Here is a 57,336-nt window from a genome sequence, read left to right on the forward strand (position 1 = left end):
ACGTTGGTGCGCACGAAGTCGGCGGCCCCCGCGATCGAGCGGTCCACGTGGGACTCGGCCGCGAAGTTCACCACCACGTCGTGCCCCGGCACCACCCGGTCGAGCAGAGCGGGATCCCCGATGTCGCCGTGCACGAAGGTGAACCGGCCCTCCACCGGGGCCAGGTTGGCGAGGTTGCCCGCGTAGGTGAGCAGGTCGAGCACGGTCACCTGGGCGCCCCGCCAGGCCGGATAGGCACCGGTGAGCAGTTCCCGCACGTAGGCCGATCCGATGAAGCCGGCGCCGCCGGTCACGAGTACGCGCATATCTGCACCTTGCTGTGATCACCGAGGACCAGACGGTGCGCCTGGGGCGTCCGTGGCGCCGGCGTCACCTCCACCTCGTGGCCGATGAGGGATGCCTCGATGCGCCGCACTCCGCAGATCGAGGCCCCCCGCAGGACGACGGAGTACTCCAGCTCGCTGTCGATGATCTGGCAGTTCTCCGCAACCGAGGTGAACGGTCCCACGTAGGAGTCCTCCACCACGGTGCCGGGCCCGATGATGACCGGGCCCACGATGCGCGACCCCCGCACGACGGCGCCCGGCGCCACCGTCACCCGGCCGATCAGCTCCGAGTCACCCACCACGCCGGCGACCTCGGGCTCCATCCCCTCCAGGATGAGCCGGTTCACCTCCAGCATGTCGGCGACGTTACCGGTGTCCTTCCAGTAGCCCTCGGTGATCGTCGCCGCCACCGGGTGCCCGGCGTCCATCAGCCCGGAGATGGCGTGGGTGATCTCCAGCTCGCCCCGTTCCGAAGGGGTCAGGTCCGCCACGATCGGGTGCACCGCGGCGGTGAACAGATAGACCCCGACCAGCGCCAGATCGCTCTTGGGCTTCTCGGGCTTCTCCTCCAGCCCGATCAGCCGCCCGTCGGGGTCCAGCTGCGCCACACCGAACTGGCGCGGATCGGCGACCCGGGTCAGCAGGATCTGGGCGGCCGGGCGCTCCTTGCGGAACCGCTCCACCAGCTCCGAGATGCCGCCGATCAGGAAGTTGTCCCCGAGGTACATGACGAAGTCGTCGTCGCCCAGGTACTCCCGTGCGATCAGCACCGCGTGCGCCAGGCCGAGCGGGGCCGCCTGTGGCAGGTAGGTGACGTTCAGGCCGAAGGCCGATCCGTCGCCGACGGCGCGCTGGATCTCCGGCGCGGTGTCGCCCACCACGATGCCGACGTCGGTGATCCCGGCCTCGGCGATCGCCTCCAGTCCGTAGAAGAGCACCGGTTTGTTCGCCACCGGTACCAGTTGCTTGGCCGAGGTGTGCGTGATCGGCCGTAGCCGGGTTCCCGCGCCTCCGGCGAGGACCAAAGCCTTCACTTCATCTCCCCTTCCGTTTTCCCGGCTGACGTCCAGCCGAGTCGCACCGCCGGCCGGATCAGGCCGAACTCACCCGCGGAACACGGCGGCGTTTCTCCAGGGCCCCCTCACCGAAGCGCCGGCCTGCCCGTGACCGCCTCGACCGTTCCGGACGCCTGGGCCTCCGGCGGCCATCGGGTGGTCTCGGGCAGCCATCGGGTGGCCGTCGGGGACCAAGGGATTCCAGCGTGCTGTCGGCGATGTCGGCCGGCATGCACGCGGTCATCTCCTCGCCGACCGTGCCCACGGCTACGCGCCCCGCGGCCGTGCCTCAACAGCGGGCGGGGGTATGCCGACCCCGAGCCACTCCTCCCGCGCCGCGCCCGGTCGCGCACCTCGCCGATGATGCGGGTCCGGTCGGCTGCGCGGACGAGGGAGGACTGCTGAACAGAGGTGTGACGATGAGGAGTTCGCCGGTCGTCAGCGGTGCATCGGCGAACACCGCAGCGATGTCCTTCTCGTGCACCGGGGCGGTCCAGCTCACCCCCGGAATCTGCCCCGTCCAGATCGCGATGCCTGACGGATCTGGCGCTTCGGGGCGTCGTCGCGGACCTACTACGACGACAGCGCGACGATGCTCCGGGCCCCGGCCCGTTTCCCCGCGCGATCGCCTCGGGGGTCCGGCGGGGGCGGCCATGACGGAGAGGACGGGGTCACTCCGTCCACGCGCGGGTCGGCGGTGACGGCCGACCTCGGTGTCCTGGGGCAGGGCGCCTTAGGCCCTGTCGGGCGGCGGGTCAGCGGCCGCGCCTTCCCGCGCAGCGGCTGGGGCGTGATGATCCGCGTGACCACCGCCGGTGCCGGCGCAGCCCGGGCCGCGCCGGCACCGCGGCGACGAAGGCCAGCCCTTTTCAGCGCAAGGTTCGGCGTGGGCGGACGGTCCACACGGTCGACCCGGGCATCGCGCATCACCTGTTCGCGTAGTGGCGCATGCCGAGGGAGTCCGAGGTGTCCTCGAAGATGTGCTCCTGGCGTGGCACGGCGAGCAGCCCCAGCGGCTGTCCGCCGGACGTCGGCCCTGCGGGCGGGCCGGTGAGCAGCGCTCGGTCGGCGTGCTCGGCGCTGTTTCCGAGGTGCCGGGCCGGCCCTGCTCGGGCAGGCGGGCCGCAGACCGGGCGGAGCAGGCGGCCGACCGGGCCGTCGAGGCACACGCCTCGCCGATGCGCGCGCCCGCTGCGGTCAGCTCCGTGTGGCTGCGCTCCGCGCCGCCCCAGCGGGCGGGCACCAGCCACCGGGCGGCCCGGGCGCCGCCACCACCGGCAGCACCTCGGCACTCACCCGGCCCGCCACCTCAGCCGGTACGGCCCTGCACCCCGACGAGTTGGCGCGCCCCGGCAGCACCTCGGCACTCACCCGGCCCGCCGCTTCAGCGCGTACGGCCGCCCGGCCCGCCGCCTCAGCCCCTACGGAGCGGTGGGATGTTGTGGTTGATACGGAAGAGCTGGTTGGGGTCGTACTCGGCCTTCAGCTCGGCCAGCCGCCGGTGGTCCGCCTCGGTGTAGGCCAGCCTGACCCGCTCGGGATCCGAGTCGTGGTCGAACAGGAACCCCGGAAGCATGGCGCCGGTGTCCCAGGGGCCGAGCCGCTCCAGTTGCTCGGCGGAGGCCTTGTGCGCCGCGTCGGCCTGCTCGGCCGGAGCCGCCGCCCGCATCCACAGGTGGAAGGCCGCGCCCTGGGTGCTGACCGGGTGCGAGCGGCGGGGCGGCCGGTTGAGCGCCCCGCCCAGGTGGCGTATCTCGAGGCTGGGGAACGGCGGGCTCGCGGGCACCGTCGGGTCGATGAACGAGACCAGCTCCTTCACGGCCTCGTCGTCCAGGTCGTGCAGCAACGCGCTGCGCAGGTGCGCCATGACCGGGTTCTTGGGGTCGTCGTATATCTCGGTGATCTCCGTGTACGGAAGCGCACCGCAGGTGTCCTTCTCCGGGCCGAACGCGCGCAAGGGCTCCACCAGCCGCGCGCCCTGCTCCTCGTCCCCGATGTAGACCACCCGGAACTGCACGAACGAACGGCCCCGGAACTCGTCGGGCAGCTGCGGCGCGTCGGGGAAGCGGAGCAGCGTCACGGTGGACGACATCTCGTCCGGCTGCTCCTTGATCCAGCCGAGGTAGGTGCCGAGCAGCTGGGCGGCGTACGTGGGGTCCTCGAACGGGTACCAGATCTTGCCGCCGTAGAGGGTGCGCAGCGGCAACAGCTCGATCTCGGCCGCGACCACGACACCGAAGTTGCCCTTGCCGCCCCGCACGGCCCAGAACAGGTCGGGCTCCTGGTCGGGCGAGACGGTGCGGAGCAGGCCGTCGGCGGTGACGATGTCCAGCGAGCGGACGTGGTCGACGGCGAATCCGTAGGTGCGGCCGGTCAGGGGGAGCCCACCGCCGGTCAGGTAGCCCATCACGCCGACCAGTTCGGAGGAGCCGCACAGCGGCGCGAGGCCGTGCTCGGCCGTTGCCGTGACCACCTCGCCCCACCGCAGTCCGGCTCCGATCCTGGCGGTGCCGGCACTGGGGTCCACCGACAGCTCGCGCAGCTCCCGGGTGGTGATGAAGACGGCGCCGTCCGCGGGTACCGACTTGCCGTGCCCGGTCGACTGCACCGCGACCGGGCGTCCCGCCTCGGCCGCGAACCGGACGGCGGCGGCCACGTCAGCGGCGTCGGCGGCGACCACGACCGCCGCGGGCCGGTGCTGAACTGTCAGCAGCCAGCCGGAGACGGCCTCCTCGAAGCCGTCGTCACCGGGGTGGAGCGTGCGCCCGCGGATCGACGCGCCCAGGCTGACGACGTCGTGCCAGACCGCCGGGCCGTCGGTGAGGTGGTCGCCGGTGAACTCGGCCGAGGTGGTGGTGTGCGCCAGCACGCCGTCGGCGGTGTACACCTTGGCGGTGCCGGTCCCGCGGTATCCGTCCTCCTCGAGGTGAGCCTCGACCTGTATCTGCACGCTGCCCGACCGGTCGGCGGCCGGAGTGAAGATCTCGGTCAACTCGTAGGAGAACCGGCCGGGCTGCCCCGCGCTCCAGAGTCCGGTGCCGACGCTGACGGGGGTGCGCAGCGCGACTGTTCCGTCGGGCGCGAACGAGATGGTGGAGGAGGAGCCGGCCTGGTCGTCGTGGTGGACGCGACCGGTCCACACGCCCACGGGGGTCTGGACGGCGTCGGGCGTGGAGTTCTTGTCCAGCATGTCAGTTGTCCACTTTCTCGAAGGACTGCGCCGCGTCGTCCGCCTCCGCGAGTGGCGGGGGGCCGGGCATCCGGGCGTTGCGGAGCAGCGTCGCGGCCGCTACGGCCAGCAGCACGGCGAGTACCGCGCCGACGATCGCGGTCGCCTGCAGGCCTTCCACGAACGCGTCCCGGGCCGCCGTCAGCAGCCGGGAGCCCTCGGCTGCCGGCAGCTGGTGGGCGACGTCCACCGCGGCGGCGAGGGTGTCCTTGGCCGTCTTGCCGGCGGAGGCGGGCAGCCCCTCGGGGAGCGTGTCGTCCAGGTTCGCCCGGTACACCGCGAAGCCGACGCTGCCGATCACCGCGACGCCCAGCGCGCTGCCGAGTTCGGTGCCGGTCGAGGCCATCGCGGACGCGGCGCCGGCCCGCTCGGGCGGGGCGGCTCCCACGATCAGTGCGGTGCCCAGCGAGACCATCGGTCCGAGCCCGAGGCCGGTGACGGCCGCTCCTGCCACCGCGATGTACAGGTCGTCCGGACCGCTGACCTGGGCCAGCACCACCATGCCGACCGCGGAGACCACCAGGCCGCCGGTGAGCAGCGTGCTCAGCTTCATGCGGCCCGCGAGGTTGGGCGCCCCCATCGCGCCGATCATGATCATGATGGTGGTGGGCAGCGACCAGAGCCCGGCCTGAACCGGCTCGAGCCCGCGGACCAGCTGCAGGTACTGCATGACGAAGAACTGCGAGGCCGCGGAGAGCAGGGTGGATAGCACGAGCATGACAAGCGCGGTGCCGAACAGGCTCTTGCGGAACAGCGCGAGGTCGACCAGCGGCTGCTCGATCCGGCGCTGACGCGAGATGAAGAGCGCGGCCAGCGCCAGGCCGACGACGATGGCGATGCCCGACTCCACCTGCAGGCCGTCCGCGGCGATCCGCTTGAGTCCGAAGATCAGGGCGAGGATTCCGAGGATGGACATGATCGCGCTGATGAAGTCCGGGCGGGCGACCGACTCGTCCCGGTACTCCGGCAGCACGAGCGGGCCGAACACGATCAGCAGCAGCATGATGGGGACGCCGAGCAGGAAGACCGAGCCCCACCAGAAGAACTCCAGGAAGGTACCGCCGATCAGGGGCCCGATCACCGTGCCGAGGCCGAAGAAGCCGGTCCAGGCCCCGATGGCGGCACCCTGCTGCTTGGGGTCCTGGAACATGACCCGGATCAGGGAGAGGGTGGAGGGCATCAGGGTGGAGCCCGCGATGCCAAGCAGCGCCCGAGCGGCGATGAGCATCACCGCGTTGACCGCGAACGCCGACAGCACCGAGGCCACTCCGAAGGCGACCGCGCCGATCAGCAGCAGCCGCCGGCGGCCGATCCGGTCCCCGATCGCGCCCATGGGGATGAGGAAGCCGGCGATGAGGAAACCGTAGATGTCCACGATCCACAGCAACTCGGTGTTGCCGGGCCGCAGGTCGGCGGTGAGAGTGGGCAGTGCCAGGTGCAGCACGGTCAGGTCCATCGCGATGAGCATGGTGGGGAGCGCGAGGACCGCCAGCCCTAACCATTCTCTTCGGGTCGCCCGCGGTGCTGCCGCCTGACCGACGTCGGTACTCAACGGAATCTCCTTGCGTTGTGAACGCTGGACAACGGAACCCTAAAAGCTCAAGTCAGGTTGAGGTCAAGGCCTGATCCTCCCGCCGCACCCTGACGGCCGTGGCGCGCAGCTCCTCCAGCAACCGCGCCTGCCGGAGACAGTCGGGATCGTGGTGGGCCCCGGCCCGTACGGCGTCCGCGAACGCGTCCACGGTGTTGCCGACCTGGTCGTCGGGGGAGAGCCGCAGCTCCTCCACCCCGGACCCGCGTGCCACCCGCAGCACCGGGACGTGGTCCGCGGGAGGGGTGAAGGCCCGGTCCACGGTGATGTGGCCCTCGCTGCCGCGCACCTGGTACGCCGACAGGTAGGCGTGCTCGAGACCGAAGGTGAGCTGCGCGGTCACCCCGGACCCGGTCGCCAGCAGGGCGGCCCCCGAGGTCTCCACCCGACGGCCCGGACCCTCCGTCAGCACCGCACCGGCCACCCGCAGTCCGGCCCCGAGCAGGTGGAGGGCCGCCCGGACCGGGTAGACGCCCACGTCCCACAGGGCGCCGCCGCCCAGCTCGGGCCGGTAGCGGATGTTGTCATCGGGCAGCGCGGGGACGGCGAACGTGGCGTGCAGGGACCGCGGTTCGCCGATGGCGCCCGCGGCCAGCAGCCGCCGTACCTCGGCGTGCTGCGCGTGGTGCACGAACATCACGTTCTCCATCAGCACCAGGCCACGCGCGGCCGCCTCGTCGAGCAGCCGCTCGGTCCGCGTCGCGTCCGTGGTGAGCGGTTTCTCCGCCAGTACGTGCTTGCCTGCCCGCAGCGCCGCCCCCACCCACTCGGCGTGCAGCCCTGTCGGCAGCGGCACGTACACCGCGTCGACGTCGTCGCGGTCCAGCAACTCGGCGTAGCCGGGCACGGCGCGGCAGCCGTACCTGCGGGCCTGTTCCGCCGCCTTGGCCGGGTCGCGGCTGGCGATCGCCGCCAGCTCGACGCCGGGGCGGGCGGCCATCGCCGGCAGCATCCGGCGGAGCGCGATGTCGGCACAGCCGAGCACGCCGATCCGCACCGTCGCCGCGTCGCGCTCGCTCACCGCGCCCCCGCAAGCATCCCGTTCAGGCATGCGAGCAGGCTGCGGGCCTGCACGTTGACGTAATTGCTGTGGCTGACCAGTGAGGTGAGCTGACCCACGGTCACCCAGCAGAAGCCGGGCGGCGGTTCGAGGGGCACCTGGTCCTCCTCGGGCTCCAGCACCAGGTAGCGGCTCTCGGCGTTCAGGAAGCGGCCCCCCTCCTCGGAGTGCACGGCCTCGTACCGGACGATCGACGGGTCGGCGGAGAGCACCAGGTCGAGGAAGGCGGGACGGTCCTCGGGCGGCAGGTCGTCGTGGTTGCCCGGCACGCACTGCACGGTGGGTCCCAGCTCCAGCGAATCCAGGAAGCCGGCCTCCGCCCTGGCCCGCATGAGCACGTGCAGCACCCCGTCGATCCGCCGGGTGACGAAGGCCGTGACGCCCAGGCCCCGCGGCTCGACCAGGGGCTGGGTCCAGCGGCTCACCTCGCGGCTGCCGGCCTGCACCGACACCGCCACCACCCGGAAGAACCGGCCGTCGGGCCGGTCTATGGCGTGTGTGCCCCTGACCCAGCCGGGCAGTCCGGCCAGCGGCACCCGTTCGGCTCGCACGTTCTGCCGCGCACGCTCCGCCGTGAACCACGACAACAGCTCGACGTCGGAGTGCAGCGCCCCGGCGTGCCGGGAGCGGGCCAGCGCGGCCACGAACGGGTCGCGGGCCCGGTCGGGGTCCACGGCCCCGATGGGGGCGCAGGCCAGCACGGTCCTGGCGTCCATGTTGACCACGTTGTCCAGGTGCAGCAGTTCGCCGATCTGCCCGAGGGTGAGCCAGCAGAAGTCGCCGTGCGGCTCGATGTCGTCGTCGACCTCGACGATCATGTTGCGGTTGCTCTTGCGGTGGAACCAGGCACCGTGTTCGGACTGCAACACGTCGGCGAGGACCCGGCCCCGTCCCGGCTCGACGAAGTAGTCCAGGTACCGCACCGGCGCGCCCTGGTGCACCCGGGTGTAGTTGCTCCGGGTGGCCTGCACCGTCGGGGACAGTTGCAGCAGGTTGGGGTTGCCCGGCTCCATCTTGGCCTGCATGAGGCAGTGCAGGACCCCGTCGAACTCCTTCACCAGGATCCCGAGGATGCCCACCTCGGCCTGCTTGATGATCGGCTGGTGCCACTCCCGGTGCGGCCCGGCCTCGGTGGTGACGTGCAACCCCTCGACGGTGAAGAAGCGACCGCTGTCGTGTACGAGGTTGCCGGTGTCGGGGTGGAAGGACCAGCGGTCCAGCTCGGTGAAGGGGATGCGGTCCACGCGGAACGCGTGCGCCCGCCGGTGGCCGGCCAGCCAGCCGGAGAACTCCTCGGTGCGCAGCACCGCGCCCTGCGTGGTGATGAGCGAATCGGCGAGCCTGCCGGGCAACTCGATGTCGGCACGGGGGCGCAGCAGGGCGTTCGGGGACATGGGGGGACTCCCTAACCAGGTGAGGGGCGTGGACGGGGCGGCGTCGCGGGACCGGCACGCTCATCCACGGTCGGCCACGAACTCCTGGATCGAGGCGATCACGTAGTCGAGCATCTCTTCGGTGAGCCCCGGGTAGACGCCGACCCAGAAGCTGTGGTCGGTGATGATGTCGCTGTTGGTGAGCTGCCCCACCACCCGGTGCGGCTGGTCGAGGTAGGCCGGGTGCCTGGTCAGGTTCCCGGCGAAGAGCAGCCGGGTGCCGATCTTGCGCCCTTCGAGGAACGCGGTCAGCTCACCCCGGGTGAAGCGGGCCTGCGGGTCCACGGTGATGACGAACCCGAACCAGCTGGGGTCGGTGCCCTCGGTCGCCTCGGGCAGGAGCAGCCCGGGGGTGCCGTCCAGACCGCTGCGCAGCCGTTGCCAGTTGCGCCGCCGCGCGGCACAGAACTCGTCCAGCTTGGCGAGCTGCGCCAGCCCCAGCGCGCCCTGCAGGTCGGTCGCCTTCAGGTTGTACCCCACGTGGGAGAAGACGTACTTGTGGTCGTACCCCTGTGGCAACGTGCCCAATTGGTAGGAGAACCGCTTGAGGCACTTGTCGTTCTCTCCGGGCTCGCACCAGCAGTCCCGCCCCCAGTCGCGCATGGACTCCACGATGCGGGCCAGTTTCAGGTCCGAGGTGAGCACACAGCCGCCCTCGCCCATGGCGAGATGGTGCGCGGGATAGAAACTCACCGTGCTCAGGTCCCCGAAGCTGCCGGTGAGGCGGCCGTCGCACAGCGAACCGACCGCGTCGCAGTTGTCCTCCACGAAGAACAGGCCGTGTGCTTCGGCGAGTTCGGCGATCTGCCCGGCGGGGAACGGATTGCCCAGCGTGTGGGCCATCATGATCGCCCGGGTGCGCGGCCCGATGGCCTCGGCGACCCGCTCGGCCGTGGTGTTGTAGGTGCCCAGTTCCACGTCCACGAAGACCGGCACGAGACCGTTCTGCAGGATCGGGTTGACGGTGGTGGGGAAGGCCGCGGCCACCGTGATCACCTCGTCGCCCGGCCGCAGCCGCCGGTCCTCCAGCACGGGGGAGGTCAGGGCGGACAGCGCGAGCAGGTTGGCCGAGGACCCGGAGTTGGTGAGGTGCGCTTTGCGCCGCTGCAGTTTGCGGGCGAACCGCGACTCGAACCGGCGGGAGCTGGGCCCGGCGGCGATGCGCATGTCCAGTGCGGCCTCGACCAGCGCCACGCGGTCGTCCTCGTCCAGCACGGCGCCGGACGGCCAGATCTCCGTGACCCCGGGGACGAAGGCCGCATCCTCCTGGGCTTCCCTGTGGTACTTGCGGACCGTTTCCAAGAGCTGCTGTTTCGACTGCTCTGCGTTCATGCCTGCCTGCCCCATTTCCATCGTCAGTGTGTGCCGCCGGTGCTCTCCAGCACGGCGTCCCGCCAGTCCGCGAGCAGCCCTGCGGCGAGCGCCTCACGCATCCCCTGCGCCTGAGCGTCCTTGTCCGACATCAGCGGCGGCTCGGTGAACTCCCAGGGGAGCGCCAGGTCGGGGTCGAGGGGGTCGATGTCGATCTGGGTGCCCGGCACGTACCGCGTGGAGACCACGTAGCAGATGCAGGCGTCGTCGGTGAGCGTCAGGAATCCGTGCCCGACCCCCTCCGGCACGTACACGCACCGCCCCGACTCGGCGTCCAGCAGGGTCACGTGGTGCGCGCCGAAGGCGGGCGAACCCACCCGCAGGTCCACGACGATGTCGCGGAGCGCCCCGCGCACGCAGGTGACGTACTTGGCCTGCCCCGGCGGTACGGCCACCCCGTGGATACCGCGCAGGGTGTTGCGCCGGGACACCGAGTAGTTGATCTGCTCGGGCCGGAACGGACGCCCGGTGACCGCCTCGACCTGGTCGCAGCGGAGCGCTTCGAAGAACGTGCCCCGCTCGTCGCGGATCTGCTTCGGGGTGAACACGAACGCGCCGGGCACCCGGGTCTCGACCACGTCCATGTCCGGTCAGTCCCGGGTGCGGTACTGCGCGGCCGTCCGCTCCAGGATCGGCACGATCTCGCTGGGGCCGGGGGCGGCGGTCAGGTCCGCGTACACGGCGGCGGCCCCCTGCCGGAACGACGGCTCGGTCAGCAGCCTGGAAAGCTCCTTGCGTACCTGCTCCGCGGTCAGACCGTCGCTGTGCAGCGTCACACCCGCGCCCCTGGACTCCAGGTAGGGGGTGAGGCACAGCGCGCTGCCCAGGTCCTCCATGACGGTCATCTGGGGGACGCGGTGCGCGGCCGCGGCGAAGGCCGTGCCGTAGCCGCCGTGGTGGATGATCGCCGAGCAGGTCGGCATCACCTGGGTGAGCGGGAGGTAGTCGAATATCCGCACGTTGTCGGGGACGCGCGTGTCCTTCCCCAGCTGGTTGGGGTTGATCGTGGCCACCACCTCGACGTCCATGTCGGCCACCGCCTCGAGCACGGCCGCGATCCGCTCGTCCTGGCCGGCGAAGACCGTACGCGCGGTGACGCCCAGCGACAGGCACACCCGGGGCCGCGACGGCGGCTGCGACAGCCACTCCGGCACCGGGGCCGCGCCGGTGTACGGCACCCAGCGCATCGGCAGGGTGCGATGCCCTTCCGGCCTGGGCAGCTGCGAGGGAATGGGGTCCACGGTGAAGTCGCCCAGCAGCATCTCTTCCGAGAAGTCGTAGCCGAATCGGCCGAATATCGGCGCCAGGGTGTCGGCCAGCGGGTTCGCGTGCGACTCGCTCCGCGACGCGCGTTCCGCCAACCGCTGCTGGATCAGGCCGAAGTAGTCGGGACCCCACATCAACCGGGCGGACGCGGCCCCGGATTCACGGGCCGCGACCGACCCGATGGGACTGGCCGGGTCCCAGATCACCAGGTCCGGCCGCCAGTCCCGGGCGAACTCGACCAGCGTGTCGGCGAGTGGCTGCTGCCCCTCGGCGTCCGGGTAGTAGCGCCGGCAGTTCAGCAGCACGTAGAACCGGACCGACTCCCAGAGCCGGCCGAATGCGGAACCGGGCTCGAAAGCGAGCGCCTCACTGAATCGGTCCAGCTCCTCCTGGGGGATGTCCGGCGGTCCGGAAGGGGAATCGCCGAGCCGGACCGCGGTGAGACCGGCAGCGGTGATCTGCTCGGCCAGTGCCGTGTTGCTCGCCAGTCGCACCTCGTGCCCGGCGCTCTGCAGCGCCCACGCCAGCGGAATGCTGGGGTACAGATGGGCGGTAAACGGTGCGACCGCAATGAGGACCCGCATGGTGAGTTCCTTCTCATCGTCCGTCGTTCGGTGGGTGGACGGTGCTGGGTGGGAGAAATCCCCGGGGTCTTTCCACAACAGGATCGGGAGGACTGGCACATCTCTGAAAAGCGCCTGCGAATATGTGTCCCGACAGGGTCTCGAAGACAAAGCACCGGACTCTGATAATGAGTCTCTTCGCCGCAGGTCGAGCGCGCAAGATCGATTTTTTCAGGGTTCCGCAAAGCTCGTGTCAGTCGTCTCTCCGAATGTCATGGGAATGTAAGACGGCGGTCAGGAACGGCACGAATCCGCTGGTCGCGAGAGTGCCGGTCCGGTACGTCGGACGCCGGCCTGTTCGTCTCGGCGTCCGCACGGCCCGTCGGCTGGAGTGGCAATCCTGTGGGCCGTCCGTCGCCCCGCTGGCTAACCTGCACGCGTGACGACCGTGTTGACCCTGCTGCCCGAAGTCGCCTGCCGTGGACGGGAGATCACCGCGCCCCGGCTGCGCGGACTGCTGGCGTTGCTCGCGGAGGATCCGCGCACCGGCTGCAGCACCGGGCGGCTGGTGGAGGGTCTGTGGCGGGACGAGCTGCCGGAGCGGCCCGGCAAGGCGGTGCAGATCCTGGTGTCGCGGCTGAGGGCGCAGGTCGGTGCCGAGCTGGTCGTGAGCACGCCGACGGGGTACCGGCTGGCGCTGGACGGGACAGAGGTCGACAGTTCCGCGCTGCTGCTGCACGAGGCGGCGAGCGCCGAGCGTGCGCGGGCGGGGGACCACGCGGGCGCCCTCGCCCGGGCCGAGGCGGGCCTGGCCCTGTGGGACGGGAACGTGGGCGCGGGGACGGGCGAGGACCTGCACGATCCGCTGGTGGCGCTGCGCGCCGACCGGGCCCGGGCACACCGGTCGCTGGTGCGTTCCCGGGCGCTCGCACTCGCCCGGCTCGGACGGCGGGAGGAGGCCGCGGCACCGCTGGCCGGGCTGGCCCGGGAACTGCCGCGGGACGAGGAGGTGCTGGCGGAACTGCTGCGCTGCGAGGCCGCCACCGCGGGCCGGGCCGCGGCGCTGACCCGGTACGACGCCTATCGCCGTGCGCTGCGCGACGAGCTGGGCACCGATCCGGGGCCGGGGCTGCGGGCCGTGCACCAGGAGTTGCTGAGCGCGGATGTGCCGCCGGTCCGCCACGGCGTGCCGCACGAGCCGAACCCGCTGCTGGGGCGGGACGCCGACATCGCCGCCGTGGCCGGTCTGCTGCGCGAGGCCCGGGTGGTCACGGTCGTCGGTCCGGGCGGGCTGGGCAAGACCCGTCTCTCCCACGCGGTGAGCCGGGCGGCCGAGCAGCCGGTGGTGCACTTCGTGCCCCTGGCCGGTGTCACCGCCGACGACGACGTGGCCGATGAGGTGGCCTCGGCCGTCGGCGCCGGGGAGGGCCGGCAGTTCGCCGTCGGCGGGGATGCGGTGAGCGGCATCGTCGCCGCGCTGGGCACGGGGCCGACGCTGCTGGTGCTGGACAACTGCGAGCAGGTGATCGCCGGTGCGGCCGGGCTCGTCCAGGCGCTGGTGTCCCGGTCGAAGGAACTGCGGGTCCTGGCCACCAGCCGGGCCCCGCTGGGGCTGACCTCGGAGTCCGTGTACGCCCTGCCGGAGCTGTCCCCGGCGACCTCGGTCCAGCTCTTCGAGCAGCGGGCGCGGGCGGCCAGGCCCGGTGTGGACCTGCCCACCGACCGGGTGGCCGAGATCTGCCGTCACCTGGACGGACTGCCGCTCGCCGTCGAACTGGCCGCGGCCCGGGTGCGGGTGCTCTCCGTCGCCGACATCTCCCGTCGGCTCCGGGACCGCTTCGCCCTCCTGCGCGGCGGCGCCCGCGACGCACCCGAGCGGCATCGCACGCTGCGGGCGGTGGTCGAGTGGAGCTGGAACCTGCTGGAGCCCGACGGCCGGGCGGCACTGCGCGCCCTGTCCGTGTTCCCCGGCGGTTTCACCGAGGATGCGGCGCAGTACGTGCTCGGCGAGTCCGGGGACGTACTGGATCTGCTGGACCAGCTGGCCGGCCAGTCCCTGATCAAGGTGGGTGACAGCCCGTCCGGGGTGCGCTTCCACATGCTGGAGACGCTGCGGGAGTTCAGCGCCGCCAGGCGCGCCGAGGCCGGTGAGGAGGAGGTGGTGACCGACCGGTTCCTCCTCTGGGCGCGGGACTTCGGCCGTGCCCGTCACGACGTGCTGTTCACCGGCGATCCGCTGCCCACCTGGAACCGTGTCCGGGCCGAGCAGGACAACCTCGTCCTGGCCCTGCGGTACGCGCTGGCCCGCGCCGACGGGCCCACCACCGCCGCCGTCACCGCCGTACTGGCCTCCTTGTGGGCCACCGACTCCAACTACGCCCGGCTCGCCGCGCTCGCCGCCGAGACCGGCGGGCCGCTGTCCCGCTTCCGGCCCGGACCCGGGAACCCCGAGGACGTGGAGCCGGCCCGCAGCGCGGCGGCCGTCTGCGCGGCCGCCCTCTTCATGGGCCACGGCGCGCACGCCGTCCGCCAGGTGGTCACACTGCGCCGGCTGCCGCCCGCTCCGCCGGACACGCTGCTGCGGGCGCTGGCCGTCGTGCTGTGTGCCGTCCCGGACATGCGCCCGCCGCAGTACGCGCGGCTGCGGGAGCTGTGCGACGCCGAGGAGCCCCTGCTGGCGGGCGTGGCGGCGTGCGTCGCCAGTTACGTCTGGGACTCCGCGCACGAGACGGAGCGCGCGCTGGAGTACGCCCGCCGGATGCTCACCGCGCTGGAGCCGCTCGGCAACCCGGCCCTGCACCTGCTCAGTCACGGACGGATCAGCGAGCTGTGCCTGCGGTCGGAGCGGGGCGCGGAGGCGTACGACCATCTGCGGACCGCGCTGAGCGCGCTCGGTGAGTTCGGCGACTGGTCGGACTCGATCGGCGTCCGCTGGGGGCTGGTGCTGGCCTGTCTCCAGCGCGGGGAGTTCGACGAGGCGGAGTACTGGCTGGGACTCGCCGCCCTGGACCGACCGCAGGAGTCCGCCCGGATCTTCTCCCCCGACCTGCCGGCCCGGGCGGAGATCGCGCTGGCGCGTGGGCTGACCGAGGTCGGACTGGGATTGTGGCGCCGGGCGGTGGAGCGGATACGGGAGGACAGCCTGTCGTATGCCGGCGATCCGTTCGTGGATCCGTGGTCGCTGGAGGTGCAGTCGGCCGCGCTGGCGGCGCACGCGCGGCACGGCCGGCTGGAGCCGGTGGCCGGGCTGGCCGGGCAGCTGCGGGAACGGCTGACCGGGATGCTGTCCGGCTCCCGCGGTGCCGGTCCCCCGGCCGAACTCCCGCTGTACGGGACGGTGTTGCTGGCACTCGGGCTCGCCGGGCTGGCCGGTGGCGACACGGCGGCCGTACGGCTGGTGGCGCTGGCCGAGCGGATGCCGCTGGTGCGGGAGTTCCCCTCCCTGTCCTCGGCCCGGTCCCGGCAGGCGGCCGAGAACGCCGACAGGGCGGCGTACGCCGACGCGAGGTCGAGGTACGCCGCCCTGGGGCGGGACGAGCTGCGGGCGGCGGCCCTGCGCGAGCTGACCGGCGCGGCCGGCGGTTGAACCGCAGGAGCCGGCTGGTGGCTCGCGGCCGCAGCGGGCGCACTCACCGCCGCGGCGTGTCACCGCCGCGGCTCGCGGTCGAACCGCGCCTTGGACCACAGGTAGCCCACCAGGGTCAGGCCCACGCACCAGGCGACGGCCAGCACCGCGTTCGTCGTGCCGATCTCACTGCCCAGCAGCAGTCCGCGCAGCGTCTCGATGAAGGGTGAGAACGGCTGGTACTCGGCGAACCAGCGGAACCAGCCCGGCATGGCGTCCACCGGCACGAACGCGCTGGACAGGAACGGCAGCATCACCAGGGGCGTCCCGGTGTTGCTGGCGCCCTCGGGGTTGGGGCTCACCAGGCCGATGCCGACCGCGATCCAGGTCAGCGCCAGGCTGACGAGCGCCATCAGTCCGGCCGCCGCGATCCACTCCACCGGCGTCGCGTCCGGCCGGAAACCGATGGCCAGTCCGATGCCCAGGACGAGCACCAGAGCCATCAGCGTCTTGATCACGCTGCCGATCACGTGACCGATCAGCACGGAGGCGCGGGAGATCGCCATGGTGCGGAACCGGGCCATGATGCCCTCGGTCATGTCGGTGGCCACCGACACGGCGGTGCCGAGCGAGGTCATGGCCACGGTAAGGAAGAGGATGCCGGGGACCAGGTAGGCGACGTAGTCGGCACGGTTCGCGTGTCCGCCGTTGATGCCGGCGCTCATCACGTCGCCGAAGACGTAGACGAAGAGCAGCAGCAGGATGACCGGGGTGAGCAGGAGGTTCAGGGTGAGGGAGGGGTAGCGGCGCGCGTGCAGCAGGTTGCGCCGCAGCATGGTCAGGTTGTCACGGACAGCGTGGCCGGCGGTGCTCATCGGACGGTCTCCTTGTCGGCGGGCTGAGCGGGTACGGGGCTGCCGGTCAGGGCGAAGAACACGTCGTCCAGGTCCGGGGTGTGCACGGACAGCTCGTCGGCCTCGATGCCGGCGGCGTCGAGCCAGTCGAGGATGGCGCGCAGCTCGCGCTGGCTTCCGTCGCTGGGGATCTGCAGGGTGAGCGCGTCATCGTCCCGTGTGGTCTCGCGCAGCGCGGTCGCCGCCCGCTCGTACGTCACCGGGTCGGAGAAGCGCAGCCGCACATGGCCGCCGGGGACGAGCCGCTTGAGTTCCCCGGCGCTGCCCTCGGCGACGATCCGGCCGCCGTTGAGCACCGCGATGCGGTCGGCCAGTTGGTCGGCCTCCTCCAGGTACTGGGTGGTGAGGAAGACGGTCGTACCGCCGGAGACCAGCTCGCGGATGATCTGCCACATCGTGTGCCGGGAGCGGGGGTCGAGGCCGGTGGTCGGCTCGTCGAGGAAGATGATCCGCGGGCTGCCGACCAGGGTCATGGCGATGTCGAGGCGGCGCTTCATGCCGCCGGAGTAGGTGGAGGCGGGCTTCTTGGCGGCCTCGGCCAGGTCGAAGCGCTCCAGCAGCCCGGCGGTCACCCGCCGGCCCTCGGCACGGGAGAGGTGGTGCAGGTCGGCCATCAGCAGCATGTTCTCCGCGCCGGTGATCAGGCCGTCCACGGCGGAGAACTGGCCGGTGACACCGATGGCGGCCCGGACCGCCTGTGCCTCGGTGGCGAGGTCGTGCCCGGCGATCCGCGCCCGGCCGCCGTCGGCGCAGATCAGCGTGGAGAGGATGCTGACCGCCGTGGTCTTGCCCGCGCCGTTCGGCCCGAGCAGGGAGTAGATCGTGCCGGCGGGTACCTGGATGTCGATGCCGTCGAGGACGGTCCTGTCCCCGTAGGACTTGCGCAGCCCGGTGGCCGCGATCGCGAGTTCCTGTTCCGTCGTCATGCCGCAGAGCGTGCGGCCCGGGCGGTTCACTGTGGCATCAGCCCGGTTTCAACTCGCCGGACAGGGCCGCGGAGTGCTGAAACCCGCAGGCCGGCGGCGCTCAGCCCAGGCGGTGGTCCCGTGTGACGGAGGCGATCACGGCGCAGAGGGCGGTGGTCACGACGAGGCTTCCCGCCATGACCAGCCCGACGCCGATCACGAAGAGGCCGCTGGCGTCGTCCGACCAGTCGGCGTAGGCGGCCGTGGTCAGGCCGGCCGTGGTGCCGAGCACGGCGCCCGCGCAGTGACGCCGGGACGCCGCCCAGTACACCGGCGCCAGCAGCGTCAGCACCAGCCCGATCACCTGCCAGGCCGCGTACGGGCCGGTCGTCGAACCGTCGGGGTGTACGTCACGCTGCTGGTCCCAGCCCAGCCAGGCCGCCCACCCCGCCATCGCCACGACAGCCGGCGCGAGGACGGACAGCAACTGCGAAAAGTGTCTTCTCGGTTCTCGGCGCATGCCTCCAGCGTTCCGGCTCGTCCGGGCACCGGCCAGAGCACGGGTACTCAGGTCCACCCGAGTACCTCCGCCCTGGTCCGCCGGGGGCCGCTCGGGTCCGGGGATCTAGGCTGCTCGTTGGAGGACCGCTTGGTCTGCGCGGGGTGCGGAGATCCGTCCGCGCGGTCTGTGGTGTCGTGGAGTCATGGTGGAGTCATGAGGGAAGTCCCGTTGAACTTCTGGTCGATCTATCAGCACGGCTTCGCACGCGTCGCCGCGTGCACGGGCCACACCGTCATCGCCGACCCGCGTGCCAACGCCGAGGCGGTCCTGCGCCACGGGCGCCGGTGCGCGGACGAGGGCGTCGCCGTCGCCGTCTTCCCCGAACTGTGCCTGTCCGGCTACGCGATCGACGACCTCCTGCTCCAGGACGCGCTGCTCGACGACGTCGAGGCGGCGCTCGCCGACGTGGTGGCCGGCTCCGCGGACCTGCTGCCCGTGCTGGTCGTCGGCGCCCCGCTGCGCCACCGCCAGCAGATCTACAACTGCGCGGTGATCGTGCACCGCGGCCGCGTCCTCGGCGTCGTACCCAAGTCGTACCCGCCGAACTACCGGGAGTTCTACGAGCGCCGGCAGATCGCCGGCGGCGACGCCGAGCGCGGCGGGACGATCCGGATCGGCGACGCGACCGTGCCGTTCGGCGTGGACCTGCTGTTCGAGGCGGCGGACGTCCCCGGCCTCGTGCTGCACGCGGAGGTCTGCGAGGACATGTGGGTCCCGGTGCCGCCGAGCGCCGAGGCGGCCCTGGCCGGCGCGACCGTCCTCGTCAACCTCTCGGGCAGCCCGATCACGGTCGGCCGCGCCGAGGACCGGCGGCTGCTGTGCCGCTCGGCGTCCTCGCGCTGCCTGGCCGCGTACGTCTACGCGGCGGCCGGTCTGGGCGAGTCGACCACCGACCTGTCCTGGGACGGCCAGACCATGATCTACGAGAACGGGGTCCTGCTGGCCGAGACCGACCGCTTCCCGCAGGGCGAGCAGTACGCGGTGGCCGACGTGGACCTCGACCTGCTGCGGCAGGAGCGGCAGCGGATGGGCACGTTCGGCGAGAACCGCCGTACCCACGCCGCACGGACCGGGGATTTCCGGACGGTGTCCTTCGAGCTGGAGCCGCCCGCCACCGACCTCGGGCTGCGCCGCCGCGTCGAGCGTCTGCCGTTCGTGCCCGCCGACCCCGACCGGCTCGCCCTGGACTGCTACGAGGCCTACAACATCCAGGTCGCCGGGCTGCAGCAGCGGCTGGCGGCGATCGGCGGCCCGAAGGTGGTCATCGGGGTGTCCGGCGGGCTGGACTCCACGCACGCGCTGATCGTCGCCGCCCGGGCGATGGACCGCGCCGGCCGGCCGCGCAGCGACATCCTGGCCTTCACCCTGCCCGGCTTCGCCACCAGCGACCACACCAAGGACAACGCCCACAAGCTGATGCGCGCGCTCGGCGTCACCGCGGCCGAGCTGGACATCACGCCGACCGCCCGGCTGATGCTCGAGGAGATCGGCCACCCGTTCGCCGCCGGCGAGCCGGTGTACGACATCACCTTCGAGAACGTGCAGGCCGGTCTGCGCACCGACTACCTGTTCCGGCTGGCCAACCAGCGCGGCGGCATCGTGCTCGGCACCGGCGACCTGTCGGAGCTGGCGCTCGGCTGGTCGACGTACGGCGTCGGCGACCAGATGAGCCACTACAACGTCAACTCCGGCGTGCCGAAGACACTGATCCAGCACCTGATCCGCTGGGTCGTCAGCAGTGGCCAGTTCGACGAGGAGACCGGCCGGATCCTGGCCGCGATCCTGGACACGGAGATCAGCCCGGAGCTGGTGCCGGGCGAGGAGATGCAGTCCACCGAGTCCAAGATCGGACCGTACGCGCTGCACGACTTCACCCTCTTCCACGTGCTCCGCTACGGCTTCAGGCCCTCGAAGATCGCCTTCCTGGCCTGGCACGCCTGGCACGACCCGGACGCCGGCGCCTGGCCGCCGGGCTTCCCGGAGGCCAAGCGGGTGGCGTACGACCTGGCGGAGATCCGGCACTGGCTGGAGGTGTTCTGCCGTCGCTTCTTCGCGTTCTCGCAGTTCAAGCGCTCCGCCATGCCGAACGGGCCGAAGGTCTCGGCCGGCGGTTCGCTGTCGCCGCGCGGTGACTGGCGGGCCCCGTCCGACGGCAACGCCCACGCCTGGCTGCGTGACCTCGAGCGGTTCGACCTCGACGACGCGGCCACGGGTCGATACACCTAGCCGCCGGTTTGCTCACGTCCTCGCGGGTCGCAGCGCACGGAGGACGCGCGCGAGGTCGTCGGGGGCGGCGGCGAGACGCACCGGAGTGCCGGCGTCGTCGAGTTCGGCGATGTGCCAGCCGCGCGGGACGGTGTCGCCGTCGCCGGCCCGGGCGCGCCGCACGGTCGTCACGGTGAGCCGCTCCACCGGGATGCGTCGGGCCGCGAACCGGCCGGGGCCGGGGTGCGGTGTCACCGCGGGCCCGTCGTCCCCGAGGACGATGTGGGTGCCGAAGCCGTGCGGGTTGTAGTCGGTGGGCTCCAGGAAGCGGGCCGGCACGAACACCTCCCCGTCATCGTCATCGCCGAGCCGGGGTGCCACGGACTCTTCGGGCAGGCGGATCCGCGTGGCCCGCCAGGCCAGGGCGAACAGGGCCACGGTGACCAGCGACCCGGCGGACAGCCACGTGAGGGACTCCGCGGAACCGAGCAGGGTCGTGGGGTGGCGGTAGCAGAGCGGCAGCAGCCACGCCCCGGTACCGGCGAGCGCCCCCGCGTACGGCAGCGCCGACGGCAGGACCTCGTCGGCGGGCCGCCGGCGCCCGCGCAGCCGCAGCAGCACCTGCGCGCCGGGACAGCCCGCGGCCAGGGCGAGCACGGCCGCGGTGACGGCCACGCTCCCGCCGGTGGGGACGTGCTCGTGCCAGACGTAGCGCACTCCGGCGACCTTCATCACCTCGCCGCGCCAGAAGGTCAGTCGCACCCGGTCACCGGCTTCGAACGCCCCGGCGGCCTCGGACGACACCTCCAGCTTCGCCGTCGGCCGGCCACCGGCGAAGTACAGCAGGCTGCGCTGCCTGGGCGGGCGGGGATCGGTGCGCGCGATCACGGCCGGGACGGTCCTCAGACAGTCGTCGGGCCCGGTCGCGGGCGCCCCGGCCGGGCAGGGGGCCGCCGTCCGCCACGCCCGCTCGTACGCCGTGGCGTCCGGTACGAAGGACACGGCCAGTGCCGCCGCCGCGAGCAGCAGCGCGCCGAGGACCGGCCAACCCGCCCACCCGCCGCGGCGGACGGCTTCCTGGGTGTTCATGCGCGCGATTGTCCCGCCGGACGCGCGGCCGTTCTTGTGCCGAGTCCGGCAATCCCGCAGGGCGTTGCGCTGCCGTGTCCCGACGTCGGCGCGCTCAGGTGTTCCAGGTCTCGTCGTACGGGTCGTGCGGTACCGGGACCGGGCGGGCCGTCGTGACCCTCAGGTACGGGATGGGACCGTCGTTGACCGGGTCATGGGTCAGGCGGGGGCTGTACGTGCCCGTCACCTCCAGCCAGGCGTCCGGGCGGAGGACCGGGGGCAGCGCGCCGGACAGCGCGATCTTCACCGGCTGGGCGTCCGCGGCACAGCAGTTGAGGGCCATACGGACCAGGTAGGGCGTGCCCGCGCGGTCCAGGGCGAGGAAACCGGTGACGCGGACGTGGCGGCCGTGCAGGGAGCGGCCGTGGTCGTAGGCGGCGCGGGAGGCGTAGTCGACCACGGAGAGCGGGACCGGGTCCCCGGCGGGCAGCGGGCCGTAGGCGTACGGCTTCTGCAGCGCCGTACCGGAGCGCACCGCGCTGTAGGAGCCGAGAGCCGGCGGGGCGATCAGGATGAGCGCGAGCAGGGGCAGCAACAGCAGCCACGCCACACGGGGTTCGGGGTGGGTGTGACCGGCGGCCTCGCGGCCGGCTCCGGGGTGGGCACGGCCCGCGTCGGCCGCCTTGCCGCGCTTGCGTTCGTACCAGGCCGTCGCCAGCGCCGCCGCGATCAGGACCGCGCCCGAGGCCAGCAGCAGCGGGCGCAGGCCCGCCTTGACGTAGCGCAGGTACAGGTCGGTGGCGCCCGCGTGCAGCAGGGCGGCGCCGAGCAGGAACATGACGGCCGCCTGGGCCTGGCGGTTCACAGCAGCACCGCACCGGTCAGTACGGCGCCCACGACGGCCAGCGCGAACGTGGCGGGCGCGAAGCGGAGCGCGAAGGCACGGCCGAAGGTGCCGGCCTGCATCGCGAAGAGCTTGAGGTCGATCATCGGGCCCACCACCAGGAACACCAGCTTGGCCGTCGGGGAGAACTGGGTGAGGGAGGCCGCGACGAACGCGTCCGCCTCCGAGCAGATCGACAGCACGACGGCCAGGACGGCGAGGGCGAGGATGGAGAACAGGGGGCTGTCGGCGGCCGTGCGCAGCCAGGTCGCCGGGGCCGCCGCCTTCAGCGTGGCCGCTGCCGTCGCGCCGAGCACCAGGAAGCCGCCGGCGTGCAGGGTGTCGTGGCGGACCGAGTTCCAGAACGTCTCGCCCCTGGTCGCGCCCTCGTGCGCGCCGTGGGCCGGCGGGCGCAGCCAGTCCGTGCGGCCCAGCCGCTGCCACAGCCAGCCCATCGCGCACGCCACCAGCAGGCTCGCCAGGAACCGGGCCAGGACCATCTCCGGGTCACGGGGGAAGGCGACGGCGGTGGCGGTCAGCACGATCGGGTTGATCGCGGGCGCGGAGAGCAGGAAGGCCAGCGCGGCGGCGGGCGTCACGCCCCGGCGGACCAGGGCGCCCGCCACCGGCACCGACGCGCACTCGCAGCCCGGCAGCACCGCCCCGGCGACCGAGGCCACGGGCACGGCCAGGGCCGGGCGGCGCGGGAGGGCACGCGCGAAGAAGGACGCGGGGACGAACACCGCGATCGCCGCCGAGAGCAGCACACCGAGGACCAGGAAGGGCAGCGCCTGCACGGTCACCGCCACGAACACCGTCATCCAGCTCTGCATCGGCGGGGAGCCGAGGGCCCCGCGGATCGGGGACTGGGCGAGCACCGCCAGAACCAGCGCCAGGGTCAGCACCAGCGGCGAGCTGAACCGCCGGCCGTCCGTCCCCGGCCGTTCGCCGCGGGAACGCGCCGGGGCCGGGGCCTCGGCGCCGGGCGGGGCGTCTTCGGTGATGACCACGGGCGGATACCTCCGGCTGGTTCTCTCCCTCCCCCTCAGTACGCGGGTTCCGGCGTGGGTGTTCAGACCGCCGCTGGAACCACCCTTCTGCTGGGGCAGTCTTTCCCCTTGTGGCGAGCGTTCCCTATCAAGGGGCTCCCGGGGCCCCGCCGGCGCACATGGTGGTGTGCGGTGACGACGGGCTCGCGCACCGGCTGGCCGCCGAGTTGCGCGGAGTCTACGGCGAGCAGGTCACCCTCGTGGTACCGCCGGACGAGCGGACGGCCAGACCCCCCGTGGTCGGACGGGCCCGGGCCGCGTCGGCGGCGGCGCTGTTCGACCGGGTGGTCAGCGCCGCGGTCGGCTCCGTCGGCCGCGGCGGCAACGGGCCCGCCTCCGGCACGGGCGGCACACCGGGCCAACGCCCGGACCCCGAGGGGGTGCTGGAGGCAGCACAGCTCACCGAGGCCGTGTTCGCCGAGGCCGGGGTGGAGCGGGCTGCCGCGCTGGCCCTCGTGTACGACGACGACGAGACCAACATCCGGGCCGCGCTGATCGCCCGCCGGCTCAATCCCCGGCTGCGGCTCGTGCTGCGGCTCTACAACCGGCGGTTGGGCCAGCACATCGAGGAACTCCTCGACCAGGTGGCCAGGTTGGCCGGTGGGGACGGCGCCGACGGGGGCGCCGACGCCTCCACGACCGTGCTGTCCGACGCCGACACCGCCGCGCCCGCGCTGGCCGCCACCGCCGTCGCCGGCACCAGCAAGGTCGTCCAGACCGATGGACTGCTGCTGCGGGCCGTGGAGCGACCGCTGCGGGGGGACGGGTCGGGCGCCGGGCCCGGGCTGTGCACCCTCGCGCTGCTCTCCGCCGCCGGGACCGACCCCGCCGGTGACGGCTCGGAGGGCAGCGGGGAGCAGGAGCCGCGGCTGCTCCCGGACGACGAGGAGGTGCGGCGAGCCGGCGGGCGGCCGGCCGTGGTGCTGGAACAGGTGTCGTCCGCGGGCGGACCGGAGTCGGCCGCACCCGGCCGCGGAGTGGGGGGCGTACCCTCGCTCGCCTCGCTGTTCTCCCGGCGGCTGCGATGGTCGCTGGCCGGGCTCGTGGGCTGCGTGGTCGCGCTCGCCGTCGCGCTGTGGGTGGTGACCGACATCCACCCGCTGCGGGCCTTCTATCTCACGCTGCTGGACATGTTCGCGATCGACGACCCGGCCATCGGGGAGTCCCTCGGCCGGCAGATCCTCCAACTCCTGTCCGGCCTGGTCGGGTTGCTGCTGCTGCCCGTCCTGCTGGCGGCCGTCCTCGAGGCGCTGGGCACCTTCCGGACGGCCTCAGCGCTGCGCAAACCGCCGCGTGGACTCGGCGGGCACGTGGTGCTGCTCGGGCTCGGGAAGATCGGCACCCGGGTGCTGACCCGGCTGCGGGAACTGGGCGTTCCCGTGGTGTGCGTGGAGTCCGACCCGGAGGCGCGGGGACTTGCGACCGCGCGCCGGCTGCGGGTGCCGGTGGTCCTCGGGGACGTCACCCAGGAGGGCGTGCTGGAGTCCGCGAAAGTCCACCGGGCGCATGCGCTGCTCGCGGTGACCAGTGCCGACACCACCAACCTGGAGGCCGTCCTCTACGCCCGGACCGTCCGGCCCGACCTGCGCGTGGTGCTCCGGCTGTACGACGACGACTTCGCCACGGCCGTGTACCGGACGCTGCGGGCCGCGCATCCACAGGCCTCCACGCGGAGCCGGAGCGTGTCGCACCTGGCCGCGCCGGCTTTCGCGGGGGCGATGCTGGGGCGCCAGGTGCTGGGGGCGATTCCCGTGGAGCGGCGGGTGCTGCTGTTCGCCGCGGTCGAGGTGGCCGGGCATCCGGAGCTGGAGGGGCGAACCGTGGCGGGGGCGTTCCGGGCCGGGGCGTGGCGGGTGCTGGCGTTGGAGGGGAAGGCTTCGGTGCCCGGTGATCATGTGCTGAGCCAGGGGGACCGGGTCGTGGTGGCCGCCACGCGCCGGGGGCTGGCCGAGCTGGGCTGAGAGAACCGGCGGGACGTCGGCGGGCGTCCCGCACACGCGCGACGCCCGCCCCTACTCGCCGGTGGACCCGGCCGGAGAGGGGCCGGAGAGGGGCCGGACCCAGCCGAGCCGCGGGACGGCTCAGGGGTGCGGCGAACGGCTCACGCCCTCGCCAGGTGCCGCTCCGCGAACTCCAGCTCCAGTCTCACCTGCTTGATCCGTTCCTCCACCACCAGGGAGCCGTGCCCCGCGTCGTACCGGTACACCTCGTGGGTCGCGCCCCGCGTCTCCAGGCGCTTGACGTAGTTGTCGATCTGGCGGATCGGGCAGCGGGGGTCGTTGACGCCCGCCGAGATGTAGACCGGGGCCTTGACCTGGTCGACGTAGGTCAGCGGGGAGGACGCCGCGAAGCGCTCGGGGACCTCCTCCGGGGTACCGCCCAGCAGGGTGCGGTCCATGGCCTTCAGGGACTCCATCTCGTCGTGGTACGCGGTGACGTAGTCCGCGACCGGCACCACCGCGATGCCCAGCGACCACGCCTCCGGCTGGGTGCCGAGACCGAGCAGGGTGAGATAGCCGCCCCAGGAGGCGCCGGTGAGGATCAGCCGCCCGGGGTCGGCGAGGCCGGAGGAGACGGCCCACTCGCGTACCGCGGCCACGTCCTCCAGCTCGATCAGACCGACCCGGTGCTTGAGGGCGTCGGTCCAGGCGCGGCCGTAGCCGGTGGAGCCGCGGTAGTTGATGCGGATCACCGCGTAGCCGTGGTCGACCCAGGCGGCCGGGCCGGCGGCGAAGGAGTCGCTGTCGTGCCAGGTCGGGCCGCCGTGCAGGTCGAAGACCGTGGGCAGCGGGCCCGTGGCACCGGCCGGCTTCTGGATCAGGGCGTGGATACGGCCGCCCGGGCCCTCCACCCAGGCGTCCTCCCCCGCCACCGACGGCGGGCACGCCATACCGGGCGGCTCCAGGACGACGCCGCCGGACGTCGAACGCACCGCCGGGGGCTCGGCGGCCGACGACCACAGGTACTCCACGCTGCCGTCGGGGCGGGCCGTGGCGCCGGAGACCGTGCCGGGCGGGGTGGGGATGCGGGTCAGCTCGCCGGCCGCCAGGTCGTAGCGGAACAGCTCGCTGCGGGCCTCGAAGCTGTGCGCGATGAGGAGGGCGGAGCCGTCCGGATACCACTCGGCGCCGACGTCGCCGGGCAGGTCCAGGGCGAGGTCCGTCTCCACGCCCGTCGCCACGTCCCACACCAGCGGCTCCCAGCGGCCCCGGCGCTGGTGGCCGATGAGCAGACGGGTGTCGCCGTCGACGGGGGCGAAGCCCAGCACCTCCAGGCCCAGCTCCCGCGTGCCGCCCTCGGTGTCGTCCAGCTCGATGACCGCCGAGCCGTCCGGGCGCAGCACGCGCAGCGCCGCGTGCATGGCGTCGCCGTGCTCGGTGTGCTCGACGGCGATCAGGGAGCCGTCGTGGGAGAGGCCGCCGACGCCCGCCGACTCGCGGTGCCGGTAGATCTCGACCGGGTCCTCGCCCTCGCGCGCGAGGTGGATGGTCGTCCCCTCGTCGTCCGTGGAGCGGCCGACGACCGCCGTGCGGCCGTCGCGGGCCAGGGCCAGACCGGCCGGGTAGGAGGGAGCCAGGCCGGGCACCGCCGGCGCGTTCTCCCCGCCGGTGAAGGGCTGGCGGCGCCAGATGCCGAACTCGTCGCCGTCCTTGTCGTCGAACCACCAGATCCAGGCGCCGTCCGGGGAGAGCACGCCGTCCGTCGTGCCGTTCGGCCGGTCCGTCGCCTGCCGCTGCTCGCCCGTGGCGCGGTCCCAGGCGTACAGCTCGTACGTGCCCGTCGCGTTCGACACGAACAGGGAGCGGTCCGGCGCGTCCTCCGCCCAGTCGGGCAGCGACACCCGCGGCGCCCGGAAGCGCCTCTCCCAGTCCGGCATGTCCGGCGACTTGCTCTCACTCATGGCCCCAGTCATGCGCCCATACTGCCTGGTCGCGCCGACAATCGGGTGCCGGTTGTGCGCAGCCTGTGGATAACTTTGCGATCATGAGCGCACCGACCGCCTCCGCGGCCCTCCCCGAGGGCGGGCGGGAGGACGAACGGCTGTGTCGCTCTTCCCGCGCTTCGAGAACCTCCCGGTACGCGACGGCTACCACCGCCTCCCGGCGGACCGTCCGCGCATCCCGCTGATCAACTCGCCGAGGGCCGCCGAACGCTGACCCCCGGGCGGGGTTGCGGCGCGGGCGCCGTACCGTGGAGGGCGTGTACCGGTTTCTGCTGACACCCCGCTGGTGGGGCATCAACGTCTTCGTGCTGCTCGCCATCCCGTTCTGCGTCTTCATGGGGTCCTGGCAGCTGAGCCGGTTCGAGGGGCGGGTGCAGGACCATCGCACGGCGACCGAGCAGGCCGCCTCCGACCGGCACGAGGGCGCGCGACCGCTGGACGGCATGCTGCCCGTCGACAAGACCACCTCGGGGCGGCGGGTCACCGCGAGCGGCCGGTACGGCGAGCAGCTGCTCGTACCGGACCGGGAGTTGGACGGCAAGCGCGGCTTCTACGTACTCACCCTGCTGCGTACTGGCTCCGGCAAGGCCCTGCCCGTGGTGCGGGGCTGGCTGCCGGGCACGGCGGACGCGGCCAGGGCCCCCGCTCCGCCGAGCGGCGAGGTCACCGTCACCGGCGCGCTGCAGGCGTCCGAGACCCCGGGGGACAACGGGGTCGGCGCGCAGGGCGGGCTCCCTGCCGGGCAGACGGCGGCGATCAGCTCGGCGTCGCTGGTGAACCTGGTGCCGTACAAGCTGTACGACGCCTGGGTCACCCTGGACAAGGGCGACTCGGGGATGAAGGCCGTGCCCGCGAGTGCGCCGGGCGGGACGGGGCTGGATCTGAAGGCGTTCCAGAACCTCGGCTACACCGGGGAGTGGTTCGTCTTCGCCGGTTTCGTGGTGTTCATGTGGTTCCGGTTGCTGCGGCGGGAGCTGGAGTTCCAGCGGGACGCCGAACTGGGCCTGGTACCGGAGGAAAGGGAAACCGTCGTCAGCGGGTGAACCGGTGCCGGTGCGGGCCGGGAGCCGGGTCGCTCACCGGCGCCGGCCGGGTGCGGCTGAGCCCACCCGCGCCGCCCCGGCGGCCCGACCGCCCGCAGCCGGGTGAGCGCCCCCGAAGGGGGCGGGGAACCGCGGGACGGCCACGACGGGCCCGCGGCCGGGAGGCGGCCGGCACCCGGCGGGGCCTTACGCCCCTGCCAGCACCCCGGTGTAATACACCGTCCCCGCGCACACGTCGGAGACGACCGTCGATGTCGTCGGGGAGCCCGGCTGGGCGCTGTGGGAGATGAGGACGCTGCCGTCGGCCGTCCCATCCTCGGTGGCGAGCTGCGTGGTCGTACCGGAGGACGCGCTGCCGCTGTCCGCGCTGCCGGAAGCGCCCGTCTCCTCGGTGGACGTCGGGTCGGGGCTGGGACCGCCCGTGGTCGAACCGTCGGTGCTGCCGTTGGTGGGCGGGCACGTCTCCGAGGGCACGAAGGCGAACTTCTCCTCGTAGGCCGCGCCCGGCTTCAGGACCAGTGCCGCCACCTCCAGGGAGGGGTCGGGCAGCATGGTCGCCGCGTCCCCGGCCACGTGCTGCGCCCGGACGATCTTGGCCGGGTCGGCGGCGCCCTGTGCGGTGGCGCCGATGGTGCCCGCGCCGCCGACGGTGCAGGCGGTGGAGGAGATGTTGGTGACCCGGAAGGTGCCGTAGACGATGCCCGCCGAGTCGGGGGCGTCGGCCGTGCCGGTGGCGGAGCCCAGCTGGGCCGCCGTGCACAGCGGGGTGGTGCCGGTGGGCTGGCTCGCGGAGGGGTCGGCGCCGCCGGTGCCACCGCCCTGGCCGCCGCCGTCCTTGCCCTTCTCGTCCGGCTTGCCGGTCTCCTTGCCGGGCTGGACGCTGGTGCTGCCGGCATCGGGTGTACCGGCCGTGGCGGCGCCCTTGTCCTTGCCCTGGCCGGTGCCACCCTGGGCCTGGGAGGACTGGCCGGCCATGGCGGTGTTGGGGTCGGAGCCGCCGGAGTGGGAGACGTGCACGAGGGCGGGGATCGCGGTGCCGATGAACAGGGCCGCGGCCGCCATGCCGACGACGGCCTGCCGCTTGCGGGCCCGCCGGGCGGGGACGGCCCGGCGCAGATGGTCCAGGGTGCCGGTGCGCGGCTCGATGTCGTCGACCGCGGAGTGCAACATCCGTCGCAGGGCCAGCTCGTCCGGGTCGAATCCGTCGAGATCCGGGTCGAGCCTCTCGGGGCCCTTTTCGTCGGGGCCGTGGTTCACAGTTCCGTTCCCAGCGTGCGATTGCGTGTGCTCTTGCTCATGCTGCTTCGTCGGTTCGTGCCGGACGTGGCGCTCGTACGGTCCGGGCGAGTGGCCGGCATCGGGATCGCCCCCTTCGGCGCGTCCGCTCATGCCGGTGCCTCCATGGCCACCCGCAGCGCGGCGATGCCCCGTGAGCCGTACGCCTTCACCGAACCCAGGGATATCCCGAGGCTCTCGGCGACCTGGGCCTCGGTCATGTCCGCGAAGTAGCGCAGCACGAGGACCTCGCGCTGGCGGCGCTGCAGCCCCTTCATCGCCTTGATGAGGTCACGGCGCTCCAGCCGGTCGTAGGCGCCCTCCTCCGCGCTCGCCATGTCCGGCATCGGCTTGGAGAGCAGCTTCAGGCCGAGGATGCGCCGACGCAGCGTGGACCGGGAGAGGTTCACGACCGTCTGGCGGAGGTAGGCGAGGGTCTTCTCGGGGTCGCGGACGCGCTTGCGGGCCGAGTGGACGCGGATGAAGGCCTCCTGGACGACGTCCTCGCAGGAGGCGGTGTCGTCGAGGAGGAGAGCGGCGAGGCCCAGCAGCGAGCGGTAGTGCGCCCGGTAGGTCTCGGTGAGGTGGTCGACGGTGGTGCCGGCGACCGCGGTGTCCGCGTCCGCCGTGGTCTCGTCGGCACCGTCGCGCTGACTGGGTATGCGGGCGGGCCGCGCTGCGGGCATGGGCGCGATCACCGGCATGCCGCCGGGCGTGCGGGACCGGAGCGCCGCACGGGGCGGCCGCAGGGCCGTGCCGCGGGCCGCTGGGAGTTCGAGTACCTCTGCCACGCCAGTTGGACACGCTTCCCCCCGCCAGGGTTGTACGTGCCGGGCGTCACATGTGCGACAACCGACGGTGCCTCAAGTGCCGTCATGCGTCCCGCTCTTCCGCTATATCCCATTTGAACGGGCGTCCCCACGCCCCGATCACGGCGTCCCCACGCCAGGATCATCACGTCCTCAGGTCCCGCAAGGGTGACCGCAAAGACGCTCCCCGCCCTGCACGCGGTTGCGCAGGGCGGGGAGGAAAATCCTCTGCTGCCGCACGGCCTGGTTCAAGTGGCCTGGACCATGCTTCCGAACACACTTCTTACGGAGATCCTACAAATGGATCCGCTCCCATCCGGCGTCTTTACGGCGAGAACCCGGCTCAGCCGACCTCCGCCGCGATCAGCTCGGCGATCTGCGCGGTGTTCAGCGCGGCCCCCTTGCGCAGGTTGTCGCCGCACACGAAGAGTTCGAGCGCGGTCGGATCGTCCAGCGCCCGCCGTACCCGGCCGACCCACGTGGGGTCCGTGCCCACCACGTCGGCGGGCGTGGGGAACTCACCGGCGGCCGGGTCGTCGCACAGCACCACCCCGGGCGCGGTGGCGAGGATCTCGCGGGCGCCGTCGACGGTCACCTCGCCCTGGAAGCGGGCGTGAACGGTCAGCGAGTGCGTGGTGATCACCGGCACCCGGACGCAGGTCACGGCGACCGGCAGCGCCGGCAGTCCGAGGATCTTGCGGGACTCGTCCCGCACCTTCATCTCCTCCGACGACCAGCCGTCCTCCCTGAGCGACCCGGCCCACGGGACGACGTTCAGCACGACCGGCTCCGGGAACGGCCCGGTGTCGTCCCCGACGGCCCGCCGCACGTCCCCGGGCTTGGTCCCCAGCTCCGTGCCGGCCACCAGGGACAGCTGGGACCTGAGCGTCTCCACACCGGCCCGGCCGGCTCCGCTCACCGCCTGGTACGACGACACCACCAGCTCGCGCAGCCCGAACTCGGCGTGCAGCGCGCCCAGGGCGACGATCATCGTCAGGGTCGTGCAGTTGGGGTTGGCGACGATCCCGCGCGGCCGGGTGCGTACCGCGTGCGGGTTGACCTCGGGCACCACGAGCGGCACATCGGGGTCCAGCCGGAAGGCGGCCGAGTTGTCGACGACGACCGCGCCGCGCGCCGCGGCGATCGGCGCCCACTCGGCGGCGACCTCGTCGGGTACGTCGAACAGGGCGATGTCCACCCCGGCGAAGGCGTCCTCCGTCAGGGCCACCACCTCGACCTCCTCCCCGCGCACGGACAGCTTGCGGCCGGCCGAGCGGGGGGAGGCGATCAGACGGATCTCGCCCCAGATGTCCGCGCGCTGGGACAGGATCTGGAGCATGACCGCGCCGACGGCCCCGGTCGCACCCACGACCGCGAGCGTCGGCTTTCCGGTCGGCGCCATCAGCGGCCCGTGCCTCCGTAGACGACGGCCTCGTCGGTGTCGGAGTCGAGCCCGAAGGCGGTGTGCACGGCGCGGACGGCCTCCGGCACGTCGTCCTTGCGGGTGACGACGGAGATGCGGATCTCGGAGGTCGAGATCAGCTCGATGTTCACACCCGCGTCGCTCAGCGCCTCGAAGAAGGAGGCGGTGACGCCCGGGTTGGTCTTCATACCGGCGCCGACCAGGGAGATCTTGCCGATCTGGTCGTCGTAGCGCAGCGAGTCGAAGCCGATGCCCGGCCTGTTCTTCTCCAGGGCGTCGATGGCCTTGCGGCCCTCGGTCTTCGGCAGCGTGAAGGAGATGTCCGTCAGGCCCGTGGAGGCGGCGGACACGTTCTGCACGACCATGTCGATGTTGATCTCGGCATCGGCGATGGTCCGGAAGATCGCGGCGGCCTCACCCGGCTTGTCCGGCACGCCGACGACCGTGATCTTGGCCTCGGAGGTGTCGTGCGCGACACCGGAGATGATGGCCTGCTCCACCTTCTGGTCCCCAATCGGCTCACTGCTGACCCACGTGCCCTGCAGCCCGCTGAAGCTGGACCGGACGTGGATCGGGATGTTGTAGCGGCGGGCGTACTCCACACAGCGGTGGAGCAGCACCTTGGAGCCGGAGGCCGCGAGCTCCAGCATGTCCTCGAAGGAGATCCAGTCGATCTTCTTCGCCTTCTTCACCACGCGCGGGTCGGCGGTGAACACGCCGTCCACGTCGGTGTAGATCTCGCAGACCTCGGCGTCGAGCGCGGCGGCGAGGGCCACGGCCGTGGTGTCGGACCCGCCACGCCCCAGCGTGGTGATGTCCTTCTTGTCCTGGCTGACGCCCTGGAACCCGGCGACGATGGCGATGTTGCCCTTGTCCAGGGACTCCCGGATGCGGCCCGGCGTGACGTCGATGATCCGGGCTTTGTTGTGGACCGAGTCGGTGATGACGCCTGCCTGGCTGCCGGTGAACGACTGGGCCTCGTGGCCCAGGTTTTTGATCGCCATGGCCAGCAGGGCCATGGAGATACGCTCTCCGGCGGTCAGCAGCATGTCGAATTCCCGCCCGGCAGGCATCGGAGAAACCTGCTCGGCGAGATCGATCAGCTCGTCCGTCGTGTCGCCCATCGCGGAAACGACGACAACCACCTGGTTGCCGTTCTTCTTCGCTTCCACGATCCGCTTGGCGACGCGCTTGATGCCTTCGGCATCGGCTACGGAGGAGCCTCCGTACTTCTGCACGACAAGGCCCACGTGCGCTCCTCGCTCGGTTCGTTTGTGTCGGCTCAGTCTATCGAGCGTCCGAATTCCACCACCCTGCTCCCGCATGGTGAGACACCCGTGAGGACGCCGGTGAGGGCATCGGCGGGGCCCGTGGTGAGGTCCCGTCCGCTCGAAAGCGGAACCTGCCCAGCACGAGCCGCCGCACGCCGAACGTGCCCCGGCTCACACCGACCGGCCGAGCGCTACTTCCCGGGCCGGATCCCCAGCGGGGCGCCGATCTCCTCCGCCATCACCCGGCCCGCCTCGAACTCCAGGGTCTCGTCGCCCATCGCGGCCTGGTCGGTGTCGAGGCCGTCGAGTTCTTCCAGGGGCTGGTTGAGGCGGACGTGGATCAGGACGGACTGCAGGGCGCGCAGGACCGCGGAGGCCGTGGGGCCCCAGTTGGAGAAGTAGGAGAACTGCCACCACCACAGGGCCTCCGTGGTGCGGCCCGCACGGTAGTGGGCCATGCCGTGGCGGAGGTCGGTGATGATGTCGGCGAGGTCGTCCGAGAGACGGGCCGGCACGGGAGCCCTGCGGGGCTCGTACGGGTCGAAGACCTCGGAGTAGACGTCGATGGGGTCCAGCAGGCGGGCGAAGGTCTCGCGGAGTTCGTCCACGTCCGGCTCGGGGCCCGGGTCGGGCTCGTAGCGCTCCTCGGGGACGATGTCCTCGTGGGCGCCCAGCCGTCCGCCGGCCAGCAGGATCTGGGAGATTTCCAGAAGGAGGAAGGGGACCGCCGATTCGGGCTCGTCGGCCTTCGCCACCTCCGTGACGGCCACCAGGAAGCTCTCGACCTGGTCCGCGATCTGGACCACGAAGTCGTCCGGGTTCTGCGTCGTGTCGTGCAGCGTGGCGTCAGACATCTAGGAGTCGTCTCCCCTCGAAGGCGCGGCCGAGGGTCACCTCGTCCGCGTATTCCAGGTCGCCACCCACCGGGAGGCCGCTGGCCAGGCGGGTGACCTTCAGGCCCATGGGCTTGATCATGCGGGCGAGGTACGTCGCCGTCGCTTCCCCTTCGAGATTGGGGTCCGTGGCCAGGATCAGCTCCGTGACCGCCCCGTCGGCCAACCTCGCGAGAAGTTCTCGTATCCGCAGGTCGTCGGGGCCCACACCCTCGATCGGGCTGATCGCCCCGCCGAGGACGTGGTACCGCCCGCGGAACTCCCGGGTCCGCTCGATGGCGACGACGTCCTTCGGCTCCTCGACCACGCAGATGACCGAGGGGTCGCGCCGGGCGTCGCGGCAGATGTTGCACAGTTCCTCCTGTGCCACGTTGCCGCAGATCGCGCAGAAGCGGACCTTCGCCTTCACCTCCAGGAGCGCCTGCGCGAGCCGCTTCACGTCCGTCGGCTCCGCCTGCAGGATGTGGAAGGCGATCCGCTGCGCGCTCTTGGGACCGACGCCGGGCAACCGCCCCAGCTCGTCGATGAGGTCCTGGACCACGCCTTCGTACAACGGACTGCCCTTCCTGGAGACCTTTCGGTACGTACGGTAGTTGGCTGCCGCCTCTCCTTGGAAGGCGGTGGGGGTGTCGTACCGGTGGCGAACACCGGAACGATCGGCGTGTCAGCCGGTCAGAAGGGCAGACCGGGGATACCGCTGCCGCCGCCCAGACCCTGGGCCAGCGGACCCAGCTTCTGCTGCTGCAGCGTCTGCGCGTTCTCGTTCGCCGCCTGTACGGCCGCCACGATCAGGTCGGCGAGGGTCTCGGTGTCCTCCGGGTCCACCGCCTTCGGGTCGATCCTGAGCGCGCGCAGCTCACCGGAGCCCGTCACGGTGGCCTTCACCAGACCGCCGCCCGCCTGCCCGTCGACCTCCGTGTTCGCCAGTTCCTCCTGCGCCCGCTGCAGGTCCTGCTGCATCTTCTGGGCCTGCTGGAGCAGCTGCTGCATGTTGGGCTGGCCACCACCGGGGATCACGATCAGCTCCTCGCTGTCTTCTCCGACGCCTGTCTCCGGCGTCTTTCTCCGCTGTGCACGAGCCTACGTGGTCCACGCGGCCGTCGCCCCGCCACTCTTTCGAGTGAGAAAGACAGCAGTCCTATACCTGATCAAGGCCCTCTTACGGGCGGAAAAGCCGGGAAAGCTCCCTCTCCGCCACCCATTGGGCGGTAGGAAGGGTGGCGCGCGTCGGCAGGGGAATGTCACGCTACGTGACCGGTCGTGATCAGTAGGGAGTGCCGGGTGGGTCAGCCGGAGATGCAGCCCGAGGGTCCGCCTCAGGACGGGCGGGGCGAGGGTGCGGCCGGGCTGCGGCCGGGCGATCTGACCGGGCGGGCCTTCCCGCTCGGCGACTGGGGGGAGCCCGCCGAGCGGCTCGACGAGCTGTACCGGTGGGTGGAGCGCGGGGCCCTGGAGACGACGGCCTGGTACCTGCGGGACCGGGTGTGGAAGCGGCGCGGCGCCCGGGTGCTGCGGGTCGGCGCGGCGGCGGGCGCGGTGGCCGGCGCGGCGCTGCCCCTCCTCGATCTCACCGGGGCGGCCGGCGGGGTGGCGCCCTGGGGCTGTCTGGCCCTGCTGCTCGGGGTCGCCTGCGTCGGCATCGACCGGTTCTTCGGCGTCACGTCCGGATGGATAAGGGACGTGGCGACCGCCCAGGCGGTGCAGCGGCGGCTCCAGGCGTTGCAGTTCGACTGGGCCTCGGAGAGCGTGCGGGAGGTGCTGGGACCGGCCGAGGGCACGGCGAGCGAGGCGGCCGAGCGGTGCCTGGGTGTGCTGCGGCGGTTCTCGGAGGACGTCACGGAGCTGGTGCGGACGGAGACGACCGACTGGATGGTGGAATTCCGCACCGGCTCGGCACCGCTCGGCATCCAGACGGCGACGGCGTCCGTACCGCGCCAGGACCACGCAGGTCCGGGGGGCCGCTTTCCGCTCCCCCCGGCGAACGGCAGCCGCCCGAACATGCCCCGCCAACGGCCACCGGAGCCCCGCTAGGGCCTGTCTGGCCATTCGCGTCGTTGCCCGAAGGGCGGCCGCGCGGCGTCAGGTGCGTGCTCTCGCCGTGCCGGCCCCAGGCCCGTCCCCACTCAGTGCCTGGTGTACGTCAGGCTCTCCCCGCCGCTCCGCTTCGCCCGCTTCAGACGGCCGTCCGAGAGCAGCGTGACCTCGGTGGCCTCGCCCGGGGAGCAGGAGGAGGCGGGCTCGCCGGCGGTGACGGTGGACGGCCCGATCTGCAACGGCCCGCTACCCGTGGGCTCCTCGGCGAGCTCGGCCTCGAAGACGCAGTGGTACGTCCCACCGCCGTCGGTCGGCCCGTCCGCGACCAGCGTCAGCACGGTGTCGCCCACCTTGCCCTGCCGAATGGTCAGTTCGCGGGTGTTGGCACCGTTGGCGTTGTCGATCGTGGTCTCCCAGGTGCCGAGGTAGGCGTCCGGGACCGCCCCTGCCGTGGAGGCGGAGGCGGTCGGCGCCGACGTGGTCGGGGCGGGTGCGCCGGAGGTCCCGTCGGTCGCCGGCGCGGACGTGGCGGTCGGCGCGGGGCTGACCGTGTCGCCGCCCTTGTTGTCGGTACCGCCACCGTTCTTCATCAGGGCGTACACCGTGCCACCCGCGCCGAGCGCCACGACCAGGGCGATCACGACGAGCAGCGCGGTGGACCGCCCGTTGCGCCGCTCGGGCTGCTGCCCCACGCCGACCGGCGGCGGCCCGTACGGCGGGGTGGAGCCGAGCCCGCCGCCGTAGGGGTTGTACGGCGGCTGCGCCCCGCCCCACGCCCCGGCACCGGGCTGCTGCGGGTAGCCGTGGCCGACGGGGGGCTGAGGATGCTGCTGCGGATACCCGTACGGCCCGGGCGGCGGAGCCTGCCCCGACACGACGGTCGGAAGATGATTGACGCCGCCCCCGACCGACGGTGGACCCACCGGAACAGGCGGTAGGGCCCCTCCATCGGCAACGGCACCATGCTCAGGCGACCCCCCATCCGCCGAACCCCCCGCCCCCGCAACAGCCCCACCGTCACCCGCACCCGCACCCGCACCCGCACCCGCACCCGCGGCCGCCGCTACCCCCGCACCAACTCCACCCGCACCCGCGACCGGCGCTAGCCCCGCACCAAGTCCGCCCGCACCCGCCGACGGCGAGGACCCCCCACCGGGGCCACCCGCACCCGCCGACGCTGCCTGCACGGGTGGTGCGGGTGGGAACCCGGACCCGGCCGGAGGCCGGGTGCCCCCCGACGCACCGGCACCCGAAGCCGCACCGGCACCCGACGACGCACCCGAAGCCACCCCGTCGCTCTCCGGATCCTCGGCCTCCAGCAACCGCACCGCATGCCGCCCCAACTGCGCCACCAACGAGCCCGGCAACCACGGATCCCGGGACCGTCCCCCGGCCACCGTGTCCTCCGCCCCCGTCCGCTCCAGGATCGCGTCCAGCGAAGGCCGAGCCCCCGGCTCCTTGCGCAAGCAGTCCCGCACCAGGTCGGCGATCCCCTCCGGCACCCCCTCCAGATCCGGCTCCTCCTGAGCGATCCGGAACATCAGCGCGTGCACCCCGCTGTTGGCCGTCCCGAAGGGCAGCGTCCCGGTCGCCGCGTACGCCAGCACGGACCCGAGGCAGAACACGTCGCAGGCCGGCGTGATCCGGTCCCCCCGCACCTGCTCGGGTGCCATGAACCCGGGCGACCCGACCAGCGACCCCGTCCGGGTGAGCCCCTCCCCGCCGACCTGGGTCGTCTCCAGCGCCCGGGCGATCCCGAAGTCGATGACCCGGGGTCCGTCGATGGTGACGAGCACGTTCGACGGCTTGAGATCCCGGTGCACGATCCCCGCCGCGTGGATGTCCTTCAGCGCGTGCGCGAGGCCCGCCGCGAGGATCCGTACCGACCGCTCGGGCAGCGCACCGTGGTCGTGCCCCACGACCTGCTGCAGGCTCGGCCCGGCGACGTACCCCGTCGCCACCCACGGGACCGCCGCCTCGGTGTCGGCGTCCAGCACGGGCGCGGTCCAGTACCCGCCGACCCGCTGCGCGGCCTGCACCTCCTGCCGGAACCGTGCCCGGAACTCCTCCTGCTCGGCCAGCTCCTCGCGGACCAGCTTCACGGCGACGGTACGCCCCCGGTCCGACCGGGCCAGGTACACGTTCCCCATACCGCCGGCACCCAGCCGCGCCAGCAGCCGGTAGGCCCCGATACGGTGCGGATCCCCCGGTCCCAGCTTCTCCATCCCGCGCCGCCTTCCCCCCATAGGTCGCAACAGACCGAGGATAGTGCGGTCGTACGGGGTGAGGAGCGGGCCTGCGTCTACGGTTCCGTAACAGGCGGGCCCACCGTCGCCTTGGACAATCTGTCGCGGAAACCCCCCGCCCAGGGAACAGGACGCCGATGTCGCTTCCGCATCGCGGACATCTACGCTCGCGGGCATGACCCCTCAGCCCCACCCCGACGCCGGCGCCGCAGTGAAGGCCGCGGACCGCGCGCACGTCTTCCACTCCTGGTCCGCGCAGGACCTCATCGACCCGCTCGCCGTCGCCGGCGCCGAGGGGTCGTACTTCTGGGACTACGACGGCAAGCGGTACCTGGACTTCACCAGCGGGCTCGTCTTCACCAACATCGGCTACCAGCACCCCAAGGTCGTCGCGGCGATCCAGGAGCAGGCCGCGACCATGACGACGTTCGCCCCCGCGTTCGCCGTCGAGGCGCGCTCGGAGGCGGCCCGGCTGATCGCCGAGCGGACCCCCGGCGACCTGGACAAGATCTTCTTCACCAACGGCGGCGCGGACGCCGTGGAGCACGCGGTGCGCATGGCCCGGCTGCACACGGGCCGCCCCAAGGTGCTGGCCGCCTACCGCTCGTACCACGGCGGCACCCAGCAGGCCGTCAACATCACCGGGGACCCGCGCCGCTGGGCCTCCGACAGCGGCAGCGCCGGTGTCGTCCACTTCTGGGCGCCCTTCCTCTACCGCTCCCGCTTCTACTCCGAGACGGAGGAGCAGGAGACCGCGCGGGCCCTGGAGCACCTGGAGACGACGATCGCCTTCGAGGGCCCGGGCACGGTCGCCGCGATCGTCCTGGAGACCATCCCGGGCACGGCCGGGATCATGGTCCCGCCGCCCGGCTATCTGGCCGGGGTACGCGAGCTGTGCGACAGGTACGGGATCGTCTTCGTCCTGGACGAGGTCATGGCCGGGTTCGGCCGGACCGGCGAGTGGTTCGCGGCCGACCTGTTCGACGTCACCCCCGACCTCATGACCTTCGCCAAGGGCGTCAACTCGGGCTATGTCCCGCTCGGCGGCGTCGCGATCTCCGGGGAGATCGCGGAGACCTTCGCCAAGCGCCCGTACCCCGGCGGCCTGACCTACTCCGGTCACCCGCTGGCCTGCGCCGCGGCCGTCGCCACGATCAACGTGATGGCGGAGGAGGGCGTGGTCGAGAACGCCAAGCGGCTGGGCGAGACGGTCGTCGGCCCCGCCCTCACCGAACTGGCCGAGCGGCACCCGAGCGTCGGCGAGGTGCGCGGTGTCGGCATGTTCTGGGCGCTGGACCTGGTGAAGAACCGCGAGACCCGCGAGCCGCTGGTGCCGTACAACGCGGCCGGCGAGGCGAACGCCCCCATGGCCGCCTTCGCCGCCGCGGCCAAGCAGCACGGCCTGTGGCCCTTCGTGAACATGAACCGCACCCATGTGGTGCCGCCGTGCAACGTGACCGAGGCCGAGCTGAAGGAGGGCCTGGCCGCGCTCGACGCCGCGCTGACCGTGGCCGACGAGTACACGGCGTAACCGAATCGAGGCTGCCGCCGGACCGATCCGAACGCGTAAGGTGACGTGCTCGTAAGACATAGGTACTCGCGTAGAACGCGAGTCCGTACGAGTACGTCACCCGGCTGCGTACGCGTACGTCACCGGACGCGTGAGGAGAGGCCCGGACCATGCCCGGCAACGGCGCCGTGACGCGCAGCACCCTGCGCCAGCAGATCGCGGACGCGCTCCGTGACGAGGTGCTGGCGGGGCGGCTGCGACCGGGCCGGGCGTTCACCGTCAAGGAGATCGCCGACCAGTACGGCGTCTCGGCCACCCCGGTCCGCGAGGCGCTGGTCGACCTGTCCGCGCAGGGCATCCTCGAGGCCGACCAGCACCGCGGCTTCCGCGTGCCCGAGTACTCGGTCACCGACTACCGGAACATGATCGAGGCCCGCAGCCTGGTCACCGACGGCATGTTCCAGGCGCTCGCCTCGGGCCATCCCGCCTTCCGCACCCCGCCGGACGACCCGCGCACGGCCGCGGCGCTGACCACCGTGCGCCGCCGGGGCGAGGAGGCCCAGCGCGCCGCGGCGGCCGGTGACCTGACCATCCTCATCGGCTACGACCTGCGGTTCTGGCGCGAGCTGAGCGCCCTGTTCGGCAATCCCTACCTCGCCGACTTCCTGGACCGGCTGCGCGTGCAGTCCTGGGTGTGCGCGGTGCAGCACCTGCTCCGCCTCCCCGATCTGCGCGGCCGGCTCTGGGCCGGGCACACCGAACTGGTCGACGCGCTGGCCCGCCGCGAGGCCGAGGCCGCCCGCCGGATCGTCGCCGCCGCCAACGCCCACTCGCTGGCGCTGCTGGAACACCTGGCCAACGGGTAAGTGACCGGTACGGTCCCGCGGGGAAGCCACCAAGGGCCGTAGCGACTACCCTTCCCTGACCACCTGCTGCCGTGCGTGACCGTGCGCCTGCCGATGCGAGGAGTCCTCTTTTGGCCTGTGACCTGTGGCTGGTACCGCTCGTCGACGTGTTGTGCCACACCCCGGACAACCCGTTCGCCGAGGAACTCGCGCAATACAACAAGGCGCTGGCCGAGGCCGGGCTCCCACCGGTGCCGGTGTACCAGTACATGCCCGGCCTGTCCGGCGACGTCGCCCCGGTGGCCGGCTTCGACTACGACGCCCTGCACTTCCTGCGCCGGGTCTACCTGCTCCAGGTCTGCGGGCTGCCGGTGACCCCGGTGGACGAACTGGGCGGGGACTACGAGCAGTTGCTGGAGATGTTCGAGTCCACGGCTCAGCAGTCCCACCTGGTCTGGCACTACGACCACGCGGGCGCGTACGTCCCCGTCGACTTCCCGCACCCCCTGTCGAACGACGAACTCCTCGCGGGCGGAGGCCCGTTGGGCTCCTCGCAGACCCTCCTCAGGGAGCTCCAGTACGTCGCCCCGGCCATCGGCATCGACCCCGCGAACCCCCCGGCGGCCCCCGAACCGCCCGCGTCCCCGACCGAGCTGGAGGAACCGGCCGTCGCGGCGCCGTACGACCCCAGCCCCTTCGCCCGCGAACGGCACGTGTGGCTGGGCCTGCACGCGGCGGCGACCCGGTCCCTGGCACAGGGGTCGATGATCGTCTTCAGCTGACCGCCGGCGCGGCCCGGCACGGGACACGAAGACCTCCGTGCGGTGAAGACTCGACACCTCCACCACACCGGAGGTCTTCGCCATGATCAAGCCCGGCCAGTGTCAACAACGCTCGTGATCAATACAGCTAGGGCCGGTCGGGGAGGCGCCCGACGAGGCGGATCTCCGGGGGCCACAGGACCCCGCTCGCCAGCAGCAGCGAGGGTCCGAGGTGCACCGGGCACACCCACAGCGGCGGCCTGTTGTGCCGGGCGACCTCGAAGACGGCCGGGTCGGAGCAGTCCGTGCCGTCGGACTGGTGGCCCTCACCGCCGTACGGTCCCCGGCACCGTGCGTTCCGGTGGACGCTCATATGTCGATTGTGCCTCGCGCACCGCGCGGGACCGCCCCGCCGATCATGCCCGGGGGCGGATCGGCGGGGCGGTTCGGGACCCGGCGGGGACAGCGCCCCGCCCGCGGCCTACAGGAACGAGTTGATCTCGATCGTCTCGTCACGGCCCGGGCCCACGCCGATCGCGGAGATCGGGGCGCCGGACATCTCCTCCAGCGCCTTGACGTAGTTCTGGGCGTTCTTCGGCAGGTCGGAGAAGGACTTCGCCTTGGTGATGTCCTCGGACCAGCCCGGCAGGGTCTCGTAGACCGGCTTCGCGTGGTGGAAGTCGGTCTGGGAGTACGGCAGCTCCTCGACGCGCTTGCCGTCGATCTCGTAGGCCACGCAGACCGGGATCTGCTCCCAGCCGGTCAGCACGTCCAGCTTGGTGAGGAAGAAGTCCGTCAGGCCGTTCACGCGGGTCGCGTAGCGGGCGATGACCGCGTCGAACCAGCCGCAGCGGCGGTCGCGGCCCGTGGTCACGCCCCGCTCGCCGCCGATGCGGCGCAGCGCCTCGCCGTCCTCGTCGAACAGCTCGGTCGGGAAGGGACCCGCGCCGACCCGGGTCGTGTAGGCCTTCAGGATGCCGATGACCCGGCTGATCTTCGTCGGGCCGACACCGGCGCCCGTGCACGCGCCGCCCGCGGTCGGGTTGCTGGACGTCACGAAGGGGTACGTGCCGTGGTCGATGTCCAGGAGGGTGCCCTGGCCGCCCTCGAACAGGACGACCTTGTCGTCCTCCAGCGCCTGGTTGAGGACCAGGACCGTGTCGGCGACGTACGGCTCGAGCTTCTCGGCGTAGGCCAGCAGTTCCTCGACGACCTGGCTCACGGCGATCGCGCGCCGGTTGTACAGCTTGGTCAGGATCTGGTTCTTGACGTCGAGGGCCGCCTCGACCTTCTGGGTGAGGATCGACTCGTCGTACAGGTCCTGGACCCGGATGCCGACGCGGTTGATCTTGTCGGCGTAGGTGGGGCCGATACCGCGCCCGGTCGTGCCGATCTTCCGCTTTCCGAGGAAGCGTTCCGTCACCTTGTCGACGGTCACGTTGTACGGCGTGATGATGTGTGCGTTGCCGCTGATCAGGAGCTTGGACGTGTCGACGCCACGCTCGTTCAGACCGCTCAGCTCGGAGAGCAGGACCGACGGGTCGACAACGACACCGTTACCGATGACCGGCGTACAGCCGGGCGAGAGGATTCCGGAAGGGAGGAGGTGGAGTGCATACTTCTGGTCGCCGACGACGACCGTGTGGCCGGCGTTGTTGCCGCCCTGGTAACGCACTACATAGTCCACCGAGCCACCGAGCAGGTCGGTCGCCTTCCCCTTGCCTTCGTCACCCCACTGAGCACCGAGCAGCACAAGTGCGGGCACGCGCGTACACCCCTTCCGGGCGGGGCATGTCCAAGGTCGGGGGCGTGGGCGTAAGGTTCACCGCCGCGTGCCACAGCGACCGCCGTTGGTCGCACAACCGTCGGACCGGATGCCCCGGAATAGACGAAGCCCCTGGCGCAATAGCGCAAGGGGCTCTTGCACAAAGATGCTACCCGAGGAAGCGAGGCAGGACCGAGGTGGCGACTTTCGCGACGTCCGATCAGCTGCTGGTGATCATCGATCCGACAGCACGGCAGGCGGACGGAGAGTCCGTACGGATCGCGAAAGACGTGCTCAGCGCGGGTGCGGCGGCCAAGGTGTGCCTGCCGGAGAGCCCGGAGGAATTCGCCCGCGCACTGGGCCGACGGGGTTCTAGGCGACCGGTCGTGATCGGCGACGACCGGGCCCTGGTGCGTGCGGTGACCCTGCTGCACCGGCAGCGTGAGCTGGCCGGCTGTGCGCTGTCGATGGTGCCCGTGGGAGGCACGCTCGCCCTGGCGGAGTCCCTGGGGGTGCCGACGGGCGCGGTGGCGGCGGCGCGGGCGGTACTGGACGGTGCCGAGCGCCGCCTCGACCTCCTCGTCGACGACAGCGACGGGGTGGTGCTGGGCGCGCTGGGCATACCGCCGGCGCCGGTGCGGGCGGCGGCCGCCGAGCCGGTGAGTGTGGCTCCCGGGCGGCCCCGGCTGCGCACGAGGTACCGCTCGCTGGTCCGCACCCTGGCCCCGCGCCCCGCCCGCCTCTCCGCCGTACCGGCCCCCGGCCCCGCCCGGCTCCGTGTGGAGGTCGACGGCGAGACGGTCGTGGACCTCGACCAGCCGGTCGAGACGGTCTCGGTGACCCCGGGCACGGGCGGCACGGCCTCGGTGGAGGTACGCCCCCTCTCGGTGGGCGCGGAGGCGACCCCCCTGCTGGCCTCCGGCCGCACGGTGACGGTCGTGGGCGCGGACTTCCGCTACCGCGCGGACGCGGCGGTCTCGGGCCCGGTACGCCGGCGGACGTGGCGGGTGGCGGAGGGGGCCTGGGCGCTCGTCCTGCCCTCGGCGTGAGCCGGGAGCGGGACGCCGGAGCCGGTCTCGGTGACCTCGAAGAAGTCCAGGGTCTCGGTGAGCCGCCGGCCCGCGGGGTGTCGGGTCCGAGGCTCGCGACCCGCTCCCGCAGCGCGTCCTCCCAGCCCTTGATGATCGCCTCGCGGTTGGGAGCGCCTCGTACCACCGGTCGCTGTGCACCCGGTACCGCTCCCGGCGCGAGCCGGGTTCGCGCTCGCGGGACACCGGGTGGACCTGGGCGAGGTAGCGCACGACGCCGGACACGGCCGCGGGGCTGATCCGCTGCGGTTCGCCCAGCTCGGCCGGAGGTCAGGGTGCCGGTGTCGGAGGCGAGCGGCGCGGCGGGGACCCGCGACGGCATCCGGGGCATGCCCGCCTCGACCAGCTGGGCGGCGCAGTGCTCCACGAACCGCGGGACCGACTCCGGGTCCCGCTGTGTGCTCGGCTCCGTCATGCCCTCCGAGCGGCAGCGGCCATGGTGCTGGTGGGCGCGGGGCCGGCGGGGCTGCGCGGGCGGGACGTGGCCGCTGACGGAGAAGTCGCGCGGGCAGCCGAACCGGTGGTCACCCCACCTCGACGCTCAGCCCCTCCAGCCCCCGGATCACGAAGTTCGGCTTCCTCACCGGCTCCGCCGCCAGGCTCAGGGTCGGGGCCTGCCGGAGGAGGGCCGTCATCGACGCCGCCAGCTCCATACGGGCCAGGGGGGCGCCGATGCAGTAGTGGATGCCCGCGCTGAACGAGATGTGCGGGTTGTCCCGGCGGGTGAGGTCCAGGCGGCCGGGGTCGGGGAAGACCGCCGGGTCGTGGTTGGCGGACCCGAAGAGCATGGCGATCTCCGAACCCCTGGGGATCGTCGTGCCGCCGATCTCCACGTCGTCCAGCACCCAGCGTTCGAAGAGCTGGAGCGGGGTGTCGTAGCGCATCAGCTCCTCGATCGCGGACGGGATCAGGGAGTGGTCGGCGCGCAGGGCCGCCAGCTGGTCCGGGTGGCGGAACAGGGCCCACCAGCCGTTCACCGTGGCGTTGACCGTCGCCTCGTGACCGGCGTTGAGGAGCAGGACCGCGGTGGAGATCATCTCCTGCTCCGTGAGCCGGTCATCCTCGTCGTGGGCCGCGATCAGACCCGAGATCAGGTCCTCCCCCGGCGCCTTGCGGCGGGCCGCGATCAGCTCCCGCAGGTACTCCGAGAACTCCACCGACGCCCGCACCGCCCGCGCCGCCGTCTCCTCGGAGGGACTCAGTTCGTACATCCCGCAGATATCCGCCGACCACGGGCGCAGCTGTCCCCGGTCGGCCTCCGGGATGCCCAGCATCTCGGCGATCACCGCCACCGGCAGCGGCTCCGCGACGTCCGCCAGCAGATCGCCGCCGCCGTTGCGGACCAGGGCGGCCACCAGGTCGTCCGCCAGCCCGCGCACATACGGCTTCAGGCGCTCCACCGTGCGCGGGGTGAACGCCTTCGACACCAGGCGTCTGATCCGGGTGTGGTCCGGCGGCTCCAGGTCGAGCATGCCGTGGTCGTTGAGGGTGTGGAACGGCTCGTGCGCCGGCGGGGGCTGGGTCCGGCCGAAGTCCTCGTGCGAGAAGCGGTGCTGGTACGTCCGGCCCAGTCGGCGGTCGCGCAGCAGCGCCGAGACGTCCGCGTGCCGCGGGACCAGCCACTGGTCGGTCGGTTCGTACCGCACCACCCGGCCGTGTGCCCGCAGCTGGGCGTAGGCCGGGTACGGGTCCGCGAGAAACGCCGGGTCCCAGGGATCGAACGCGAGGTCGACGGTGCCTGCCATGCCGGGACGCTAACGCGCCGCCCCCGCGTCTGACCAGGGGCCCCCTCGTCCGCGAGGGGGCGCACCGTCAGCCGGGGGTCACCAGGCGGGCCTCGTAGGCGAACACCGCCGCCTGGGTGCGGTCCCTGAGGCCCAGCTTCACCAGGATGCGGCTCACATGGGTCTTGATCGTCGACTCCGCCACCACCAGCCGCCCGGCGATCTCGGCGTTCGACAGGCCCTGCGCGATCAGCACCAGGACCTCCGTCTCCCGTTCCGTCAGTTCCCCGTACGCCGCCTGCGCCGCCGGCATCAGGCGTGGCGCCTCGGACAGGCGTGAGAACTCCGTGATCAGGCGTTTGGTGACCGAGGGGGCGAGGAGGGCCTCGCCGGCCGCCACCACCCTGACGCCGTCGGCCAGTTGGCGGGCCGAGGCGTCCTTCAGCAGGAAGCCGGAGGCTCCCGCGCGCAGTGCCTGGTACACGTACTCGTCCAGGTCGAACGTCGTCAGGACCAGCACCTTCGCCGTGTCGTCCGCCGCGACGATCTCCCTGGTCGCCTCGATACCGTTCAGCTCCGGCATGCGGATGTCCATCAGGACGACGTCCGGGGCCAGTTCACGGACCCGGTCCACCGCCTCCCGGCCGTTGACGGCCTCGCCGACGACCTCGATGTCCGGCATCGCGTTCAGCAGGACGGAGAAGCCCTCGCGGACCATCATCTGATCGTCGGCGATCAGTACGCGGACCGTCATGCCCCGTCCTCGATCGCGGTGACCGCCGGCACCGGCAGGAACACCGTCACCTCGTAGCCGCCGTCGGCCGTGGGGCACGTCGTCATCTCTCCGTTCAGCATGGAGACGCGCTCCCGCATGCCCGTGAGGCCGTGCCCGGCACCGGGCGAGGCCCTCACCAGGTGCGGGGCCGGCGGCGGGCCGTTGACGATGCGCAGGCCCAGGCCGCCGAGGACGTACCCGATCTCCACCCGCGCACCGGCGCCCGGCGCGTGCCGCAGCGTGTTGCTCAGTGCCTCCTGCACGATCCGGTACGCCGACAGCTCCACGCCCTGCGGGAGTTCGCGGACCGCGCCGGTCACCGCCTTGTCCACCTCCAGGCCGGCCTCCCGCACATTGGCCAGCAGCCCGTCCAGGTCGGCGAGGGTGGGCTGCGGGGCGTCCGGGGCCTCGTAGTCCTCCGCGCGGACGACGCCGAGGACCCGGCGCAGCTCGGTCAGGGCCGCCACCGCGTTCTCCCGGATGGTCGCGAACGCCTTCTCCAGCTCCGGCGGCGGGTTCTGCACCCGGTAGGGCGCGGCCTCCGCCTGGATGGCGACCACCGACATGTGGTGGGCGACCACGTCGTGCAGCTCACGGGCGATGGTCGTGCGCTCCTCCAGCAGCGTGCGCCGCGAGCGCTCCACCGCGGTCACCGTCTGTTGCGCGCTCACCTCCTGCTGGGCCTGCCGGCGTATGTGCCGGACGGTGACGGCCAGCAGGACCAGCGCGGACAGGATCAGCATCGGGCCCACATCGCTGCCGTAGTGCTCCCAGCCGAAGGCGGCCTCGGCCCAGAAGCCGTACAGCGCGGTCAGCGCCCACATCCAGGCCGCCGTGCGCGGACGGGTGCGGATCGCGACGACCGTCAGCACCACCAGGTGGGAGACGAAGCTGCTCGGCAGCCACGGCCATGCGGCCCAGCTGTCGCTCCAGGCGATCGTGGTGACCGTGGTCGCCGCGAGCGACAGCCAGAACGCTCCGGCCGGACGCACCAGGGTCAGCAGGACCGGGACCAGCGCCAGCAGCGCGCACACCACGGCCGACGGGCCCGTGTGGTTGTTCGCGAGGGCGATGAGCGCCGCCACCCCGCCGGCGGCCGTGACGGTGGCGTGCGGGGCCCAGACCGCGTACTCCTTGGTGCGGCCGGTCAGGTGGCGGCCGATCGGGCCGTCGGTGGTCGCGGGGGGCAGCGGGCGGTAGGCGAAGGCGTCGTGGAACAGGTCCTGCCACAGCCCGCGCAGGGCGTCCGCGGCCAGCCGGAACTCGGGGCTGCGTGGTCTGCCCGCCGCCCCCGGCGGTGTCGTCTGCGTGTGCGTCGTCTCGGTCACGTGCCACACGGTAGGGCGCGGGCGGGGCGCGGTCGTCCCCTCGCAGGGGGGGTCCTGGGGCGTCCCCCTCAGGTACTACGGGTCCGCCGGACTCAGTATCCGGACGGGCGCACCAGCCCCGACTCGTAGGCGAAGACCGCCGCCTGGGTGCGGTCCCTGAGGCCCAGCTTCACCAGGATCCGGCCCACGTGCGTCTTCACGGTCTGCTCGGCCACGACCAGCCGCCCGGCGATCTCGGCGTTCGACAGGCCCTGCGCGATCAGCGCCAGCACCTCCGTCTCCCGTTCCGTGAGGTCGCCGACGCGCTGCTTGAGCGGGGCCCGGGGCGTGCCGTCCAGGCGGGAGAACTCGGCGATCAGACGGCGGGTGATGCCCGGGGCGAGCAGGGCGTCACCGGCCGCCACGACCCGGACCGCCTCGGCGAGCTGGTCGGCGGAGGCGTCCTTGAGCAGGAACCCGGAAGCTCCCGCGCGCAGCGCCTCGTACACGTACTCGTCCAGGTCGAACGTGGTCAGCACGAGAACCTTGATGTCCGGATGGCCGGAGGTGATGCGGCGGGTGGCCTCGATGCCGCCGAGTTCGGGCATCCGGATGTCCATCAGGACGACGTCCGGGAGCAGTTCGGCGGTCCGGGCGATCGCGTCCCGGCCGTCCACCGCCTGTCCGATCACCTCGATGTCCGGCTTGGTGTTGAGCAGCACGGTGAAGCCCTGCCGGACCATCTGCTGGTCGTCGGCGATGAGTACGCGGATGATGCCGCTCGTCATGGGGTCTGTTCTCCTGTCGGGGGCGGGTCGGTCGGGAGCGCGGGCGGGGTGCCGTCCCGGGGGAGGAAGGCCGAGACGGCGAAGCCGCCGTCCGGGGTTCCGGTGGCGGTGACGGTGCCGCCCAGCATCGTCGCCCGCTCCCGCATGCCGAGCAGCCCGTGTCCGGCGCCCGGGGAGGGCGGGACGGGGCGGCGCGGGCGGGAGTTGGTCACGGCCAGGCGCAGACCGTCCCGCAGGTGCGTGACCTCGACGCGCACCCGGGAACCCGGCGCGTGCCGCAGGGCGTTGCTCAGCGCCTCCTGCACGATCCGGTACGCCGACAGCTCCACGCCCGGGGCGTAGGGCCGCGCCTTGCCCTTGACCTCGGTGGTCACGTCCAGGCCCGCCGCGCGGGTGTTCTCGATCAGCGCGTCCAGCCGGTCGAGCGTGGGCTGGGGGGCGTCCGGGGCCGTTCCGGTGCCGGGATGGCCCAGGCCGTAGGGGTCCTCGGGGTTCTCCGAGCGCAGCACGCCGAGCACCCGGCGCAGCTCGGTGAGCGCCTCCAGCGCGTTCTGCCGGATGCCCGCGAGGTTCTCGACCAGTTCCTCGGGCGGGTGCTCGACGAGGTGCGGGGCCACCTGGGCCTGGATGGAGATGACCGACATGTGGTGCGCGACCACGTCGTGCAGCTCCCGCGCGATACGGCTGCGCTCCTCCAGCAGGGTGCGGCGGGCCCGTTCCTCGGCGGTGAGGGTGGTCTGCTCGACGAGTTCGGCGCGCGCCTCCCGACGGCCGCGCAGGGCGCTGCCGAGCACCACGACGACCGCCGACAGCACCACCGCGAGGACCCCGGTGGGCTGGTACGGCCCCCCGCCCCACACGCCCTGCAGGAGGTAGGTGACCAGCGCGGTCAGGGCCAGTGCCTCGACCGACACCCGGGTGCGTACACGCAGCGCGAGCAGCAGCAGCACGAGCAGGTGCGCGACGATGCCGGCCGCGGTCCACGGCCAGGTGAACGCCACCCCGCCCACCGTGCCGAGCTTGCCGTGCACGGCGACGGCGCCCACCACGGTTCCCGCCATGGACAGCCACCAGCCCGCGATGGGCCGCCACAGCGCGAGGACGACCGCGCCGCCCTGTGCGAGACCGATCGCGAACGCCGGTCCGGCGTCCAGACGTCCGTTGTCCCCGAGCTGCGCCACACCGCCGACCGTGACCCCGAACGCGGCCAGGCACAGCAGGCCGTGCGGCAGCCAGCGCATCCACACGGAGGCGGGCAGCGGATCCGGCCGGACGGTCCACAGGTCGTCGCGGATCACCCGCAGCCAGCGCCCCGCCCAGCCCGCGAGCATCCCGAACACCCGGCGACCCCCCGTTCCCGTCACGCGGACCACCCTAGACACGGCGCACCACCGGTGCAGCCTCCCGGTCCGCGGTCCGGTGCACCCGGACCACCGTGGAGCGCCCCCGCGCGCCGGAGACCGGGCGACGACGGCGGGCCCCCTGCTCGTGGGCACGGAACGCGGTCCAGCACAGGGCCAGGACCAGCGTGAACACCGGGAGCCAGACCAGCCGGGCCGCCACCCAGCCCGGTCCGTCGGGGAGCGTGTGCAGGCCGGGGAGGCGGCCGGCGAGCAGCGCGGTGGCCGTCGTGGCCATCAGAGCCGTCTGGTGCCACAGGAAGATCGTCATCGCGGAGAGGTTGACCAGGGCCACGGCCGCCCAGGCGAGCGGACGGCACATCGCCCGGCGCAGCCGGTCGCGCACGAGCAGGGCCAGACCGCACTGGGCCACGCCGAAGGTCACGGCCGCAAGGGTCGGCGGGTTGAGGTTGGAGACCGTGGCGCCGGGGACACCGACCATGGACGCGGGGTAGCCCGCCCCGATCACGAGGGCGGCCGTGGCCGTCGTACCGCCGAGCAGCAGCACCCAGGCCGCGCGCCGGGTGTCCAGCTCGCCACGGGCCCAGGCGGCGCCCAGCGTGTACGGGACCAGCCAGCCCGCCGCCAGGTTGACCCAGCCCAGCCAGGTGGGGCCGGCGTGCAGGCCGAAGCGGAGGACGTCCACGTGCAGGACGACGGCCAGGGGCCAGAGCGGGTTGAGGCGGGCGACGAGGGGGGTCGCCGCCGTGAGGGCGGCGAAGACCAGCAGGAACCACAGCGGGGACAGGGCCAGTTTGACGAGCGTGTGCAGCGTGTCGAAGGGGGCGCCGGTCAGCAGCAGGGCCGTCGTCGCCACCGTCCACAGGACGAGGAGGGCGAGGACCGGCCGGAGCAGGCGGGTCAGGCGGCTGCGCAGCCATGCGCCGTACGGCACGCCCCGGGCGGCGGCCGAGGCGTGGCCGCGGGTCGCCACATGACCGCCGACCAGGAAGAACACGGCCAGGGTCTGGAAGACCCAGGAGATCGGGGCCAGCCACGGCATGGGCCCCAACGGGCTCGCCGTGCGCAGCGCGCCGTCCTCCGCGACCAGGGCGGTGACCAGCCAGTGGCCGAGGACGACACCGAGGATCGCGAAGGCACGCAGCGCGTCGACCGCGCGGTCCCGGGAGGCGGGTGTGGCGGCGTCCACGCGGTGGGCGCCCTGGCGTATCGCGTGCAGCGCGCGGCGCGGGGCGCTCGGGGCCGGCTCAGGCACGGGTCACCTCCGCGGTCTCGCCGAGGGTGATCCGGGCCAGGTTGGCGAGGGAGGTCGAGCCCGGGGTGAAGTAGCCGCTGTGGTCGGCGTCGGCCGCGTCGAAGACCCGGGCGCCGAAGGCGCGGGAGACCGGGTCGGTGCCGAAGCCGACGGTGGTGATCAGGAGGTCGGCGCGCAGGTGCGGTACGTGGGCCACCCAGTCGTCGCTGCCGCGGGCCGCCCAGACACGGGCGGGCGTGTGCAGGCCGGCGGCGGTGTCGGCGCCGGTGCCGGGGCTGCCGACGAGGGCGATGTCGTCGACGTCCAGGCCCGCGGCGGTGCGGCCGCAGACGACCGAGCCGTAGGAGTGGCAGAGCAGGGAGACGTGTGCCCGGGCGGGGGCGAGGGCGTGCACCTGCCGTACGAGCGCGCGCAGAGGGGGCGCGGCCCGCTCGGCGCGGGTCGGGGTCGCCACCGTGGTGCTGACCGTGCCCGGGGTGCGGTAGCCGAGCCAGGCGATCACGGCGACGCGGGTGCCGGTGGGGGCGCGGTGCGTGAGGTCGTCGTGGAGGGCGGCCGCGGCGCGGTGGAAGCGGGCGTAGGTGTCGATGGAGGTGTCGGAGCCGGGGACGAGGACCGCCACGTGATCGGCGTGCGGCAGGTCGCCGAGGACCTCCGTGGCCAGGCCGGGGCCTCGGCCGTCGAAGGAGAGGAGGTGGCGGGAGGGGGCGGCCAGGGCGCGGTCCGCGGCGGCGCGGTGTTCGTCGCCGTGGGCGGCGGCCATCCGGGCCGCCTCGGTGGCGTTGGCCCGGTTCGCCTCGTACGCGGTGTGCAGGGTCGCCGGGGTGAGGGGGGCGGCGAGGGTGGCGGGGGGCGGGGCGGGGATCTCGGGGCGGGCCGCGCCGGAGAGGGGGACGACCAGGGCGGCGGTGAGGAGAGCCGGGAGAAGGGCGCGACGCCAGGCGCGGAGCCAGGCCTTCGGCCGGGTTCGTGTTTCTGCCCGCACCCCCCGTGCCGCTCCCGTCGCCGGCTGCGGCGGGCCCTCGTGGGGCGGATTCACCGTCGGCGGCTGCGGGTGCGTGATGTGCGGCGGCGCTTGCCCCATGGTCGGCTCCCCTTCGGATCGCCCGGCCATCGGGCTTGTCCGACAAGGAAGTTAGGAAGGGGGACGGGTCGTCGGCGTCCCGCCAGGGAGCTGTCCTGAGCGGTAGCTCTCAGGTATGACGGGTATGACCGGGTCCCGGTCCCACGGCGTGGACCGGGCTCCTCACCAGGCCAGTTGGGCGATCTCCTCCGCCACCACCGCGCACGCGTCCGCCGCCGGGTCGATCAGCGGGAAGTGGCCGACGTCCTCCAGCAGCGTCAGGCCCACCACCTCGCCGGCCTTCGCCGCCGCGTCCGCGTACGACTCGGCCACCGCCTGCGGCACCACCAGGTCGGTACGGCCCTGGACCAGCGTCGTCGCGATGCCCGTCGGGAGGAGGAGCGCGGGGTCGGCATACGCCTGACGCTCGGCGAAGTGGTCGTGGCCGCCCAGGAGTTGCAGTGCCGCGTTGCCGCAGACGTCCAGCTTCTCCGCCACCGCGAGGTCCGCGATCGGGGCAAGGGCGACGACACCGCGCAGGGGGGCCGGGCCGTCCGTGCGCCACGGGGCGCCGGCCGGAAGGACATGGCGGGCCGCGGCCCACAGTGCGAGGTGGCCGCCCGCCGAGTGGCCGGTGAGGACCGTGCGGCGGGGGTCGGCCCGCGGGAGCACTTCGCGGACCAGGGCCGGCAGGGCGTCCATGGCGGCGGCCACGTCGTCGAAGGTGTCGGGCCAGCGGCCGGCCAGGGGGGCCGGGGCGCCGGAGCCGGCCTCGGATCCCGAACTCTGCGCGGGGATCCGGGGGTCGCCGCCTCGTCTGTACTCGACGGTGGCCACGGCGAAGCCCCTACGGGCCAGGTAGTCCGCGAAGGGGGTGATGTGGCGGCGGTCGAAGCGGGCGCGCCAGGCTCCGCCGTGCAGGACGACGACCAGAGGAGCGAGGGGGGTGTCGGTGCGGGGGGCGTAGAAGTCGATCACCTGGTCGGGGTGGTCGCCGTAGGCGGCGGTGACGTCGGGGTCGACCGGGGGGTGCGAGAAGGCCGACTCCTCTTCGGCGGCGGCGCGGGCTGCTGCGGCGTCGTCCGGCATGCTCCAACCTCTCAGCGATGGAACGGGTTTGGCGATGTGGCGGACCAGGTGGAGATGTTCGTCGGCCGTTGGCGGGGACGGTATCAGGCCGGTGACGTGGGGGGATACGCGGAGGTGACGGAGGGTGAGGGATAAACGGTTCTGTACCGGCTGCGACGGCCGACGGCCCTACCGGACCGGCTCGTGGTACGAGGTGCCAGGGACGGGGCGCCCGGCGCGGGGGCGGGGCGGGGTTGCCCGCGGCCGGGGAGCCCCGAAGCCGACGGCACGGCGGCTCCAGGCGCCCCGCCCCTGAGCCCTCCCCTACGCCAGCACCTCCCCCAGAACCCGTGCCGCCCGCTCCACATCGGCGAAGCTCACGTACAGCGGGGTGAAACCGAAGCGGAGGACGTCCGGGTGGCGGAAGTCGCCCACCACCCCGCGGGCGATCAGGCGCTTCATCACCTCGCCCGCGTCGGCACACCGCAGCGCGACCTGACTGCCCCGCTCCCCGTGTGGTTCCGGCGTCACGGACTCCACGCGGCCGGGCTCCGTGTACGCGGACACGCAGCGCAGGAAGAAGTCCGTCAGGGCGAGGGACTTGGCGCGGACGGCGGCGACGGAGACGTCGTCCCAGACCTCCAGGGCCGCCTCCAGGGCCAGCATGGAAAGGATGTCCGGCGTGCCGACGCGGCCGCGCAGGGCGCCGGGCGCGGGGTCGTAGGACGGGCTCATGCCGAAGGGGTCGGCGTGGGAGTTCCAGCCGGGGAGGGGGGAGTCGAAGCGGGGTTGCAGGTCCCGGCGGACGTACAGGTAGGCCGGGGAGCCCGGGCCGCCGTTCAGGTACTTGTAGGTGCAGCCGACCGCCAGGTCGACCCCGTGCTCGTCGAGGCCCACCGGCAGCGCGCCCGCGCTGTGGCACAGGTCCCAGACCGCGAGCGCGCCGGAGGCGTGGATCGCGGCCGTCAGCGAGGGCAGGTCGTGCAGGCGGCCGGTGCGGTAGTCGACATGGTTGAGCAGCGCCGCCGCCGTACGGTCGGACAGCGCCGACGGCACCTCCGCAGGAGTCACCGCGCGCAGGGTGCGCCCCGTCAGACGGGCCGCCGACTCGGCGATGTAGCCGTCCGTGGGGAACGTCGTCGCGTCGACCAGGAGTTCGTCACGGTCGTCGTCCGCCATGCGGATCGCCGCCACCAGCGCCTTGAACACATTGACGCTCGTGGAGTCGCCCACGACGATCTGGCCCGGCGCCGCGCCGACCAGCGGGGCGATCCGGTCGCCGATCCGCTCGGGCGCGGTCCACCAGCCGCTCTCCTCCCAGGAACGGATGCGCAGTTCGCCCCACTGCCGGCGTACGACGTCCTCGACCCGCCCCGGTACGTTCGCCGGCAGCGCGCCGAGCGAGTTCCCGTCCAGGTAGACCACATCGTCGAGGACGAAGCGGGAGCGCAGCGGTGCCAGTTCGTCGGCCGCGTCCAGCGTCTTCGCGAGCAGTACCGGTTCAGACATGGGACCTCGCCGTCCACAGCTCCGGGAACACGTTCTTGCGGGCGCGCTTCTCCAGCCAGGCCACACCGGCGGAGCCGCCCGTGCCGGGCTTGGCGCCCATCGCGCGGCGGGTGGCGACCAGATGGTCGTTGCGCCAGCGCCACACCAGTTCCGCCACGTCGCTCAACGCCTCCCCGAGCCGGGCGAGTTCGGCGTTCTGGTCACCGGAGTAGATCTCCGCCCAGACCGACTCGACGGCGTCCGAGGGCTCGTAGCGCTGGGCCACGTCACGGTGCAGGACGGACTCGGGGATCGCGTGGCCGCGGCGGGCGAGCAGCCGCAGCACCTCGTCGTACAGGCTCGGCTCGTGCAGCGCCTTCTCCAGTTCCGCGTGGACGCGGGGGGCGCCGCGGTGCGGGACGAGCATGGACGCGGACTTCTCGCCGAGCAGGAACTCCAGGCGCCGGTACATCGCCGACTGGAAGCCGGAGCCCTCGCCGAGCGCACTCCGGTAGGAGTTGAACTGCGCCGGGGTCAGCTGGCCGAGCGGCTTCCAGGAGGCGTTCAGCGCCTCCAGTTCCCGTACGCAGCGCTTCAGGGCGGCGATCGCCGTCGGGACGTCGTCCGAGCGCAGGGCCTGCGCGGCCGTCTCCCACTCGTGGACGATGACCGTGAACCACAGCTCCATGACCTGGGTGGTGACCAGGAAGACCATCTCTCCGGGGTCGTCGGAGAGGGTGTGCTGGAGGTGGGTGAGCACGTCCGCCTTGACGTAGTCCTCGTACGGCGTCGTACCCGCGAAATCGAGATGCGGGGTCTCGGGCTCAGCGGCCTCGGAAGGGGGGTGAGCCTTGTGGGACATCGCTGTCTCCTGTTGTCGATCCGGGTAGCGGTCCGCCCCTGCCGATGCCGGCACGGGGGCCCCGGTCCCCACCTGGAATCCTCCGCAATCCCATCGGATACGGCAAGGCCCGCCTGCTGCCAGACGGGCCACACCGGTACCTCCCGCGGGGGTCAGCCCAGGGTCTGGGCCGCCGTCGGGGAGGAGTCCTTCAGGAACTGCGTGCAGCGCTCGTACTCCTCCTGCTCACCGATGGCACCGGCGGCGCGGGCGAGGCCGTGCAGGGCGCGCAGGAAGCCGCGGTTGGGCTCGTGCTCCCACGGGACCGGGCCGTGGCCCTTCCAGCCGTTGCGGCGCAGCGCGTCCAGGCCACGGTGGTAGCCCGTACGGGCGTAGGCGTACGACTCCACGACCGCGCCGCGCTCGAACGCGTCGTCGGCCAGCTGGGCCCAGGCGAGGGAGGAGGTGGGGTGCTTGGCGGCGACCTCGGCCGGCGCGGTGCCCTGGGCGAGCAGCTCGCGGGGCTCCGGGTCGTCGGGCAGGTGGGTCGGGGGCGGGCCGCCGAGGAGGTTCTCGTGAATCGTCATGGCTTCAGTTTCTCGCACGGCTGCGTGGACGAGCGCCCCGAAGGGGTGCGGCGAACCGCGTGACCGGCCGCACCCGACCCGCATGCGTAAGCCGGCCCTAACCACCCGGCCGCTGCCCCTCCAACGGCGGTGTCGTCACATGGCCGTGGGTCCGGCACTGCGGGCGGCGGCACCCGGGGGCCGGCCGGCGGACCAGCGCGAAAGCCAGCACCGAGCCCAGCAGCAGCGCCCCCGCGCAGATCGGCATCGCCCGGTCGAAGGACCTGTCGAAGGCGGCCGGGTCGCGATACGCCTCCGGTCCCATCCCCGCCAGCAGCGGGAGCGCCGCCACCGCCACCAGGCCCGCCGCCCGGGCCGCCGCGTTGTTGATGCCGCTGGCCAGGCCCGCCCGGGCGGTCTCCACGGAGGCGAGGACCGTGGCCGTCAGCGGGGCGACCAGGGTGACCATGCCGGCGCCCATCACCAGCAGCGCGGGCAGGACGTCCGTGAGGTAGTGCGCGTCCGGGCCGACCCGGAGCATCAGCAGCATCGCCACCGCGCAGAGCAGGGGGCCGACGGTGAGCGGCAGGCGGGGGCCCGTGCGGTCGGCCAGGGCGCCCGAGCGCGATGAGAACAGCAGCATCAGGACGGTGGTGGGCAGCAGGGCCGCACCGGCGGCCAGCGGCGAGTAGCCCGCGACCACCTGGAGCTGGAGCGCGGTCAGGAAGAAGAAGCCGCCGAAGGCCGCGTACACGCACAGCGTGACCAGGTTGACGGCCGTGAACTGGCGGGAGGCGAAGATGTCCGGCGGGAGCATCGGGTCGGCGCGGTGCTTCTCGACGTACAGGAAGGCCAGGGCGGAGGCCAGGCCCGCCGCCCCGGTCAGGGCCACCGCCAGGGAGCCGGCGCGGGCCTCGATGAGCGCGTAGGTCAGCAGGGCGAGGGCCAGGGCGCCCAGGGCCGCGCCGAGGACGTCGAAGCGGCCGTGGGACCGGTCTCCCCCACCGGCGGCTTCGCCCGAGCGGGAGGTGCCCCCGGCGGATTCCGGTACGTGCCGGAACGCGACCGGGACGCACAGCAGGGCCAGCGGGATGTTCAGCAGGAACACCCAGCGCCAGCCGGGGCCGGTGACCAGCCAGCCGCCCAGGA

At 72.8% G+C, this 57,336-nt stretch carries 48 protein-coding genes and 1 pseudogene (2 of these 49 running past the window's edge); 9 read left to right on the forward strand and 40 right to left on the reverse strand.

Translation table 11 applies throughout. From position 1 onward, the window contains the following. From rfbB to ACGFRF_RS14180, 10 genes are all read right to left on the reverse strand, one after another. Positions 1-305 carry the 5' end (the start) of a dTDP-glucose 4,6-dehydratase gene (gene rfbB, locus ACGFRF_RS14135; protein ID WP_393739547.1) on the reverse strand. It extends 661 nt beyond the left edge of the window, so the window shows 305 of its 966 coding nt (coding positions 1-305); it begins with the start codon at positions 303-305; the stop codon falls past the left edge of the window. After that, positions 290-1,360, reverse strand: coding sequence for a glucose-1-phosphate thymidylyltransferase (locus ACGFRF_RS14140; RefSeq protein WP_393739549.1), 1,071 nt, complete (start codon positions 1,358-1,360; stop codon positions 290-292). The genes rfbB and ACGFRF_RS14140 overlap by 16 nt, the downstream gene beginning before the upstream one ends. A gap of 947 nt (positions 1,361-2,307) precedes the next feature. Then, positions 2,308-2,550, reverse strand: coding sequence for a hypothetical protein (locus tag ACGFRF_RS14145; RefSeq protein ID WP_393739551.1), 243 nt, complete (start codon positions 2,548-2,550; stop codon positions 2,308-2,310). 245 nt (positions 2,551-2,795) lie between these two features. Continuing rightward, on the reverse strand, positions 2,796-4,571 hold the full coding sequence (locus ACGFRF_RS14150; RefSeq protein WP_393739553.1) for an FAD-binding oxidoreductase: 1,776 nt from the start codon (positions 4,569-4,571) through the stop codon (positions 2,796-2,798). Between the two features lies 1 nt (position 4,572). Further along, the gene (locus ACGFRF_RS14155; protein WP_393739555.1) at positions 4,573-6,162 is read right to left on the reverse strand and encodes an MFS transporter; all 1,590 of its coding nucleotides are present in this window, start codon (positions 6,160-6,162) and stop codon (positions 4,573-4,575) included. 52 nt (positions 6,163-6,214) lie between these two features. Continuing rightward, positions 6,215-7,252 (reverse strand): Gfo/Idh/MocA family protein, encoded by a 1,038-nt coding sequence (locus ACGFRF_RS14160; RefSeq protein ID WP_393739557.1) that lies wholly within the window; start codon positions 7,250-7,252, stop codon positions 6,215-6,217. After that, positions 7,219-8,655, reverse strand: coding sequence for an NDP-hexose 2,3-dehydratase family protein (locus tag ACGFRF_RS14165; RefSeq protein WP_393739559.1), 1,437 nt, complete (start codon positions 8,653-8,655; stop codon positions 7,219-7,221). Before ACGFRF_RS14165 ends, ACGFRF_RS14160 begins: the two co-directional genes overlap by 34 nt. A 60-nt stretch (positions 8,656-8,715) precedes the next feature. Beyond that, positions 8,716-10,026 carry a lipopolysaccharide biosynthesis protein RfbH gene (rfbH, locus tag ACGFRF_RS14170; RefSeq protein ID WP_393739561.1) on the reverse strand — a complete coding sequence of 437 codons (1,311 nt, stop codon included), beginning with the start codon at positions 10,024-10,026 and terminating at the stop codon, positions 8,716-8,718. 23 nt (positions 10,027-10,049) lie between these two features. Further along, entirely contained in the window at positions 10,050-10,649 is a 600-nt protein-coding gene (locus ACGFRF_RS14175; RefSeq protein ID WP_393739562.1) for a dTDP-4-dehydrorhamnose 3,5-epimerase family protein, read from the reverse strand. Positions 10,650-10,655: 6 nt separating this feature from the next. Further along, the gene (locus ACGFRF_RS14180) at positions 10,656-11,915 is read right to left on the reverse strand and encodes a nucleotide disphospho-sugar-binding domain-containing protein (RefSeq protein ID WP_393739564.1); all 1,260 of its coding nucleotides are present in this window, start codon (positions 11,913-11,915) and stop codon (positions 10,656-10,658) included. Positions 11,916-12,333: 418 nt separating this feature from the next. Between ACGFRF_RS14180 and ACGFRF_RS14185 the strand changes: the two genes are divergently transcribed. Next, positions 12,334-15,480, forward strand: a complete 3,147-nt coding sequence (locus tag ACGFRF_RS14185) for an ATP-binding protein (RefSeq protein WP_393739566.1) — start codon at positions 12,334-12,336, stop codon at positions 15,478-15,480. A gap of 59 nt (positions 15,481-15,539) precedes the next feature. On the opposite strand, the gene ACGFRF_RS14190 is transcribed toward ACGFRF_RS14185, so the two are convergent. From ACGFRF_RS14190 to ACGFRF_RS14200, 3 genes are all read right to left on the reverse strand, one after another. Continuing rightward, positions 15,540-16,334 carry an ABC transporter permease gene (locus tag ACGFRF_RS14190; protein WP_393739568.1) on the reverse strand — a complete coding sequence of 265 codons (795 nt, stop codon included), beginning with the start codon at positions 16,332-16,334 and terminating at the stop codon, positions 15,540-15,542. Then, positions 16,331-17,299 carry an ATP-binding cassette domain-containing protein gene (locus tag ACGFRF_RS14195; RefSeq protein WP_393739570.1) on the reverse strand — a complete coding sequence of 323 codons (969 nt, stop codon included), beginning with the start codon at positions 17,297-17,299 and terminating at the stop codon, positions 16,331-16,333. The genes ACGFRF_RS14190 and ACGFRF_RS14195 overlap by 4 nt, the downstream gene beginning before the upstream one ends. 100 nt (positions 17,300-17,399) lie before the next feature. Then, entirely contained in the window at positions 17,400-17,798 is a 399-nt protein-coding gene (locus ACGFRF_RS14200; protein WP_393739572.1) for a hypothetical protein, read from the reverse strand. A gap of 195 nt (positions 17,799-17,993) precedes the next feature. Here ACGFRF_RS14200 and ACGFRF_RS14205 point away from each other — a divergent pair, with 195 nt between their 5' ends. Beyond that, positions 17,994-20,066, forward strand: coding sequence for an NAD(+) synthase (locus ACGFRF_RS14205; protein WP_393739574.1), 2,073 nt, complete (start codon positions 17,994-17,996; stop codon positions 20,064-20,066). A gap of 12 nt (positions 20,067-20,078) precedes the next feature. On the opposite strand, the gene ACGFRF_RS14210 is transcribed toward ACGFRF_RS14205, so the two are convergent. From ACGFRF_RS14210 to ACGFRF_RS14220, 3 genes are all read right to left on the reverse strand, one after another. Then, positions 20,079-21,134, reverse strand: coding sequence for a PH domain-containing protein (locus ACGFRF_RS14210; RefSeq protein ID WP_393739576.1), 1,056 nt, complete (start codon positions 21,132-21,134; stop codon positions 20,079-20,081). A gap of 94 nt (positions 21,135-21,228) precedes the next feature. Then, complete coding sequence (locus tag ACGFRF_RS14215) at positions 21,229-21,978, reverse strand: TIGR03943 family putative permease subunit (protein ID WP_393739578.1); 750 nt, start codon at positions 21,976-21,978, stop codon at positions 21,229-21,231. Continuing rightward, on the reverse strand, positions 21,975-23,006 hold the full coding sequence (locus tag ACGFRF_RS14220) for a permease (protein WP_393739580.1): 1,032 nt from the start codon (positions 23,004-23,006) through the stop codon (positions 21,975-21,977). Before ACGFRF_RS14220 ends, ACGFRF_RS14215 begins: the two co-directional genes overlap by 4 nt. Positions 23,007-23,164: 158 nt before the next feature. Between ACGFRF_RS14220 and ACGFRF_RS14225 the strand changes: the two genes are divergently transcribed. Continuing rightward, positions 23,165-25,006 (forward strand): NAD-binding protein, encoded by a 1,842-nt coding sequence (locus ACGFRF_RS14225; protein ID WP_393740138.1) that lies wholly within the window; start codon positions 23,165-23,167, stop codon positions 25,004-25,006. A 140-nt stretch (positions 25,007-25,146) separates the two neighbouring features. Here ACGFRF_RS14225 and ACGFRF_RS14230 read toward each other — a convergent pair whose 3' ends face one another. Then, a complete protein-coding gene (locus tag ACGFRF_RS14230; protein WP_393739582.1) occupies positions 25,147-26,946 on the reverse strand; it encodes a prolyl oligopeptidase family serine peptidase in 1,800 nt (599 codons plus the stop codon). A gap of 299 nt (positions 26,947-27,245) precedes the next feature. Between ACGFRF_RS14230 and ACGFRF_RS14235 the strand changes: the two genes are divergently transcribed. After that, on the forward strand, positions 27,246-28,031 hold the full coding sequence (locus tag ACGFRF_RS14235) for an SURF1 family protein (RefSeq protein WP_393739584.1): 786 nt from the start codon (positions 27,246-27,248) through the stop codon (positions 28,029-28,031). A gap of 186 nt (positions 28,032-28,217) precedes the next feature. Here ACGFRF_RS14235 and ACGFRF_RS14240 read toward each other — a convergent pair whose 3' ends face one another. The 7 genes from ACGFRF_RS14240 to ACGFRF_RS14270 all read right to left on the reverse strand — a co-directional run bounded on the left by ACGFRF_RS14240 (position 28,218) and on the right by ACGFRF_RS14270 (position 34,719). Then, positions 28,218-29,288: a hypothetical protein gene (locus tag ACGFRF_RS14240; protein WP_393739586.1), complete on the reverse strand. Its 1,071-nt coding sequence runs from the start codon at positions 29,286-29,288 to the stop codon at positions 28,218-28,220. 128 nt (positions 29,289-29,416) lie between these two features. Next, complete coding sequence (locus tag ACGFRF_RS14245; RefSeq protein WP_393739588.1) at positions 29,417-30,097, reverse strand: SigE family RNA polymerase sigma factor; 681 nt, start codon at positions 30,095-30,097, stop codon at positions 29,417-29,419. A gap of 361 nt (positions 30,098-30,458) precedes the next feature. Further along, positions 30,459-31,517 (reverse strand): aspartate-semialdehyde dehydrogenase, encoded by a 1,059-nt coding sequence (locus ACGFRF_RS14250; protein WP_393739589.1) that lies wholly within the window; start codon positions 31,515-31,517, stop codon positions 30,459-30,461. Beyond that, positions 31,517-32,788 carry an aspartate kinase gene (locus ACGFRF_RS14255; protein WP_393739591.1) on the reverse strand — a complete coding sequence of 424 codons (1,272 nt, stop codon included), beginning with the start codon at positions 32,786-32,788 and terminating at the stop codon, positions 31,517-31,519. The genes ACGFRF_RS14250 and ACGFRF_RS14255 overlap by 1 nt, the downstream gene beginning before the upstream one ends. Before the next feature lie 212 nt (positions 32,789-33,000). Beyond that, the gene (locus ACGFRF_RS14260; RefSeq protein WP_393739593.1) at positions 33,001-33,663 is read right to left on the reverse strand and encodes a DUF5063 domain-containing protein; all 663 of its coding nucleotides are present in this window, start codon (positions 33,661-33,663) and stop codon (positions 33,001-33,003) included. Beyond that, entirely contained in the window at positions 33,656-34,255 is a 600-nt protein-coding gene (gene recR / locus ACGFRF_RS14265; protein WP_393739595.1) for a recombination mediator RecR, read from the reverse strand. The genes ACGFRF_RS14260 and recR overlap by 8 nt, the downstream gene beginning before the upstream one ends. Positions 34,256-34,374: 119 nt before the next feature. Continuing rightward, on the reverse strand, positions 34,375-34,719 hold the full coding sequence (locus ACGFRF_RS14270; RefSeq protein WP_393739597.1) for a YbaB/EbfC family nucleoid-associated protein: 345 nt from the start codon (positions 34,717-34,719) through the stop codon (positions 34,375-34,377). Positions 34,720-34,983: 264 nt separating this feature from the next. On the opposite strand from ACGFRF_RS14270, the gene ACGFRF_RS14275 reads away from it, so the two are divergent. Beyond that, positions 34,984-35,733 (forward strand): SLATT domain-containing protein, encoded by a 750-nt coding sequence (locus tag ACGFRF_RS14275; RefSeq protein ID WP_393739598.1) that lies wholly within the window; start codon positions 34,984-34,986, stop codon positions 35,731-35,733. Positions 35,734-35,825: 92 nt separating this feature from the next. On the opposite strand, the gene ACGFRF_RS14280 is transcribed toward ACGFRF_RS14275, so the two are convergent. Next, on the reverse strand, positions 35,826-37,961 hold the full coding sequence (locus ACGFRF_RS14280; protein ID WP_393739600.1) for a serine/threonine-protein kinase: 2,136 nt from the start codon (positions 37,959-37,961) through the stop codon (positions 35,826-35,828). A 196-nt stretch (positions 37,962-38,157) separates the two neighbouring features. Between ACGFRF_RS14280 and ACGFRF_RS14285 the strand changes: the two genes are divergently transcribed. The 3 genes from ACGFRF_RS14285 (at position 38,158) to ACGFRF_RS14295 (ending at position 41,119) form a co-directional block, all read left to right on the forward strand. After that, positions 38,158-39,513, forward strand: coding sequence for an aspartate aminotransferase family protein (locus ACGFRF_RS14285; RefSeq protein WP_393739602.1), 1,356 nt, complete (start codon positions 38,158-38,160; stop codon positions 39,511-39,513). Positions 39,514-39,662: 149 nt separating this feature from the next. After that, a complete protein-coding gene (locus ACGFRF_RS14290) occupies positions 39,663-40,358 on the forward strand; it encodes a GntR family transcriptional regulator (RefSeq protein WP_393739604.1) in 696 nt (231 codons plus the stop codon). A 110-nt stretch (positions 40,359-40,468) separates the two neighbouring features. After that, complete coding sequence (locus tag ACGFRF_RS14295; RefSeq protein ID WP_393739606.1) at positions 40,469-41,119, forward strand: hypothetical protein; 651 nt, start codon at positions 40,469-40,471, stop codon at positions 41,117-41,119. 127 nt (positions 41,120-41,246) lie between these two features. Here ACGFRF_RS14295 and ACGFRF_RS14300 read toward each other — a convergent pair whose 3' ends face one another. Both ACGFRF_RS14300 and ACGFRF_RS14305 read right to left on the reverse strand, forming a co-directional pair. Then, entirely contained in the window at positions 41,247-41,471 is a 225-nt protein-coding gene (locus tag ACGFRF_RS14300) for a hypothetical protein (protein ID WP_393739607.1), read from the reverse strand. 108 nt (positions 41,472-41,579) lie between these two features. After that, complete coding sequence (locus ACGFRF_RS14305) at positions 41,580-42,863, reverse strand: adenylosuccinate synthase (protein WP_393739609.1); 1,284 nt, start codon at positions 42,861-42,863, stop codon at positions 41,580-41,582. Between the two features lie 197 nt (positions 42,864-43,060). Between ACGFRF_RS14305 and ACGFRF_RS14310 the strand changes: the two genes are divergently transcribed. After that, on the forward strand, positions 43,061-43,912 hold the full coding sequence (locus tag ACGFRF_RS14310) for a diacylglycerol kinase (RefSeq protein WP_393739611.1): 852 nt from the start codon (positions 43,061-43,063) through the stop codon (positions 43,910-43,912). Here the strand turns inward: ACGFRF_RS14310 and ACGFRF_RS14315 are convergent. From ACGFRF_RS14315 to ACGFRF_RS14375, 13 genes and pseudogenes are all read right to left on the reverse strand, one after another. Beyond that, positions 43,819-44,366: pseudogene (locus ACGFRF_RS14315) on the reverse strand (GbsR/MarR family transcriptional regulator). The gene ACGFRF_RS14310 and the pseudogene ACGFRF_RS14315 sit on opposite strands and share 94 nt — an antisense overlap. A gap of 109 nt (positions 44,367-44,475) precedes the next feature. Next, a complete protein-coding gene (locus ACGFRF_RS14320) occupies positions 44,476-45,696 on the reverse strand; it encodes a cytochrome P450 (protein ID WP_393739612.1) in 1,221 nt (406 codons plus the stop codon). 67 nt (positions 45,697-45,763) lie between these two features. Next, on the reverse strand, positions 45,764-46,429 hold the full coding sequence (locus ACGFRF_RS14325; RefSeq protein WP_393739614.1) for a response regulator: 666 nt from the start codon (positions 46,427-46,429) through the stop codon (positions 45,764-45,766). Then, a complete protein-coding gene (locus tag ACGFRF_RS14330) occupies positions 46,426-47,778 on the reverse strand; it encodes a sensor histidine kinase (protein ID WP_393739616.1) in 1,353 nt (450 codons plus the stop codon). The genes ACGFRF_RS14325 and ACGFRF_RS14330 overlap by 4 nt, the downstream gene beginning before the upstream one ends. Positions 47,779-47,870: 92 nt before the next feature. Next, positions 47,871-48,545 carry a response regulator gene (locus ACGFRF_RS14335; protein WP_393739618.1) on the reverse strand — a complete coding sequence of 225 codons (675 nt, stop codon included), beginning with the start codon at positions 48,543-48,545 and terminating at the stop codon, positions 47,871-47,873. Next, entirely contained in the window at positions 48,542-49,927 is a 1,386-nt protein-coding gene (locus ACGFRF_RS14340; protein WP_393739620.1) for a sensor histidine kinase, read from the reverse strand. The genes ACGFRF_RS14335 and ACGFRF_RS14340 overlap by 4 nt, the downstream gene beginning before the upstream one ends. Continuing rightward, on the reverse strand, positions 49,920-51,161 hold the full coding sequence (locus ACGFRF_RS14345; protein ID WP_393739622.1) for an acyltransferase: 1,242 nt from the start codon (positions 51,159-51,161) through the stop codon (positions 49,920-49,922). Before ACGFRF_RS14345 ends, ACGFRF_RS14340 begins: the two co-directional genes overlap by 8 nt. After that, a complete protein-coding gene (locus ACGFRF_RS14350; protein WP_393739624.1) occupies positions 51,154-52,245 on the reverse strand; it encodes an alpha/beta hydrolase in 1,092 nt (363 codons plus the stop codon). Before ACGFRF_RS14350 ends, ACGFRF_RS14345 begins: the two co-directional genes overlap by 8 nt. A gap of 162 nt (positions 52,246-52,407) precedes the next feature. Next, positions 52,408-53,313, reverse strand: a complete 906-nt coding sequence (locus ACGFRF_RS14355; protein ID WP_393739626.1) for an alpha/beta hydrolase — start codon at positions 53,311-53,313, stop codon at positions 52,408-52,410. Positions 53,314-53,616: 303 nt separating this feature from the next. Continuing rightward, positions 53,617-54,801 (reverse strand): kynureninase, encoded by a 1,185-nt coding sequence (kynU, locus tag ACGFRF_RS14360; protein ID WP_393739628.1) that lies wholly within the window; start codon positions 54,799-54,801, stop codon positions 53,617-53,619. Further along, on the reverse strand, positions 54,794-55,642 hold the full coding sequence (locus ACGFRF_RS14365) for a tryptophan 2,3-dioxygenase family protein (protein ID WP_393739630.1): 849 nt from the start codon (positions 55,640-55,642) through the stop codon (positions 54,794-54,796). The genes kynU and ACGFRF_RS14365 overlap by 8 nt, the downstream gene beginning before the upstream one ends. A 152-nt stretch (positions 55,643-55,794) precedes the next feature. Then, positions 55,795-56,208 carry a DUF3151 domain-containing protein gene (locus ACGFRF_RS14370; protein WP_393739632.1) on the reverse strand — a complete coding sequence of 138 codons (414 nt, stop codon included), beginning with the start codon at positions 56,206-56,208 and terminating at the stop codon, positions 55,795-55,797. A 97-nt stretch (positions 56,209-56,305) separates the two neighbouring features. Next, positions 56,306-57,336: the 3' portion of an MFS transporter gene (locus tag ACGFRF_RS14375; RefSeq protein WP_393739634.1), read on the reverse strand. 463 nt of this gene lie beyond the right edge of the window; the window shows 1,031 of its 1,494 coding nt (coding positions 464-1,494); the start codon falls outside the window, past its right edge; its stop codon occupies positions 56,306-56,308.

The organism is Streptomyces sp. NPDC048521, assembly GCF_043199855.1.
GTDB lineage: Bacteria > Actinomycetota > Actinomycetes > Streptomycetales > Streptomycetaceae > Streptomyces.

Excerpts from the sequence above, each read along its gene's own strand:
- ACGFRF_RS14355 (WP_393739626.1), bottom strand. The coding sequence starts at position 53,313 with ATGCCGGACGACGCCGCAGCAGCCCGCGCCGCCGCCGAAGAGGAGTCG.
- ACGFRF_RS14160 (WP_393739557.1), bottom strand. The coding sequence starts at position 7,252 with ATGCCTGAACGGGATGCTTGCGGGGGCGCGGTGAGCGAGCGCGACGCG.
- ACGFRF_RS14370 (WP_393739632.1), bottom strand. The coding sequence starts at position 56,208 with ATGACGATTCACGAGAACCTCCTCGGCGGCCCGCCCCCGACCCACCTG.
- ACGFRF_RS14350 (WP_393739624.1), bottom strand. The coding sequence starts at position 52,245 with ATGGGGCAAGCGCCGCCGCACATCACGCACCCGCAGCCGCCGACGGTG.
- ACGFRF_RS14225 (WP_393740138.1), top strand. The coding sequence starts at position 23,165 with ATGGTGGTGTGCGGTGACGACGGGCTCGCGCACCGGCTGGCCGCCGAG.
- ACGFRF_RS14365 (WP_393739630.1), bottom strand. The coding sequence starts at position 55,642 with ATGTCCCACAAGGCTCACCCCCCTTCCGAGGCCGCTGAGCCCGAGACC.
- ACGFRF_RS14300 (WP_393739607.1), bottom strand. The coding sequence starts at position 41,471 with ATGAGCGTCCACCGGAACGCACGGTGCCGGGGACCGTACGGCGGTGAG.
- ACGFRF_RS14260 (WP_393739593.1), bottom strand. The coding sequence starts at position 33,663 with ATGTCTGACGCCACGCTGCACGACACGACGCAGAACCCGGACGACTTC.
- ACGFRF_RS14190 (WP_393739568.1), bottom strand. The coding sequence starts at position 16,334 with ATGAGCACCGCCGGCCACGCTGTCCGTGACAACCTGACCATGCTGCGG.
- ACGFRF_RS14200 (WP_393739572.1), bottom strand. The coding sequence starts at position 17,798 with ATGCGCCGAGAACCGAGAAGACACTTTTCGCAGTTGCTGTCCGTCCTC.
- kynU (WP_393739628.1), bottom strand. The coding sequence starts at position 54,801 with ATGTCTGAACCGGTACTGCTCGCGAAGACGCTGGACGCGGCCGACGAA.
- ACGFRF_RS14325 (WP_393739614.1), bottom strand. The coding sequence starts at position 46,429 with ATGACGGTCCGCGTACTGATCGCCGACGATCAGATGATGGTCCGCGAG.
- ACGFRF_RS14205 (WP_393739574.1), top strand. The coding sequence starts at position 17,994 with ATGAGGGAAGTCCCGTTGAACTTCTGGTCGATCTATCAGCACGGCTTC.
- ACGFRF_RS14335 (WP_393739618.1), bottom strand. The coding sequence starts at position 48,545 with ATGACGAGCGGCATCATCCGCGTACTCATCGCCGACGACCAGCAGATG.
- rfbH (WP_393739561.1), bottom strand. The coding sequence starts at position 10,026 with ATGAACGCAGAGCAGTCGAAACAGCAGCTCTTGGAAACGGTCCGCAAG.
- ACGFRF_RS14290 (WP_393739604.1), top strand. The coding sequence starts at position 39,663 with ATGCCCGGCAACGGCGCCGTGACGCGCAGCACCCTGCGCCAGCAGATC.
- ACGFRF_RS14180 (WP_393739564.1), bottom strand. The coding sequence starts at position 11,915 with ATGCGGGTCCTCATTGCGGTCGCACCGTTTACCGCCCATCTGTACCCC.
- ACGFRF_RS14210 (WP_393739576.1), bottom strand. The coding sequence starts at position 21,134 with ATGAACACCCAGGAAGCCGTCCGCCGCGGCGGGTGGGCGGGTTGGCCG.
- ACGFRF_RS14175 (WP_393739562.1), bottom strand. The coding sequence starts at position 10,649 with ATGGACGTGGTCGAGACCCGGGTGCCCGGCGCGTTCGTGTTCACCCCG.
- ACGFRF_RS14195 (WP_393739570.1), bottom strand. The coding sequence starts at position 17,299 with ATGACGACGGAACAGGAACTCGCGATCGCGGCCACCGGGCTGCGCAAG.
- ACGFRF_RS14165 (WP_393739559.1), bottom strand. The coding sequence starts at position 8,655 with ATGTCCCCGAACGCCCTGCTGCGCCCCCGTGCCGACATCGAGTTGCCC.
- ACGFRF_RS14280 (WP_393739600.1), bottom strand. The coding sequence starts at position 37,961 with ATGGAGAAGCTGGGACCGGGGGATCCGCACCGTATCGGGGCCTACCGG.
- ACGFRF_RS14230 (WP_393739582.1), bottom strand. The coding sequence starts at position 26,946 with ATGAGTGAGAGCAAGTCGCCGGACATGCCGGACTGGGAGAGGCGCTTC.
- ACGFRF_RS14320 (WP_393739612.1), bottom strand. The coding sequence starts at position 45,696 with ATGGCAGGCACCGTCGACCTCGCGTTCGATCCCTGGGACCCGGCGTTT.
- ACGFRF_RS14150 (WP_393739553.1), bottom strand. The coding sequence starts at position 4,571 with ATGCTGGACAAGAACTCCACGCCCGACGCCGTCCAGACCCCCGTGGGC.
- ACGFRF_RS14285 (WP_393739602.1), top strand. The coding sequence starts at position 38,158 with ATGACCCCTCAGCCCCACCCCGACGCCGGCGCCGCAGTGAAGGCCGCG.
- ACGFRF_RS14250 (WP_393739589.1), bottom strand. The coding sequence starts at position 31,517 with ATGGCGCCGACCGGAAAGCCGACGCTCGCGGTCGTGGGTGCGACCGGG.